This is a genomic window from Aeromonas sp. FDAARGOS 1414 (assembly GCF_019047065.1).
GTDB classification, from domain to species: Bacteria; Pseudomonadota; Gammaproteobacteria; order Enterobacterales; family Aeromonadaceae; genus Aeromonas; species Aeromonas veronii_A.
Window position 1 is genome coordinate 3,560,001 of record NZ_CP077210.1, and the last position, 57,671, is coordinate 3,617,671.

Below are 57,671 nucleotides of genomic sequence, written 5' to 3' on the forward strand. Positions count from 1 at the left end.
ATCAAGACCTTGGCATACTTGCTGAGGTTGCACATCGGCAAGGTATGCAGGTCATGCATCACCACTTCGCATCCCGGCATCTGCTCCAGCATGACATCGACTATTTTGCGGGTTTGGCCATCCCGAGAGGAATAAAGCACCAGAATCTTGTCCATAACAACCTCAACTACGCCAGAATGCAGGAGTAAACAGTACCAGAAGCGTAAAAATTTCCAATCGACCAAACAACATAGCCAACACCAGTACCCACTGGGCCGCCGGCGAGATATTGCCGAAGTTGGCTGATACCTCTCCCAAACCCGGGCCTACGTTGGTGAAAGCCGCAGCCACAGCGGTGAATGCGGTCACTTCGTTCAGTCCCGTCATCAGCAAAAGCAACATGAACATAAAGAAGAGAATAATATAGGTGGCGAAGTAGCCCCACACCGCCTCGACGATGCGCTCGGGCACCGCCCGATTCCCCAGCTTCAAGGTATAGATGGCTCTGGGGTGAACCAGCCGCTTCAACTCGCGCATCCCCTGCATGAACAGGATCATAAAACGCATCACCTTGATGCCTCCGCCCGTACTGCCCGCACAACAGCCGATAAAGGCGGAAAACATCAGCAGCATGGGCAGGAACGAGGGCCAGTCGGCATAGGTAGTGGTGCTGTAGCCGGTGGTGGTACCCAGAGAGACCGCCTGAAACAACCCGTGGTTGAGCGCCTCTTGCCAGGTGGCGTAGTGTCCGTGGGTCAGCAAGGCGACAAAGCAGATCATCACCAAGGTTGCCTGGATAGCCAGGAACACCTTGAGTTCAGAATCGTAAAGGTAGCGACCGAGCCGCACCGGGCGGTGGGAGAAGACGGTAAAGTGGAGCGCAAAGTTCACGCTGGCCAGCAACAGGAACACCACGGTAATCAGGTTGATGACCGGACTGTTGAAGAAACCGATGCTGGCATCGTGGGTGGAGAAGCCACCGACCGACAGCGTCGAGAACGAATGGCAAACCGCATCGAACAACGTCATTCCGGCGAGCCAGTATGCCAAGGCACAGAGCGCGGTCAGCAGCAGATAGATGAACCAGAGCGCCTTGGCCGTTTCGGCGATGCGCGGCGTCACCTTGGTATCCTTCACCGGCCCCGGGATCTCGGCACGATAGAGCTGCATACCCCCGATACCCAGCAGTGGCAGAATGGCCACCGCCAGTACGATGATCCCCATCCCCCCCAGCCACTGCAGCAGCTGGCGATAGAACAGAAACGCCTTGGGCAGATTATCGAGCCCGGTCAGTACCGTTGCGCCAGTGGTGGTCAGGCCGGAGAAAGATTCGAAGAAGGCCTCCGAAACCGACATATCCGGCACGTCGCTCATGATGAAGGGCACTGCCCCCACACTGCCCAGCACGGTCCAGAACAGCACCACAATCAGAAAGCCCTCTTTCGAGCGCATCTCCTTCTTGTGATAGCGATTGGGAAACCAGAGCACCACACCGAGCAGCAGGGCGATCAGAAAAGAGCTGACGAACTCGGCACCACCACCATCCCGATAGCCAAAGGCCACCAGTGCAGGCAACAGCATGGTCGAGCTGAACAGCGCAACCAGCAGGCCAACAATGCGAATAATGCTCAGAATGTGCATTACAGCTCCCTTTCCCCAATTAAAGAGCGATGGATTCTAGCCATCTAAGGGACTGAGGGATACCCGCCCATGAGTCCGGTCGGTCAATTCACGGTCCACCTGAGCCCAAACCGAGGACTCCCACGCCACCTGCAAGGTGACCTGCTGACCGTAATCCGCCGCCAGCAATTCGCCATTATGGCTGCTGATCAGCGACTCGACAGTCCCCATGTCACCGTAATCGCAGTGAATGAGAGAGGGAGTGCGCGGCACCTTGAGCAAAGTTGGCAATTGCTTGAGAGCGGCACCGACACCGCCCCCATAGGCTTTGACCAATCCACCGGTACCAAGCTGGATGCCGCCGTAGTAACGCACCACCACGGCACAGATTTCACCGATCCCCGACCCCATCAGCTGGGCCAGGATCGGCTTGCCCGCGGTACCGGAAGGTTCGCCATCATCGCTGAAGCCGTAAACCTGGCTATCTTGCGGCGCGCCCGCCACAAAGGCCCAGCAGTGGTGGCGAGCGGCCGGATGTTGGCGCTTGATCTCGTTGACCCACCCCTTGGCCGCCTCGACGGTCGGGGTGTGGGCGATCAGGGTAATGAAGCGACTCTTCTTTATCTCTTCGGTCAACTCCAGCGGGGCAGCCGGAATGGAGTACGCTGCCGCCATCAGAGTCCTGCTTGTCTGGTCATGTTCTCCACCCCGTTGGCGTGCAGCACCACGTTGTCTTCGATGCGGATGCCGCCGAACGGACGCAGCGCCTCCACCTTGTTCCAGTTGACCCTCTTGCCCTGTTCGCCCTGACGCAGCGGCTCCAGCAAACTGTCGATGAAGTAGAGACCCGGCTCGATGGTGAACACCTGACCCACCTCCATCACCCGGGTGCAGCGCAGATAGGGGAACAGCTCGGGCGCCGCCAGATGGGTGCCGCGCTCATCCTGCATGAAACCGCCCGCATCGTGCACCTGCAAACCGAGGAAGTGGCCGAGGCCGTGAGGGAAGAAGACGTTGGTCACCCCGGTGTTGATCATCTCGTCTACCGACATGTCCACCAGCTCGGTCGCTTGCAGCAGGCGCGCCAGCTTGTGGTGCATCTGCAGATGCAGCTCGCTGTAGCGGCGACCCGGTTTGATCTCCTTGATGATTTCCTGCTGCTGCTCGTCGAGGGCTGCAATCAGATCAGCAAACTCGCCTCGCCGCCACGCCCAGGTACGGGTGATGTCGGAGGCATAACCGTGAAAATCGACACCGGCATCGATCAGGAAGGAGTGGCGCTCCGCATCCGGCACCCGCAAGGCGGACAAATGGGTGTAGTGAAGGATGGCCGCGTTGCGGTTGATGGCGACGATATTGCCGTAGGGCGCCTCATTGGCCCCCTGCCCGACCGCCTTCATGTAGGCCAGATTAATCTCGAACTCGCTCGCCCCCGCCATAAAGGAGTCCTTGGCGGCAATATGGCCGCGTACCCCGATCCGGTTCGCCTCGCGCAGACACTCCAGCTCATAGTGGGTCTTGTAGGCGCGGTGATAGTGCAGGTAGTTGAGTACCGCCTCCGGATTGGGTTGGGTCAGACCCAGCAGCTCGGCCACTTCCAGATGACCACCAAGATAGGCCCACTCCTGCTTGTTGGCAGGTAGATGGTCGGCCACCTGTTCCGGCCGGGTCAGGAAACGGATATCGAAGAACTCGACCCAGAAGGCATTGGGCAGATCCGCTACTTTGTGCCAGAAATCCACCGGGCGGTAGAACAGCAGGATTGGTTTGTTCACCCCGTCCACCAGCAGCCAGCAGTGGGGATTGTCCAGCACCGGCAACCAGGCCTTGAAGTGGGGGTTTACCTTGAACGGATAATCCTGATCATCGAGGAAGATGCGGTGAGTCTGGCCGGAGTGGATGGCCAGTCCGCTGAGCCCCTGTTGTTGCAGAATGTCGCGGGTGCGCTGCTGCAAGGTATCGAGGTGCTGGGCAAAAAGTTGGCTGTAGCTGCTCATGGCGTCCTGCTCCGAGGTGAATGTGATTGCAGCATAACATCAAGCGCTTGGCGGCTCGACCCGTCAAGCTGCCGCTTCGTGAGGTAACGCATACGTTACAAACGTGTTTGTTATCAACACAAAACCAATCATTAACAAATCAAAAACAATTCAATACACTGCCGGTAGATACATGAAGTCAGGGATTACTCATGGACAACCTCTGCCTGTGGCAACCGGATCCGCTCGGGATGCAGCAATCCAACCTCTACCGTTTTATGGCGGAGGTGAACCGTTTCCACGGCTTGCAGTTGCAGAACTATCCGCAGCTTTACCAATGGTCGGTGGAGAAGACCACCCGTTTCTGGCCGCTGGTATGGCAACACTGCGGCGTCAAGGGCGAGCTCGGCAACATAGTGGCGGAGAACCGTCAGGATATGCAGCGCACTCGCTGGTTCCCCGATAGCTGCCTCAACTTCGCCGAAAACCTGCTGCGCCGTCAAGACGAGAGCCCGGCCATCATATCCCGCATCGAAGGGGGTCCAAGCCGTACTCTGAGCTGGGGTGAACTGAGTGATCAGGTTGCCCGGCTGGCTCAGTGGCTGCGCAATCAGGGGATTGGTCGTGGCGATGTGGTCGCCGCCTACCTGCCCAATATTCCGGAAACCGTGGTTGCCATGCTGGCAACCACCAGCATTGGGGCGATCTGGACCTCCACCAGCCCCGACTTCGGTGAAGCCAGCGTGGTGGAGCGCTTCGGCCAGACCCGACCACGAGTGCTGTTTGCGGTGGATGGCTATCGCTACAACGGCAAAGCTATCGACATTCAACAGAAGGTCGCCAGCGTGGTGAGCCAGATCGGCAGCATAGAGCAAACGGTGATGATCCCCCTGCTCGGCAACCCGCTGCAGCTTGGCCACGACTGGCAGCAACTGCTGGCGAGCCAGCCGGACGCCAGCCTCCAGTTCGAGCCGATGGCTTTCAATGACGCGCTCTACATCCTCTACTCTTCCGGCACCACCGGCAAACCCAAGTGCATCGTGCACGGGATTGGCGGCACCCTGCTGCAACACCTGAAAGAGCACCAGCTGCACTGCGACATCAAACCGGGGGAGCGGATCTTCTACTTCACCACCTGCGGCTGGATGATGTGGAACTGGCTGGTGAGCGCCCTCGCCTCCGGCGCCACCCTGGTGCTCTATGACGGCTCGCCATTTTACCCGGATGGCAACGTGCTGTGGGATCTGGCCCGCGACGAGCAGGTCGCTCTGTTCGGCACCTCGGCCAAGTATCTCGACGCGCTGCACAAACAGGGTTATGCCCCCATCAAGAGCCACGATTTGCCGCACTTGCGGCTGATCTGCAGCACCGGCTCTGTGCTGTCGCCGGAAGGATTCGACTACGTCTATCAGCAGATAAAGCAGAATGTGCAGCTCAGCTCCATCTCAGGCGGCACCGATATCTGCTCCTGCTTCGTCATCGGCAACCCGCTCAGCCCTGTCTATCGCGGCGAGAGTCAGGGGCGCGGCCTCGGTCTCGCAGTGCAGGTATTCAACGAAGCGGGCCAGCCGGTGCAGGGGGAGAAGGGCGAGCTGGTCTGCACCAAGCCGTTCCCGGCCCAGCCCATCTACTTCTGGGGCGACGAGAATGGCGACAAGTACCACGCCGCCTACTTCGAGCGCTTCGACAACATCTGGTGCCACGGCGACTGGATCGAGCTGACCCCGACCGGTGGCATTCTGTTCTACGGCCGCTCCGACGCCACCCTCAACCCGGGCGGCGTGCGCATCGGCACCAGCGAGATCTATCGCTATGTTGAACAACTCGACGAGGTGGAGGAGAGCATCGTCATCGGCCAGCAGTGGCAGCAGGACGAGCGGGTGGTGCTGTTCGTCAAGCTCAAGGCGGGTTGCAAGCTGGATGAGCCGCTGCGCGAGCGGATCCGCCAGCAAATAAAGCAGCACTGCACCGCCCGCCACGTGCCCGCCCGCATCCTGCAGGTGGATGCCATCCCCCGCACCAAGTCCGGCAAGATCGTCGAACTGGCGGTGCGCGAAGTGGTACACAACCGGCCGGTCAACAACACCCATGCCCTCGCCGATCCCGAGGTGCTGAACCAGTATCGCAACCGGCCGGAACTAGCCAGTTGATAACAAACTCATATTCATCCGAGGCGCCGCAAGGCGCCTCTCTTTTGCCCGTTTTGTGATGAAGAGCTTTTACTCGAGATCTGTTAAACAAATGTTTTAAATAGGTGTTGAAAATGTCTCCTTTTGGATCAATAGTGAGCCTCGCCCCCTGCTGGGGATTAAGGAGCACCACTCCCCACTGAGTGGGAACAAGGAGACACTCTCATGATCTACCAAGGCGAAACCCTGTCGGTCAGCTACCTCGAAAACGGCATCGCCGAGCTGAGGTTTGATGCCCCGGGTTCAGTCAACAAGCTGGATCGCGCTACCCTGCTCTCCCTGAGCGAAGCGATCGCCGCATTACAACAAGAACGTGAACTAAAAGGTCTGATCCTCACCTCCGGCAAAGACGCCTTTATCGTCGGTGCCGACATTACCGAATTCCTGGAACTGTTCGATCTGCCGCAAGAAGATCTGCTCGGCTGGCTGAAAAAGGCCAACGACATCTTCAATGCCATCGAAGATCTGCCGGTTCCGACCCTCTCCGCCATCAAGGGCCACGCTCTGGGCGGCGGCTGCGAGACCATCCTCTCCACCGACTTCCGTCTGGCCGACACCAGCGCCAAGATTGGCTTGCCCGAGACCAAACTCGGCATCATGCCGGGCTTTGGCGGCACCGTCCGTCTGCCACGAGTGATCGGTGCCGACAACGCACTGGAGTGGATCACCACCGGCAAGGATTACCGTGCCGATGACGCCCTCAAGGTGGGCGCCATTGACGCCGTGGTCGCCCCGGATGCACTGCAGAGCGCTGCGCTGCAGATGATCAAGGACGCCATCGCGGGCAAGCTGGACTGGCAGAGCCGTCGCGCCGCCAAGAAAGCGCCGCTGCGCCTCTCCAAACTGGAAGCCATGATGAGCTTCACCACCGCCGCCGGCATGGTTGCCGCCGTGGCGGGCAAACACTATCCGGCGCCGATGACTGCGGTGAAAACCGTCGAGGCCGCCGCAGGTATGGGCCGTGACGAAGCTCTGGTGGCCGAGGCACAAGGCTTTATCAAGCTGGCCAAAACCGATGTCGCCAAGGCACTGGTCGGGATCTTCCTCAACGATCAACACATCAAGGCGCTGGCCAAGAAGGCGGCCAAGCAGGCAACCAAGGCCACTGGCCACGCCGCCGTACTGGGTGCCGGCATCATGGGTGGCGGCATCGCCTACCAGTCTGCCAGCAAGGGCATTCCGGCGGTGATGAAGGATATCAACGAGAAGGCGCTGGCACTTGGCATGGGTGAAGCCACCAAGCTGCTCAACGGCCAGCTCGAAAAGGGTCGCATCGACGGCATCAAGATGGGTCAGGTGCTCTCTGCCATCACTCCGACCCTCAGCTATGACAACGTCAAGCATGTGGACGTCGTTGTCGAAGCCGTGGTCGAGAACCCGAAAGTGAAAGCCGCCGTACTGGGCGAAGTGGAAGGGATCATCGGCGAAGACGCCGTGCTCGCCAGCAACACCTCCACCATTCCCATCTCCCTGCTGGCCAAGGGGCTGAAGCGCCCGCAGAACTTCTGCGGTATGCACTTCTTCAACCCGGTGCACCGTATGCCACTGGTGGAGATCATCCGCGGCGAGCAAACCTCCGATGAAACCATCAACCGCGTGGTGGCCTATGCCGCCGCCATGGGCAAGTCCCCTGTGGTGGTCAACGATTGCCCGGGCTTCTTCGTCAACCGGGTGCTGTTCCCCTACTTCTTCGGCTTCAACAAGCTGGTCGCCGATGGTGCTGACTTCGCGGCCGTCGACAAGGTGATGGAGAAGGAGTTTGGCTGGCCCATGGGCCCCGCCTATCTGCTGGACGTGGTCGGCATCGACACCGGTCACCATGCCGGTGATGTGATGGCGCAGGGCTTCCCGGCACGCATGAGCAAGGAAGGTCGCACCGCCATCGACGTGATGTACGAAGTGAATCGCTTCGGTCAGAAGAACGGCAAGGGCTTCTACGCCTACGAGCAGGACAAGAAGGGCAAACCGAAGAAGGTGGCCGACGCCGCTGCTTACGAGCTGCTGGCCCCCATCGCCAAGCCGAAACAGGATTTCGACAAGGAAGCCATCATCGCTCGCATGATGATCCCGATGATCAACGAGGTGGTGCTCTGTCTGGAAGAGGGCATTGTCGCCACGCCAGCCGAAGCCGACATCGCGCTGGTCTACGGTCTGGGCTTCCCTCCCTTCCGCGGCGGCGTGTTCCGCTATCTGGACACTATCGGTCTGGATCGCTACGTGGCCATGGCCGACCAGTATGCCGATTTGGGCCCGCTCTACCGCGTCAGCGACAAGCTGCGCGAGATGGCTGCCCAGGGCAAAACCTTCTACTGATTGCGGAAAGGAGATCCATTCATGAAAGACGTAGTCATTGTCGACTGTATCCGGACCCCGATGGGCCGGTCCAAGGGCGGCGCCTTCCGCAACGTGCGTGCAGAAGATCTGTCCGCGCACCTGATGAAATCCATCCTGCTGCGCAACCCCAACCTCGACCCGAACGAGATCGAGGATATCTACTGGGGCTGCGTGCAGCAGACCCTGGAGCAGGGCTTCAACATCGCCCGCAACGCCGCGCTGCTGGCCGGTATTCCGAAGCAGGTGGGGGCGGTCACCGTCAACCGTCTGTGCGGCTCCAGTATGCAGGCGCTGCACGACGCCTCCCGCGCCATTCAGGTAGGTGATGGGGATATCTTCATCATCGGCGGCGTCGAGCACATGGGTCACGTACCGATGAGCCACGGCGTCGACTTCCACCCCGGCATGGCCAAATCGGTGGCGAAAGCCTCCGGCATGATGGGATTGACTGCCGAGATGCTCGGCAAGCTGCACGGCATCAGCCGTCAGCAGCAGGACGAGTTTGCCGCCCGCTCCCACCGCCGTGCCCACGCGGCAACCGTGGAAGGACGTTTTGCCAAGGAGATCGTCGGGCTGGAAGGCCATGACGCCAGCGGCGCCCGCTTCTTCTACGACTATGACGAGGTGATCCGCCCGGAGACCACGGTCGAAACCCTGAGCCAGCTGCGCCCGGTGTTTGACCCGGTCAACGGCACCGTCACCGCCGGCAGCTCCTCGGCGCTGTCCGATGGCGCCGCCGCCATGCTGGTGATGAGCGCGGATCGCGCCAAGGCCCTCGGCCTCACGCCGCGCGCCAAGGTACGTGCCATGGCTATCGCCGGCTGTGACGCCGCCATCATGGGTTACGGCCCGGTACCGGCGACCCAGAAGGCGCTCAAGCGTGCCGGTCTGACCGTCGGTGATATCGACCTGTTCGAGCTGAACGAGGCGTTTGCCGCCCAGTCCCTGCCCTGCGTGAAGGATCTGGGTCTGCAGGATCTGATGGACGAGAAGGTAAACCTGAACGGTGGCGCCATTGCCCTGGGTCACCCGCTCGGCTGCTCCGGTGCCCGCATCTCCACCACCCTCATCAATCTGATGGAGGAGAAGGATGCTACCCTGGGGGTTGCCACCATGTGTATCGGTCTGGGTCAGGGTATCGCCACCGTGTTTGAACGGGTGTGATAACCAACCGGATCGACGGGATGCACTACTGAGAGTTGTCCCTTTTCGGGGCCAGTCTGACTGGCCCCTTTTCAAGTCTGTGACGAGCGCCACACGGGGTGCTCGTCAGTGGTCAGAAGCTGTCTGTTGGCCGTCCCGTTTGGGTCGGCCTTTTTTCGTTTTAATCTTATCAATAGGCTGTTATTGCCTTAAACCTCACATTAGATAGGGGGCTTGCTTGCTTTTTACTCCCCCGACAGGTTCAATCTGCACAAAAAAATGGGTGGATGCACATACATATGTCAATGAGCAAACAACTGCTGATCGTCGATGACGACCAAGAGATCCGCGAGCTGCTCAATGAGTACCTGACCCGGGCGGGCTTTCAGGTATTGACGGCGGCGGAGGGCAACGAGATGCGCCAGCAACTCGCCCTGCACAGCCCGGACCTGATTATTCTGGACATCATGATGCCCGGCGAGGACGGTTTTACCCTCTGCCAGCAGATCCGTCGTGACTCCCAGGTGCCCATCATCATGCTGACCGCCGCCTCCGACGAAGCGGATCGGGTGATCGGCCTGGAACTCGGTGCCGACGACTATATCGCCAAGCCGTTCAGCCCCCGCGAACTGCAGGCCCGCATCAAGGCGCTGCTGCGCCGCGCCGAATTCCGCCAGCCGGAAAAAGAGAAAGAGCCAAGCCGCCGCCTGCGTTTTGCCGAGTGGACCCTCGACACCCTGAGCCACCAGCTGACCCATGATGATGGCAGCCTGCTGGATCTCTCCGGCAGCGACGCCATGCTGCTCGGCATGTTCCTGCAACAGCCCGGCGTGGTGCTGGATCGGGACACCATCTCGGATGCCACCCGCGGCCGCGAAAGCCTGCCGATGGAGCGCGGTATCGACGTGCAGATCAGCCGTCTGCGCCAGAAGCTGGGCGACAACGGCAAGAGCCCGCGCATCATCAAGACCATCCGCGGTAGCGGCTACATGCTGATTGCCGAGGTGCACGAGCTGCCATGAGCAACAAGTGGTCCTGGGGGGCGCTGGTGCCCCGCTCCCTGTTGTCACGGATGATCCTGCTGTTGTTGCTGGCCATCCTGCTCTCCCAGACCATTCTGACCGGCATCTGGATGCAGCAGATCCAGAAGCGGGAACTGGAGGGGATGCTCAGCACCACCCGCAACCTCGCCATGTCTGCCGCTTCCACCGTCAACTTCTTCAAATCCCTGCCGCTGCAGTATCGCCATATCGCGCTGGACCAGCTGCGCAACATGGGGGGCAGCCGCTTCTTCGTCTCGCTCAACGAGGAAGAGATCCACATCAACGCCATCCCCGACAGCGAACGCAAGACGCAGGTGCTGGAGGAGGTGCAGGGAGTGCTGACCCGCAAGCTCTCCGATGCCATGGCGATCAAGGTGGATTTCTCCCGGCCCGATGACCTCCACGTCTTCAACAACGACACCTTGCTGGCGGATCTCCCCTCCTCCTGGGCCCGCTACACCCTGTCGCTGGAACCGCTCAATCCACCGGTACTGGTGACCCAGATCGAGATTGAAAAGGGGGAGTGGCTCTATCTGGCAGCCCTGCTGCCCGCCCCCTACATGACCCTCGACGATACCGTGATGCCGAGCAACCAGGTGCGTTTCATCGCCCTGATGACGGTGTTCCTCTGCTTCTTCACCTTTATGCTGGTGCGCTGGCAGACCCGGCCGCTGCGCCGTCTCGCCAAGGCGGCGGTGAATCTCGGCAAGGATATCGATCAGCCTTCGCTCAAAGAGGAAGGAGCGTCGGAAATCGTGGCGGCGACCCGCGCCTTCAACATCATGCAGCACCGCATTCGCCGCTATATCGACGATAGAGAGCGGCTGTTCAGCTCCATCTCCCACGACCTCAAGACCCCCATCACCCGACTGCGACTGCGGGTCGAACTGCTCGACGACGAGGTGCAAATCGCCAAGTTCAACAAGGATCTCGACGAGCTGGAGCTGATGGTGAAAGGGGCGCTGCAGACGGTCAAAGAGACCGACATTCACGAGAATATCGAGGAGATCGACATCAACGCCCTGCTTGAACAGATGGCGGAGTCGATGAACCTGCACGACGAGCGGCTGACCATCGAAGGGCACTGCAAGTGGCCCTATCGCGGCAAGCTGCTGGCGCTCAAACGCTGCATCGGCAATCTGGTGGACAACGGCATTAAATATGGCCAGCGGGTGCGCATCATCATCATGGATGACGAGGAGATGCTGATCCTCTTCATCATGGATGAGGGCCCCGGCCTGCCGGACGATCAGTTCGAGCGTATCTTCGAACCCTATTACCGGCTCAGCACGGATCAGGCTGGCACCGGCCTCGGCCTTGGCATCGCCCGCAACATTGCCCACGCCCACGGCGGCGATCTGGTGCTGGAAAATCGTCCGCAAGGTGGCCTGCAGGCCACGCTCTCCCTACCAAGGCAGTAACCTTATGAAGTGGTTGTCTTTTTCTGTCATCGCCCTGCTCTCTGCTCCCGTTGCCGCCTCCCAGGTGGAGGTACTGCACTGGTGGACATCCGGCGGCGAAGCGAAAGCGGTCGAAGTGCTCAAATCCGAGTGGACCAAACAGGGCAACCAGTGGAACGACTTTGCAGTGCAGGGCGGCGGCGGCAAGAGTGCCATGACGGTATTGAAAAGCCGGGCACTGGCCGCCAACCCGCCAGAAGCGGCCCACCTCAAGGGCTATGAGCTCAAGGAGTGGGCCGGGCTCGGCTTCCTGCGCGATCTCACCCCGATGGCCGAACACCTCGGCTGGTACAGTCAGATGCCGCCCATGGTGCGTGCCACCCTCAGCCAGAATGGCGCCCTGATGGCGGTGCCCACCGGCATCCACCGGGTCAACTGGCTGTGGCTCAACCGCAAGATCTTCGAGCGCAACAAGCTGACTCCACCCACCGACTGGGCCCAGTTTGTCACCGTCGCCGACCAGCTTAAAAAACGGGGCATCACCCCGCTCGCCATCGGCAACGAGCCCTGGCAGCTGGCGGTGTTGTTTGAAACGGTGGCGCTCGGTGAGGGCGGTAAAGAATTCTATCGCAAGGCGTTCCTCCTGCAGGACAGCGCCACCCTGACCGGCCCCGACATGGTGCGGGTGCTGACCCGCTTCCAGCAGCTGCGCGCCTATGTGCCGCAAAAATACGCCGGTCTGAAGTGGCATCAGGCCACCAATCTGCTGGAGAGCGGTGGCGCCGCCATGCAGGTGATGGGGGACTGGGTGAAGGGGGAACTGAGCGCCGGTAACTACCGGCCGGGTGAGGATATCGCCTGCCTGCCGAGCCCGGGCAGCGCCGGACTGTTCAGCTACAACCTCGACTCCATCGCCATGTTTAAACAGCGGGATCCGGCCCAACTGCAGGCGCAAGGCGATCTGGCCCAGCTACTGATGACGCCGCAATTTCAGGAGGAGTTCAATCGGGTGAAGGGGTCGATTCCGGCGCTGACCAATCCCGACATGAGCAAGTTCGACCGCTGCGCCGTCCGCTCCTATCAGGACTTCCTGCTGGCGGAAAAGCAGGACAACCTGCTGCCCAGCATGGCAGAAGGGATGGCGACGCCGACCAATATGCGGCAGGCGATCCTCGATGTGCTGAGCAACTTCTTCAACGATCCCAAGGCCAACCCGGAGCAGACGGCACTGCATCTGGAGCGGGCCATGCGCTCGACCCGCTGATCCGGGCACATTGCCAAACGGCAGAAATGACAAAGGCGGAATTGCTCCGCCTTTGTTGTTGAATCGTCATCCGATTCAGGATTGATCGTTCTCGTCCTCATCCTCGTCATAGTAATCGCTGAGCTCGATCCAGAGCCCCAACCCGACCATCACCATGGAGCCGAACCAGGTACCGGTATTCCCGATCGGGCTGCCCATCACTATCATGGCGAAGGACAAGAACCCCATGCCTGCATAGGCTTGTAATCTGCCGTAGGAGACCTGCATATTCACCTCCTTGTTGAATATGGTTCAATTTTTATATTACTCGTCCGGCGCAAGCTGGATAGGGTTGAATAACATTTCGGTTACATATGCTGGTGAATGGGTCGTTTGTTTGATTATTTTTTAGCCCTGAGTATCATTGGCAGCCGAATAGGTTGAAGGTTGATAATAGATGAGTGATTTATTCTGCGATGCGACCCACGAGTTGGACGCAATCGGGCTTCGTTGCCCGGAACCCGTTATGATGGTTCGCAAGAAAGTGAGGCTGATGGCTGATGGCGAGACCCTGCTGGTCAGTGCCGACGATCCTTCAACCACCCGCGACATCCCCAGTTTCTGCCGCTTTATGGATCACACCCTGGTCGCCAGCGAGACAGAGCAGGCCCCCTACCGCTATCTGATCCGCAAGGGTCAATAAGCCCCCGTACCGGAGCACTCCATGACAACCATTACCCGAATCGGCACCACCCAGCGTTGGTCAGACGTGGTCATCCACAATAGCACCCTCTACGTGGTGGAAGTGCCCGTCAGCGAAGAGGCCGACATCCACCAGCAGACCCGCGAAGTGCTGGCAAGCCTGCAACGCCTGCTGGAAGCCAACGGCTCCGGCGTCGACAAGATCCTGATGGCCAACATCTATCTCAAAGACATTCAGGACATCGCCGCCTTCAACGAGCAGTGGGATGCCTGGATCCCGGCTGGCACCGCGCCGGTTCGCGCCTGCGTACAGGCCCGCTTGGCCCACGAAGGTTACAAGGTGGAAGTGCAGCTGACTGCCGCTGTCTAAGTAAAACGGGATGCCTGCCTCCCCTTATGCCGACACCGCGCCGGTTCGCGCCTGCGTACAAGCCCGGCTGGCCCATGAAGGCTACAAGGTCGAAGTGCAGCTGACTGCGGCTGTCTAAACAGTCATACCGACAGCTGGATAGCAAAAGGCCCCGCCATTACTGGCGGGGCCTTTTCGTTACCGAAACCTGAACGACTTAGGCTGTCGGGGTCAGGGTAATGGTCACGCGACGGTTCTGGGCTTTGCCAGCGGCGGTGCTGTTGGTAGCAACCGGCTGATCCGGGCCCACGCCGGTGGTGGAGATGCGGCTACCTGCTACGCCCTGACCAATCAGCTGAGCGGCAACGGCATCGGCACGATCGCGGGAGAGCTTCATGTTCAGATCGCGGGAACCTGTGCTGTCGGTGTGACCAACTACGTTCAGGCGGGTCTTGTCGAACTCGGCAACGACCATGGCCACGCCGGAGAGGGTGTTGGCACCGGCCGCTTTCAGCTGGGAGCTGGAGCTGTCGAAGGTCACGTTGTTCGGCATGTTGAGGATCAGCTCATTGCCATTGCGGGTCACGCTGACGCCGGTGCCCTGCAGTTTCTCGCGCAGCTTGGCTTCCTGCACGTCCATGTAGTAGCCGATACCGCCACCCAGCGCCGCGCCAGCAGCAACGCCGGTCAGGATGCCCTTCTTGCGGTCACCCTTGCTGGAGGAGAGCGCACCTACGGCCGCACCGGCAGCGGCGCCAGCCAGCGCGCCCCAGGCACCTTTGGAGGTCTGGGATTCACCTGTGTAGGGGTTGGTGGTACAGCCGCTCAGGGCAACGGTCAGTGCCAGAGCAGGCACCAGGATCTTGGCTCGCATGAAAAAACCTCTGTGAAAACAATCCGGCACCATGCCGGGGGCCGGATTGTAACGCGCTGGCACGCCATTGTCTGACGCAAGCCTGAACAGATGGCGAGAGTGGTGTTTTTTTGGGCAATCGGCGGGCTGTCAGCGCGGTAACTGACACTCGGCGTGGCAAGGACAGCTGACCAGATGATCGTTCACCATCCCCACCGCCTGCATAAAGGCGTAACAGATGGTGCTGCCGACGAAGTTGAAGCCGAGCTTCTTGAGCGCTTTCGACATGGCATCCGACTCCGGCGAGGTCGCCGGAATATCGCCGTTGCCCTGCCGCTGGTTGACGATGGGGGCGCCGCCAACAAAGCCCCACAGGTAATCTGCGAAGTCGATCCCCTGCTCCTGCAATGCCAGATAAGCGCGGGCATTTCTGATGATCGACTGCACCTTGAGCCGGTTGCGGATAATGCCGGTGTCCTGCATCAGCCGCTCTACATCCTGCTCGTCGAAGCGGGCAATCTGCACCGGATCAAAGTCGGCATAGGCGCGGTAGTAGCTCTCGGTGCGCTTGAGGATGGTGATCCACGACAGCCCCGCCTGCTGGCCGTCGAGACAGAGCTTGGCAAACAGCTCGCGCGAGTCATAGACCGGCCTGCCCCACTGTTTGTCATGGTATTCGATGTATTCCGGGTCCTTGGTCACCCAGGCGCAGCGCAGTTCCATTTCCTCTCCCTCGTTCTTTCAGCGGTTTGCCCGACCCTGCCCACTCTGCAGGCGGCACTGCTCACATCATATACCGGACATCCCGCCCGACCAGCCAGGGCGCAGCACCATCCCGCGAATCCGCTGCAATTTCGCCTATTATCCGACCATGCCAGACGGTATACTCCCTCGGTTCACATTCAGCAAATCTTGCTCTGATTTTCACTTCGCGCGAAAAAAATTATGCAAAAATTCGATGTCAAAACCTTTCAGGGCCTGATCCTGCAGCTGCAGGACTATTGGTCCCGCCAGGGCTGTACCATCATTCAGCCGCTGGATATGGAAGTGGGTGCCGGTACATCCCACCCCATGACCTGTCTGCGTGCCCTGGGCCCGGAGCCCATCGCCTGCGCTTACGTGCAACCGTCCCGCCGTCCGACTGACGGCCGCTACGGTGAAAACCCGAACCGCCTGCAGCACTACTACCAGTTCCAGGTGATCATCAAGCCTTCCCCCGACAACATTCAGGAACTCTATCTGGGCTCCCTGAAAGAGCTGGGCATGGACCCTGAAATCCATGACATCCGCTTCGTGGAAGACAACTGGGAAAACCCGACTCTGGGTGCCTGGGGTCTGGGTTGGGAAGTGTGGCTGAACGGCATGGAAGTGACCCAGTTCACCTACTTCCAGCAGGTTGGCGGCCTCGAGTGCAAGCCGGTCACCGGCGAGATCACCTACGGTCTCGAGCGTCTGGCCATGTACATTCAGGGCGTGGACAGCGTCTACGATCTGGTCTGGTCTGACGGCCCGCTGGGCAAGACCACCTACGGCGACGTGTTCCACCAGAACGAAGTGGAGCAATCCACCTACAACTTCGAACACGCCGATGTGGAGTTCCTGTTCCACTGCTTCGAGCAGTACGAGAAGGAAGCCCAGAATCTGCTGGCACTGGAAAAACCGCTGCCGCTGCCTGCCTACGAGCGCATCCTCAAAGCCGCTCACTCCTTCAACCTGCTGGATGCCCGCAAGGCCATCTCGGTCACCGAGCGTCAGCGCTACATCCTGCGCATTCGCACCCTGACTAAGGCCGTGGCAGAGGCATACTACGCCTCCCGCGAAGCGCTGGGCTTCCCTATGTGTCAGCGCAGTGAGAACAAGCAAGGTTAAGGAACGGACATGGCACAACATACATTTCTGGTAGAGATCGGTACTGCTGAGCTGCCGCCCAAAGCCCTGCGCTCCCTGGCCGAAGCCTTTGCCGACAACTTCAAAGCCGAACTGACCAAGGCCGATCTGGCCTTCGGCGACGTCGAGTGGTTTGCTTCACCGCGCCGTCTGGCGCTGAAGGTAAGCGAGCTGGCTGGCGAACAGCCGAGCAAGAGCGTCGAGAAGCGCGGCCCGGCCGTGGCTCAGGCGTTCGATGCCGAAGGCAAGCCGACCAAGGCTGCCGAAGGCTGGGCCCGTGGCAACGGCATCACCGTTGAGCAGGCCGAGCGTCTGGTCACCGACAAAGGCGAGTGGCTGGTTCACACCGCCAAGGTCGAAGGCCGTCCGGCCGTCGATCTGCTGGGCGAACTGGTCGCCTCCGCACTGGCCAAACTGCCGATCCCGAAAATGATGCGCTGGGGCGACAAGACCATCCAGTTCGTACGTCCGGTCTTCACTGTGACCCTGCTGCTGGATGGCGAGCTGGTTCCCGCCCACATTCTGGGTATCGACTCTGCCCGCACCGTTCGCGGCCACCGCTTTATGGGCGAGAGCGAATTCACCATCGACAACGCCAGCCAGTACCCGCAGATCCTGCAGGAGCGCGGCATGGTGATTGCCGACTTTATGGCGCGCAAGGCCAAGATCAAGGCTGACGTCGAAGCGGCCGCTGCCGCCTTCGGTGGCGTGGCCGATCTGGACGACGCCCTGCTGGAAGAAGTGACCGCACTGGTCGAGTGGCCGGTGGTGCTGACCGCCAACTTCGAAGAGAAGTTCCTGGCCGTGCCGGCTGAAGCGCTGGTGCACACCATGAAGGGTGACCAGAAGTACTTCCCGGTCTACGACAAGAGCGGCAAGCTGCTGCCGAAGTTCATCTTCGTCACCAACATTGAGTCCAAAGACCCGAGCCAGATCATCAGCGGCAACGAGAAGGTGGTTCGCCCCCGTCTCTCTGACGCCGAGTTCTTCTTCAAGACCGACCTCAAGCAGACCCTGGCCTCCCGCCTGCCGCGCCTTGAAACCGTGCTGTTCCAGCAACAGCTGGGCACCGTCAAGGCCAAGGTCGAGCGTATCGAGACCGTCGCCGGCTTTATCGCCGAGCGCATCGGTGCTGACGTGGCTCAGGCCAAGCGTGCCGGTCTGCTCTCCAAGTGTGACCTGATGACCAACATGGTCGGCGAGTTCACCGACACCCAGGGTGTCATGGGGATGCACTACGCCCGTCACGATGGCGAAGACGAAGCGGTGGCCGTGGCCCTCAACGAGCAGTACATGCCGCGCTTTGCCGGTGATGCCCTGCCGTCCGGTCTGGTTGCCTGCGCTGTCGCGCTGGCCGACAAGTTCGACACCCTGGCCGGTATCTTCGGCATCGGCATGCTGCCGAAGGGTGACAAGGACCCGTTCGCCCTGCGCCGCGCCGCTATCGGTGCCCTGCGCATCATGACCGAGAAGCAGCTGGATCTGGATCTGGTTGAACTGGTTGAAGAAGCGGTACGCGTCTACGGTGACAAGCTGACCAACAAAACCGTCGTTACCGACGTGGTCGACTTTATGCTGGGCCGCTTCCGCGCCGCCTATCAGGACGAAGGCATCGGTGCCGACGTGGTGCTGGCCGTACTGGCCCGCCGCCCGACCCGTCCGCTCGACTTCGATCGTCGCGTCAAGGCCGTCAGTCACTTCCGCACGCTGGATGCCGCACTGGCACTGGCTGCCGCCAACAAGCGCGTGAGCAACATTCTGGCCAAGGTCGAAGGCGAATTGCCGACTGCCGTCAAACCGGAACTGCTGGTCGATGCCGCCGAGAAGGCACTGGCCACCCAGGTTGCCGAACTGCAAGCCGAACTGGCCCCGCTGTTCGCTGCCGGTGACTATCAGGCTGCCCTCACCCGTCTGGCCGCCCTGCGCGAACCGGTCGACACCTTCTTCAACGAAGTCATGGTGATGGCCGACGACGAAGCCCTCAAGGCCAACCGTCTGGCTCTGCTGAACAACCTGCGCAACCTGTTCCTGCAAGTCGCGGATATCTCCCTGCTGCAGTGATCTTGGTTGAGTAAGTGATAAAAAACGGCGCCGTTAAGGCGCCGTTTTTATTAAAAATAGATTAATCTATCACCTTCGTTTGCACACGATAGGTAACACTAATATGTTCTTTCATGTGGATGAATCAGGTAATACAGGCAATCAACTTTTTGATAAAAATCAACCTATATTAACTTATGGCGTTCTATCCAGCACATTGAACGTAGATGCATTAGGAAAACAGTGGTTCAAAGATATAACAAAGAAGCTCGACATTGATTGCCTTCACGCAAATCATCTCGGAGTCAATAAACTAACTGAGATATCACGAGAGCTTTATCTATTACAGGATAAGTTCAAATTTTCATTTGATTATTATTTCATTGAAAAAAGAGCCCTAGCTGTTGTTTGTCTTTTTGACGCTATATTTGATGCTGGTATCAACCCTGCTGTTAGATGGGATACATATTGGACCCCTATGCGCTATCTTATAATACTTAAGTTAGCCGCTATTTTAGATGATGACATTTTAAAGAAAACATGGGCACTATGCACATGTAAATACATAGAAAATAAAGAATCAGACATCATTCAGACCTTAGAAGAAATAAGGTCTGTTACAAACACATCATGCTTGGATGCTCGTTCAAAAGAAATAATAATTAATGCACTTGGGTTCGCAATAAAAAACCCTCTAGCAATGGACTTTGGTCAACCTGATGAAAAAGCAATATCACCAAATGCAGTTGGATTTCAATTCGTTGCTTCAAGTATTTCTAGACGACTAAAATTAAAAAACAGAAAAAAAGCTCTATCAATAACAGTTGATATGCAAACACAGTTTAATAAAGCACAAATTGAGACATATCGAAATGCCAGTTTGATTTCTGATGGAATGAAAAGAGCAACACAGGAAGACAGAAATAAATATCTTAACCATCCATTGTTTTCATCAATAGAAAAATCAGACCTGATAAATAAAAACTTAATCAACAGTAACCTTGAAATATCAAAAAGCCAAGAATCTATTGGTTTACAGATTGTAGATATATACCTTTGGATAACAAACAGGATCATATTAAAGAAAGAATTGTCAACCGAGTTACGTGTTATAGGGTCACTATTTTTAAAACAATCTTATGTAGATGGAATTTCCTTTTCTGGCATGGAAGAAAGATTTACACGATTTGAATCAATACTTCCAGACTTGGAGGAAATAACAAAAGAACAGGCAGATATGGCCAATAAATTTATGGCTGCACATCGTTCCACACTAAACGATTTGGGGTTGTAACTCGTAGGTTCGATTAGCCGTCAGGCGTAATCGGACATTCGCGTAAATCAACTCTCCCACCATAACGGCCAGCCGCACTTCCCCCTCCAGCTGGCCGATCCTGTTTCACGGCAACAGCCGTAATCAAAGCCTCTCGATCGTTCGATTACGCTTCGCTAATCGAACCTACAGGGGGGTAATGAGCTGTTATCATTTGAGACAGTGCCCAGCGCCGCTACGCCCCGAGAGGAGAGTCATGGATATACCTGCCGCCCCGTCCCCCGCCATCTGCCAGCTGTGTCAGGAGAAAGCAGATCTCGACTTCGACTTCACCATGGCCTTCCAGCCCATCGTCGATTGCAGCCAGCACACCATCTTCGGCTACGAGGCGCTGGTGCGGGGGCTCAACAACGAACCGGCGCAGAGCGTGATTGCCCGGGTCAATGACGACAACCGCTACCGCTTCGATCAGCTGTGCCGCATCAAGGCCATCGCGCTGGCCGCCCGCCTCGATATGCGGGGGATGCTGAGCATCAACTTTCTGCCCAATGCGGTCTACCGCCCGGAGCGCTGCATCCGCACCACCCTGCAGGCGGCCCGCGAGCACCACTTCCCCATCGCGCAGATCATGTTCGAGCTGACCGAGGTGGAGCAGGTGCAGGATAGCCAGCATCTTCGCGGCATCGTCGATCACTATCAGGCCCTCGGCTTCAAGACGGCAATCGATGACTTTGGCGCCGGTTACTCGGGTCTCAACCTGCTGGCCGATTTTCATCCCAACATCGTCAAACTCGATATGCACCTGCTGCGCGGCATCGACCAGGACCCGACCCGACAAGCCATAGTGCGCCACTGTCTGGCGCTGTTTGCCGAGTTGCAGATCACCCCGCTGGCGGAGGGGATCGAGACCCGCGAAGAGATGGCCTGCCTGCGGGAGATGGGCGTCAGCCTGATGCAGGGCTATCTGTTTGCCCGCCCCGGCTTTGAAACCCTGCCCGAGGTGGATTTCGCCAACTGGTAAGCCATATCGGCCTTGCCCCCTCAACCCACCCCCGCCTGAATAAGAAAACGGACACCCGAGGGTGTCCGTGTGCGTACCCTGTGATCTTGCACCATGGTCACACTGTCACCTTCCCCAGTTAATGGGTCAGCTGTGGCAACAGTTGCAACAGGTGAGCCCGTATCGCCAGCGGCGTCTGGCTGGCCCAGATATCCAACAGGCCATGCGTAAGCAACGGCAGCACCAGCAGCAACAAGCAGAGCAGCCCCAGCAAACGGCTCGGTGCGAGCCGGAGCACCTTGCTGCCAAGGTGCAGGGCCTCGACCCGCTTGGGGCAGGCTGCCACGCAGCTCAGGCAGCCGGTGCACTCCAGGCTGCGAACTGCGATAAGCTGGTGCACCGCAATGCGCGATGGACAAGCCCGGCTGCACTTGTCGCAGTCATGACCCTGGCTTCGCAGGCAGCGGGCCGGGTCACGGCGAATGCGCAGCGGCGTCAGTAGCCCCAGTAGGGCGAGCCAGGCGCCATAAGGGCAGAGGTAGCGGCAGAATCCCTGACGAAAGGTCGCGGTAAGCAGCAACACCCAGCCGAGGCACAGACCCGAGATCAGGGTCATGTTGAAGAAGAAGGCTCCCATCTTCATATCCGCCGCCTGATGGTAGGGGCTGGTGAAGTAGCCGGGCAGAGCAGCAGCCGGCACCGCCAGCAGGATGATGAAGAGCAGAAAGCCGAGCACCAGAAATTTCTGGGTGCGCAGGGCAAGATCCAGCCAGCGCGGCGGGCTCCACTCCCCCGGCAGCAACCGGTGGCGCAGGCCATACAGCCATTCCCCCACCAGCCCGAGCGGACAGAACCAGGCACAGAACGCCCGCCCCAGCAGCAGGGCCAACAGGGAGAGTACCAGTACGGTGACGGTGGCCGCCGGATGGTGGGGATCCACCAACCCCTGCGCGAACCAGGCCCGCAGCCCGAGGCCACCGGCGATGGGCAGGAAGGCATCCACCACGTCCGGGCGCACCAGCCAGGGGCTCATCCCCTGTCCCAACTGCCAGATATGCAGGCTGTATTGCACTGTGACCAGCCCCCAGCAGAGCAGCAGCAGATGGCGAGTGCCTGCCCGCAACTGCTGACTGTCGATCGCCCCGAACACGGGCAGCGGCCGCCTCTGATGCCGGAGGGCAAGCACGGCGGTGACCGTCCCCAGTGCGAGCCAGAGCAGGCTGTCGGCCGCCAGCAACCAGACCAGCCCCAGCAGGCCGAGCGCAAGACGCCCCGGCCAGCCGGTGCGCACCTGCCACGCCAACAACACCAGATAAACCATACCGGCCACCATGGTTATCGCTTCAATCACGCTCATGCATCCCCCACTGCCTACATCCGGATCCGGCAGCAAGGATAACTAACATTTGAGTTGATTATTTTGATCTGCATGGGCCGAGGGAGGAGTTATGGCCAATGCCTCCCTCGCAGGCTCTCCCCTCTTTCAACGACACGCTGCCTCATCAGCCAGGCACTAGCCGCGGGCACGGTGGAGGTGGTAGTCAACGTGATAGTCGTTGGCATTACGGAACATGATGGAGTAGTTGAGGAACTCTCCGCTCTCGCTGTATGAGAGTGAGGTGAGCCGCAGGATAGGGGCCCCCTGCTCGATATGGAGCAGCTCGGCAGTAACCCGATCCGCCAGCACGGCACTGAAGCACTCATAGTTACCCGCAATCGCGATGCCGCACTCCCGTTCGATGTAGTCGAATTTGGACCCTTCCAGATGGGCGACCGACAGATTGCGAAACAGTCTGACCGGCATATAGCTCTCTTCCAGCAGCAGAGCCCGACCATCCACCGAGCGGATCCGGCTGGAGTAATAGACGGGTTCATTCACCTTCACCCTCAGCTGACTGGCGATGGCCGGTGGCGCAGGCATGGTGCGAAATTCCAACACCTGGCTGGTCAACGTGCGCCCCTGCTCGCGCATCAGTTCGGTAAACCCGCTCAGACCTTTGGTCTCATGCTGAACATCCTTTTTCGTCACATAGGTGCCGCTGCCGTGGCGCCGCTCGACCAATCCCCACTCGATCAACATATCTACCGCTCTGCGGATGGTCATGCGGGAGACGCCATACTGTTCTGCCAGCGCTTTTTCGCCCGGCAACACATCTCCCACCCGACACTCGGCACCGTTTACCCTGATCCTGAGTCGATCAGCCACCGATTTATAGATCACTGCTAGACATCTCCTGTGGTCACAACGCCAACCATCTTATTCTTAAGCAAGTGGATAAATTGCATAAAAACAATAACTTAAATTTAAACTAAAGCTGCAAGAACATCACAAAACCAAGAGGTACAACAATATCGCAAAAGTTAGACATCTTTGTCTAAATAACTGCATGCGTCAGATCACATTATTCCAAGATATTTCATGAGGTCTCTTTTTATCGTTGCTAATTTGCATCAGGCAACACCGGCAAGGATTCGATTAGCTATTTCAACCAAGGGACAATATATGCTCAGTCAAATTCAACGTTTTGGCGGAGCAATGTTCACTCCTGTACTGCTTTTTCCTTTTGCAGGTATGGTAGTAGGCATTGCAATTATGCTGAAAAACCCGATGTTTGTCGGTGAATCACTGGCAAACCCACAAGGATTATTCTTCCAGATCATCCATATTATTGAAGAGGGTGGCTGGACAGTATTCAGGAATATGCCGCTTATATTTGCGATTGGCCTGCCAATCGGTCTGGCAAATAAGGCACAAGCCAGAGCCTGTCTGGCTGTATTGGTCAGTTTCATGACCTGGAACTATTTTATCAACGCCATGGGCATGACCTGGGGCAGTTATTTCGGGGTCGACTTCAGTCAGGATGTAGGGGGTGAAAGTGGCCTCGCCATGGTAGCGGGGATCAAGACCCTAGATACCAGCATCATAGGAGCCATCGTCATCTCCGGCATCGTGACGGCACTGCACAACCGCCTGTTTGATCGCCAACTGCCGGTCTTTCTCGGCATCTTTCAGGGCAGCTCCTTTGTCACCATTGTCGCCTTCTTCGTGATGATCCCCTGTGCCTGGCTGACACTGCTCGGCTGGCCAAAAGTACAGATGGGCATCGCCTCCCTGCAGAATTTCATGCTGGTCTCGGGTCCGGTCGGGGTGTGGGTATACACCTTCCTCGAGCGGATTTTGATCCCGACCGGCCTGCATCACTTTATCTACGGCCCCTTCATCTTCGGCCCAGCGGCAGTAGAGGGAGGCATTCAGCTCTACTGGGCGCAGCACATGCTGGAGTTCAGCCAGAGCACTCGCCCGCTGATTGAACAGTTCCCTCAGGGTGGCTTCGCCCTGCACGGCAACTCGAAGATTTTCGGTGCCATGGGGATTGCTCTGGCCATCTATGCCACGGCAGCCAAAGAGAACAAGGCCAAGGTGGCAGGCCTGCTGATCCCGGCCACCCTGACCGCCATTCTGGTCGGTATCACCGAGCCGCTGGAGTTCACCTTCCTCTTCATCTCGCCTCTGCTGTTTGCCATCCACGCCCTGCTGGCAGCCACCATGTCGACTGTGATGTACCTGTTTGGTGTGGTCGGCAACATGGGTGGAGGTCTGCTCGACCAGTTCCTGCCGCAGAACTGGATACCCATGTTCCACAACCATGCGGGAATGATGTTCACCCAGATCGCTATCGGATTGGTCTTTACCGGCATCTGGTTCCTGATATTCCGCGCACTGATTATCCGGCTCAATCTTAAAACACCGGGCCGGGAAGACAGTGAAATAAAGCTTTATTCCAAGTCAGATTATCAGGCAGCCAAAAAACAGCGTGGCAGTGATAGTGCAGCACAAATTATCGAAGCGCTTGGCGGAGTCAATAATATACGCAGCCTGAATAATTGTGCCACCCGCTTAAGAATATCGTTGGCTAACAGCAAACTGGCAGCAGCAGATGAGGAGTTTATTAAATTGGGTGCCCATGGGGTCGTCCGCCATGGCGATAGTATCCAGGTAATTATCGGTCTGCATGTACCTCAGGTACGTGAAAATATGGAATCGATTATGAACAACAGTCATCAACAATCGTCTTTAGTAATGGAGTCATGATCATGAAAAAATTCTCTGTAGTCATTGCCGGTGGTGGTAGCACTTTTACTCCAGGTATCGTTCTGATGTTGCTGGAAAATCAGCATCGCTTCCCGCTCAAGGAGATCAAATTCTACGACAACGATGGTGCCCGTCAGGAGATCATTGCCGAAGCCTGCAAAATCTTGCTGAAAGAGAAGGCTCCCGAGATCGCCTTCAGCTATGGCACCGACCCCAAAGCAGCGTTTAGCGATGTAGATTTCGTCATGGCCCATATCCGGGTTGGCAAATATCCGATGCGCGAGCTGGACGAGAAGATCCCGCTGCGTCATGGGGTGGTCGGTCAGGAGACCTGCGGCCCGGGCGGTATCGCCTACGGCATGCGCTCCATCGGCGGGGTGCTGGAGCTGGTCGACTATATGGAGCAGTACTCACCCAATGCCTGGATGCTCAACTACTCCAACCCGGCCGCCATCGTCGCCGAAGCGACCCGTCGCCTGCGTCCCAACGCCAAAATTCTCAACATCTGCGACATGCCGATCGGGATCGAGGGGCGCATGGCCCAGATTGCCGGTCTCAAATCCCGCAAAGAGATGCGGGTACGCTACTACGGCCTTAACCACTTTGGCTGGTGGACCCGCATCGAGGATCTGGAAGGCAACGACCTGATGCCGAAGATCAAGGAGCACGTCGCCCGCCACGGCTATGTGCCCAATAGCGCCAGCCATGCCGAAGCAAGCTGGAACGATACCTTCGCCAAGGCAAAGGATGTATGGGCGCTCGACCCGGATACCCTGCCCAACACCTATCTGAAGTACTACCTCTACCCGGACTATGTGGTGGCCCACTCCAACCCGGAACACACACGCGCCAACGAGGTGATGGAGCACCGCGAGAAGCAGGTCTTCACCGCCTGTACCGACATCGTCAAGGCAGGTAATTCAGCAGCGGGCGAGCTGGAGATCGATGAGCACGCCTCCTATATCGTTGACCTGGCAACCGCCATCGCCTTCAATACCCAGGAGCGGATGCTGCTGATCGTTCCCAATCGCGGCGCCATCCCCAACTTTGACCCGGAAGCCATGGTCGAGATCCCCTGCCTGGTCGGCAGTAGCGGGCCAGAGCCGTTGCAGGTGGGCAGCATCCCGCTGTTCCAGCAGGGCATGATGGGCCAGCAGGTCGCGGTCGAGAAACTGGTGGTCGAAGCCTGGGTCGAGCACTCTTACCAGAAGCTGTGGCAAGCGATCACCCTATCCAAGACAGTGCCCAGTGCATCGGTGGCCAAGTCCATTCTCGATGACTTGATAGAGGCCAACAAAGCCTACTGGCCGGAACTGAAATAAACCGCCCATAAACAAAAACCCCCTCGTGACAGAGGGGGTTTTTCGTGTTGGCAACGGGTGCGGATTAACGCAGCGGTTTGACCGAGCGACGGACAATCAGCTCGGGCTGTACCGTCATCGACTCCACTTCCAGCTCCTTGTTGCGGATCCGGCTGACCAGATGCTTCACCGCCAGCTGGCCCAGTTCGGCCTTCGGGTGACGGATGGTGGTCAGCGGCGGGCTGGAGAAGCGCGCCATCTCTACATCGTCGTAACCGATGATGGAGATATCGTCCGGCACCTTGACTCCGGCTTCCCAGGCTGCGCAAATCGCGCCGATCGCCATGGGATCGTCGAAGGCAAAGACCGCGGTCGGGCGAGGCTGCAGGGCCAGGATGCGCTGCATGGCATCGAAGCCGCTCTGGCTCTCGTAATCCCCTTCAAAGACCTGTTCATCTTTGAGGGTCAGACCGTGCTCGCCCAGCGCATCACGTACCCCGTCCAGCCGCTGCTGGGTGGTCGGCTTGGAGAGCTGGCCAGTGATGCAGACGATGTCGCGGTGCCCCAGCTCCAGCAGATGGCGTACGGCCATGCGGGCGCCGATGCGGGCGTTGTCGTTGATGACGTTGGCGAAATCGCACTCCGTCCCCCAATCCAGTACCACCTGCGGCACGTTCTTGTGGATGCGCAGCATGTCGCGCAACGGAGTGTCGATATCGGTCCCCAATACCAGCAGACCATCCACCCGTTTTTCCATCAGCATTCTCAGGTAATGCTGTTGGCGAGGCGGCTGGTTTTCGGTGTTGCAGAGGATCAGGCTGTAGCCCTGTTCGAAGCAGTACGCTTCAACCCCTTGCACCACTTCCGCGAAGAAGGGGTTTACGCTGGTGGTCACCAGCATGCCAATGGTCTTGGTCGAATTTATCTTAAGACTGCGCGCTACCGAGTTGGGCGCGTAGTTGAGTTCTGCCACCGCCTCAATCACTTTCTGGGTCGCGTCTTCGCTGACCCGCCGAGTGTGGTTGAGCACATGTGAGACGGTGGAGATGGATACGCCTGCGCGCGAGGCGACATCCTTGATAGTGGCCATCTCTGTCTCCTGACTGTCAAAGGCGGAACATTAGCAGATTTCCCGAATAAAGGCTTGGTTTTAACGGGCTCTGCCACGGAATTGTCAATGCCGGCTAATTTAGGCGCTCATTTCTGTTTGCGCAAACGATTAATGGTCAAAATGGGAGCACCATCAGAGTAAAATATCACCAGACTAATCCTCTGTGCTTCATCATAATCACCTCTGGTTACCAAGATGTTAAGGCGAAGAATCGATACTAAATTCCAATTAAACACAAATGACAGGTCATTTATTTCAAAATAAGCCCACCCCACCCCCTCTGGTTAGTATCTTTAACAGCTTGTTATTGCCCCGTGAGGAATGATAGAACCATACCTATAGCCGGATGCACGGGATGTCGATCCGGAATGGCACTCGTAAATGAAACAATCCACTGATTAAGGGACGAATCAATGCATAAGTTGAGCAAAATTACAGTAAGCGCAGCGGTTTCTTTGGCTCTGTTTGGATCGATCTCCATCGCACACGCGGCAGACACCATCAAGATAGGTATCGCAGGCCCGCTCACCGGCCCGGTTGCCCAGTACGGGGACATGCAGTTCACCGGCGGCAAGATGGCGGTCGAGCAGATCAACAAGGCTGGCGGCATCAATGGCAAGCAGATCGAAGCCGTCATCTATGACGATGCCTGTGATCCCAAGCAGGCGGTAGCCATCGCCAACAAGGTGGTAAATGATGGCGTCAAGTTCGTGGTCGGTCACCTCTGCTCCGACAACACCCTGCCCGCCTCCGACATCTATGAAGACGAGGGGATCCTGATGGTTACCCCCGCCTCCACCAACCCCAAGATCACCGAACGCGGTTACCAGCTGACCCTGCGCACCATCGGTCTGGATAGCGATCAGGGCCCGACTGCCGCCAAGTACATCATCGAGCAGGTCAAACCCCAGCGCGTGGCCGTTATCCACGACAAGAAGCAGTACGGTGAAGGTATCGCCTCCAGCGTCAAAGCCGCACTCGACAAGGCTGGCGTGAAGGTGGTGGCCTATGAAGGGATCACCGCCGGTGACAAGGACTTCTCCGCCCTGATCGCCAAGCTGCAGAAAGAGAACGTCGATTTCGTCTACTACGGCGGCTATCACCCTGAGCTGGGCCTGATCCTGCGTCAGGCTGGCGAGAAGGGGCTGAAAGCCAAGTTCATGGGCCCGGAAGGGGTGGGTAACAAGGATATCTCCGCCATCGGCGGCCCGGCTTCCGAAGGCCTGCTGGTGACCCTGCCGAACAAATACGATCTGGTACCTGCCAACGCCCCGCTGGTCGCAGCGTTCAAGGCCAAGGGTCAGGACTCCTCCGGCCCGTTCGTCTGGACCACCTATGCCGCGGTGCAGAGCCTGGCTGCCGGTATCGCCAAGGCGGGTGAAGATGACCCGGCCGCCGTTGCCGCCGCCATCAAGGCCGCACCGATCGATACCGTGATGGGCCCCCTGACCTGGGCACCTAACGGTGACCTGAAAGGCTTCGAATTTGGTGTGTTCCAGTGGCACGCTGACGGTACTTCCAGCCAAGTCAAATAATCTGCCGATCGGGGGTGAGTACGCTCACCCCCTCCTCTCTTTGCGGGCAAGTACAGGGAATGCAGTATGTCCGAACACCTCCTTTATCTCGTTCAGCAACTGCTGAACGGATTAACCATAGGCAGCACCTATGCGTTGATCGCCATTGGCTACACCATGGTCTATGGCATCATCGGCATGATCAACTTCGCCCACGGCGAGGTTTACATGATCGGCTCCTATGTCGCTTTCATGGTGATGGCGGGGCTCATGATGATGGGCATCGACAGCACCTTTCTACTGCTGGGGGGCGCCTTCCTGGTCAGTATCATCATCACCGGCACCTATGGCTGGAGCATCGAGCGAGTCGCCTACCGGCCACTGCGCGGTGGCAACCGGCTGATCCCCCTCATCTCCGCCATCGGCATGTCGATCTTCTTGCAGAACATGATGCGCATGGCTCAGGGCTCGCGGGATATCGCCATGCCCAGCCTGATCTCAGGTGGCTGGACCCTGGGGGGTGAGGATAGTTTTCAGGCCAGCCTCTCCTATATGCAGCTGATCATTTTCGTGGTGACTTTCATCACCATGCTGGCGCTGACCCAGTTCATCAGCCGCTCCCGCATGGGCCGCGCCTGCCGCGCCTGTTCGGAAGATATCAAGATGGCCAACCTGCTGGGCATCGACACCCACGTGGTCATCTCCATCACCTTCGTGCTGGGGGCTGCACTGGCCGCCGTGGCCGGGGTGCTGCTCGGCATGTATTACGGCGTCATCAACCCCTACCTCGGCTTTATGGCCGGTCTGAAGGCCTTCACTGCCGCAGTATTGGGCGGTATCGGCAGCATTCCGGGCGCCGTACTGGGCGGCCTGCTGCTGGGGGTGGTTGAAGCGCTCACCGCCGGTTATCTCAGCACCGAGTACAAAGATGTGATGGCGTTTGCCCTGCTCATCTTTGTGCTGCTCTTTATGCCTACTGGCATCTTGGGTCGTCCGGAAGTGGAGAAAGTGTGATGAAACATCAATTGATCCACGCCTGTATCGCCAGCCTGGTGCTGCTGGTGCTCTCCTTCTGGCTGCTCGGCTTCAAGCTGGAGACCGATGGCTCCAGCCTGCAGGTAGTGAGCCGCCTCGATGTGTCGCTGGCCTGGCTACTGGGGGGCGCCACCATTGTTTTCTGGTTCCAGATGCTGCGCGGCCAGATCGCCAAGCTGTTTCAGGCCTCCATCAGCGGCTTCTCGGTCGGCTTCACCAAGCTGGTGCTGCCGAGCCCGGAAGAGGCGCCCAAGCTCTATAACCTCACCGCCGTGCTGGTGCTGCTGTTTGCGGTGAGCTGGCCCTTTATGGCTTCTCGCGGCGCCATCGATCTCGCCACCCTCACCCTGATTTACATCATGCTGGGGCTGGGGCTGAACGTGGTGGTCGGCCTCGCCGGTCTGCTCGATCTCGGCTATGTCGGCTTCTACGCGGTCGGTGCCTACAGCTATGCCCTGCTCAACACCTACTTCGGACTGAGCTTCTGGGAGTGCCTGCCCATCGCCGGGCTGATGGCCGCTACCTTCGGCTTCCTGCTCGGTTTCCCGGTGCTGCGGCTGCGGGGGGACTATCTGGCCATCGTCACCCTGGGTTTTGGCGAGATCATCCGCATCCTGCTCAACAACATGACCACCCTGACCGGCGGCCCGAACGGGATCTCCGGTATTCCCAAACCGACCCTGGGGGGGCTGGAGTTCAACCGCACCGTCAAGGATGGCGGCTTTGATACCTTCCACAACTTCTTCGGCATTACCTACAACGCCAACCACAAGGTGATCTTCCTCTACCTGATGGCGCTGGTGCTGGTGGTGGTGACCCTGTTCGTCATCAACCGCCTGCTGCGCATGCCGCTGGGCCGCGCCTGGGAAGCGCTGCGGGAAGACGAGATCGCCTGCAAATCGCTGGGGCTCAACCCCACCATCATCAAGCTGACCGCCTTCACCATAGGCGCCACCTTCGCGGGCTTTGCCGGCAGCTTCTTTGCCTCGCGGCAGGGCTTTATCAGCCCGGAATCCTTCGTCTTTATCGAGTCGGCCATAGTGCTGGCGATTGTAGTGCTGGGCGGCATGGGCTCGCAGATCGGGGTGGTGCTGGCCGCCATCGTGATGACGGTGCTGCCGGAGCTGGCCCGCGAATTCAACGAGTACCGCATGCTGATGTTCGGCCTCTTGATGGTGTTCATGATGATCTGGCGGCCACAGGGATTGCTGCCGATGACCCGTCCGCATCTGGAGTTGAAGAAATGAGTACTCATCAGAAGTTAATGGAAGTCTCTGATCTGTCGATGCGCTATGTGGCTGAACAGCTGGTAGTGACTCACTCCACCTTGAAACGGGAGCTGAGAAAATGAGTACTAATCAAAAGTTATTGGAAGTCTCTGATCTGTCGATGCGCTTTGGCGGCCTGCTGGCCGTCAACGGGGTAAAACTGGATATCGACAAGGGCGAGGTGATCTCCATCATCGGCCCCAACGGTGCGGGCAAGACCACCATCTTCAACTGCCTGACCGGCTTCTACTGTCCGAGCGGCGGCACCATCCGCTACAAGGGTGAGGAGATCCAGGGGTTGCCCGGCCACCTCATCGCCCGCAAGGGGATTGTGCGTACCTTCCAGCACGTGCGGCTGTTCAAGGAGATGACGGCGGTGGAGAACCTGCTGGTTGCCCAGCACCAGCACCTCAACACCAGTTTTATCGCCGGTCTGTTCAAGACCCCGGCCTTCCGCCGGGCGGAGCAGGAGGGGCTGGAGCGGGCCGCCTTCTGGCTGGATAAAGTGGGCCTCAAGGATCTTGCCAACCGCGCCGCCGGTAATCTGGCCTACGGTCAGCAGCGCCGACTCGAGATCGCCCGCTGCATGGCGACCCGTCCCGAGCTGCTGATGCTGGACGAACCGGCCGCCGGCCTCAACCCGAAGGAGACCGACGAGCTGGATGAGCTCATCATGAGCCTGCGGGACGAGTTCGGGGTCTCGGTGCTGCTGATCGAACACGATATGAAGCTGGTGATGGGCATCTCCAACCGCATCTTCGTGGTCAGCCAGGGCACCCCGCTGGCCCACGGCAAGCCGGATGAGATCCGCAACAACCCGGCAGTGATCAAGGCCTATCTGGGCGAGTCGTAAGGACAAAAAGATGTTAGAACTTCGCAACGTATCGACCCACTACGGCAAAATTCAGGCACTGCACGATGTCAGCGTCGAGGTGAAAGAGGGGGAAATCGTCACCCTGATCGGTGCCAACGGCGCAGGCAAGACCACCCTGCTGATGACCCTCTGCGGTGAACCCAAGCCCAGCAGCGGCTCCATCTGGTTTGAGGGGGAACAGATCAGCTCCCTCACCACCGCCCGCATCATGCGCAAGGATATCGCCGTGGTGCCGGAGGGGCGTCGCATCTTCGCCCGCCTGACGGTGGAGGAGAACCTGCTGATGGGCGCCTTCTTCGTCGACAAGGCCGAGCAGCATGGCCTGCTGGATCAGGTGTTTACCCTGTTCCCGCGCCTGCACGAGCGACTGGAACAGCGGGCGGGCACCATGTCCGGCGGCGAGCAGCAGATGCTGGCCATCGGCCGCGCCCTGATGAGCAAACCGCGCCTGCTGCTGCTGGATGAACCCTCGCTGGGGCTGGCCCCCATCGTCATCCAGCAGATCTTCGACACCATCGAACAGTTGCGGCAGAAGGGGATGACCATCTTTCTGGTGGAGCAAAACGCCAACCAGGCGCTCAAGCTGGCCGACCGCGGCTATGTGCTGGAGAACGGCCACGTGGTGCTGCAAGACACAGGAGCCGCCCTGCTGGCCAACCCGGCGGTGCGGCAGGCCTATCTGGGCGGTTAACCCACTGACCCGCATGCCATATCCACAAGGGAGCCGCTGGCTCCCTTATCTTTTGTGGGGTTAGTTTGCGCCCAAGCTTGCGGTACACTGGCCCGTAATCAACCTATTCGCAGGACATCCCGATGGACCAGTTTGCCCATATCAATGCCCATGATGCCTACCAGAAACTGAGCTCGGGTGAAGCCCGTCTGGTGGATATTCGCGACCCGCAATCCTTTGAAGCGGCCCACGCGGTCGGCGCCTTCCACCTTACCAACGGCACCCTGGTGCGCTTTATGAATGAAGTGGATTTCGATACCCCGGTCATCGTGATGTGCTATCACGGCAACAGCAGTCAGGGGGCGGCCCAATACCTGCTGCAACAGGGTTATGACGAGGTCTACAGTCTGGATGGCGGCTTCGAGGCGTGGCGCCGGGAGTTTCCCATCGAGGCAGGCGAGGCATGATCCAGCTGCTGGTGCTCGACAACGCCCGCATGGCGCAGGCGCTGGTGGACTATCTGGCGACCCTGGGCATCTCCTGCGAGCTGACCCAGTCCGAGCTGGGGGTCACCATCTGGCTGGCGGACGAGCTACGCCTTGCCCAGGCCCAGCTGGAGGTGAAGCGCTTTCTGGCCGAGCCGGGCCACCCGCGCTACATGGAGGCCTCCTGGCAATCCGGCCGCGCCGATGCCCGCATCGACTACAGCAAGGGGATGACGGATCCCATCACCGACTTCCTCCATCAGGCAGGGCCACTGACGCTGGTGGTCATCATCGCCTGTCTCGCCATCTACGGGATCGAGGCCATCGGCCTGCCCATTTTTGATCAACTGGCATTCCACCCGACGCTGGCCCAGTTCACCGACTGGCAGGCATGGCGCTATTTCACCCCCGCCCTGATCCACTTCTCGGTGCTCCATCTGGTGTTCAACTTGCTGTGGTGGTGGTATCTCGGCGGCCAGATCGAGCAGCGCCTCGGCAGCGGCAAGCTGCTGATCCTGCTGCTGGTAGGCGCCGCCCTGCCCAATATCGCCGAGTTCTTTGCCAGCGGCCCGCTGTTTGGCGGCCTCTCCGGCGTGGTCTATGCCCTGCTCGGCTACTGCTGGCTGCGCAGCAAGCTGCAACCGGCCTGTGGCCTGACTCTGCCACCGGCACTGATGGGCTTTATGCTGTTCTGGATGGTGCTCGGCTTCTTCGACATGCTCGGAACCAGCACCGCCAACATCGCCCACCTGACCGGTCTGCTGGTCGGCCTGCTGCAAGGCTGGCTGGATCGCAACCACCAGCCGACCTGATTTTTCAGCAGTTGCAGAAACGAGAACGCCGCCCCGAAGGGCGGCGTTTTTTTACGCGATGGGCAGTTACTGCTTGATCAGGGTGTCATCGGTTACCTTGACCGCCGCACCGCCACTCATAAAGAAGCTGGCGAACTGGGTCTGGATCTCGGTGGTGACCGCGCCAGCCTGATCGAAGTTCTCGTCAGGAGCCAGCAGCGAGCTATGACCCCCTTTCAGGAAGCGCGCAGCATGGTGACCCGCCGGGAGCACGCCGGAACCCTTCAGCTCTTGCAAACCCAGCACCCGGAACAGCGGCTCGGTGCCACCCAGCGGCGCAGAGGCGATGCTGTTGGGGATCACCTGATCTGGCAAGCTGAGCGCACCATCGCCAACAATTTCGGTGGCGAACAGCGGGAAGCTCTTGGCGATGCCACTGCCCAGATTGATCGGGTCCGCAGAGTCCAGCACTGACTGGGCGGCAAAGGTATAGCTCTGCAAGGTGCTCGCCGCACCCGCCTGCGTGGCCGCATCCAGACTGGGCAGGAACTCGTTGACGAAGCAAGTGGCGGCAGCCGTTTTGCAATTCGGTGCATAGGCGGTAAAGCCCGCTTTCAGCGCCGGACTACCCGAGGTAAGCACGCTCATCTTGATGGTCGGCCCGAAGCTCGGCGAGTTGAGCAACAGCGGCGCGATGCCGCCACCCGGCATCGCCAGACCACCGGTATCGAACTTGAACAGGGCATCAGCCTGAGCACTGCCGGTGGTCTGGTTGGCGACAGCCAGCAGATTGGCCCCGGTAATGGCACCGAGTGAGTGACCGAGGAAATGCACCTTCAGACCGGCACCACCCAATTGGCCACCCAATCCCTGGGTGTTAGCCAGACCGACAGCCAGTCGCAGCCCCAGCAGATCGGCCACGCTCTGTTTCAGGTTGTCCCGCGCCACCGTCAGATAGCCCAGATTCAGATAGGGAGTCGGATTCTCGGAGGTGGTGACGGTATCCATGCTGCCGCTCAAGGCATAGCCACGTTCGCCGTGCAGCGGATGATCGATCACCACCACAGCAACTACCTTGTTCACTGATGGGTCTAACCCGGCACCTATCTGGCCCAGCGCCAGCGCATAGGCGTTCTCCTTGATGGAGGTGACTCCGTGCTGATAGATGATCACATCAGTGACAGTGCTCAAGTTGATCGTCGGTGCAAAGATCCGCAGCGGTACCGATTGTACTTCGGTCAGAGTCGGCAACGGGTTGAAACGACCGATATTGCGCTCGGCATCCAGCGGCTTGCCACCGGAGGTGAGGGTCACCCCGATCAGCTTGCTCGCCTCGGTCAGCAGTTCACTCTGACGGCTCGGGTCGGCGATCAGCTCACCCAGCAATGCGGGGTCCACGCCCGCCCCGACCAGTCCACCGATCACCTCGGTATCGCCCGCTTTCAGCGCGTTGGCGATGGCATAGAGGCTGGGAATGGCGCCGTGCCAGGATTGGGTCTTGGCCTTGTCCCAGGAGCCGGCTATCGCCGGGGTTGAGAGGAAGTAAGGGAGTTTGACGGTACCGGTATACACCTTGGTTAGCTGGGCAACCCCGTTAAGCGGCGTACCAACCCCAAAGGCGGCTGTCAGTGCATCTTTCTGATCCTGCGGCAAGAATGGCTCATTCGCCAGCTGGGTCAGAAAATCCACCCCGCCATTAAGACCATTGATGGTATAGGTTGCCGGCAGGCTGGTGTTGCCTCTGGCATCCTGTTTCCACAGCGCCGCGGCGTCCAGGCTCGGGCTCTTCAGCACCGAAGCGGCGGCACTTTTCACTGCCAGCAGCACATCGGCACCAGATTGGGTGGCAAACCAGTCGGAGAAGATCACCCGATCGCTGGTGATCCCGGTGGCCGCCTTGAACAGACCTTCCTGCAGCGAGATCAGGCCGTTGATGGTCTGCTCCTGAGTAGTTGCGCCAGCTGTCGATTTGAAGCTGCTGTAATCGCCTCCCGCCTTGAGCGGTGTGCCGCGACTGTCCTTGAGGGCATCGGTCGCCACGATCATGTAGTAAGAAGAGGGATTGAGCGGCTTGAGCGGAACCAGATTAAGCTTGCCGTCCCCACCGGTGACCACAAAGTCGGTCCCATAAACCAGTGGCTTGCCGCCCTTGACTCCGTTGGGTTGCAGAGTGACCGGATCCAGCGTGAGCTCGAGCAGGTAGAGGGGCGCAACGGCAGAAGCATACTCGCTGGCCGCCGGTGCCGGCACAGAGACACCGGTCACGGTCGCCGGTACCAGCTGGATGGGTTGGGTGGTTGACCAACCATCCAGAGTGGAGAGGGCAGATACCGGGTTCGACAGATCAGCCGTTTCTGTCGAAAACTTCAGGGTACCATCGCTGGCACGGGGGGCCAGCACGCTCGGGCGCACCCCGTTGGCGCCACTCAGGACGTAGTCGAGGGAGCTGGTGGTGTCTCCCTTGTTGTCATCTCCACCACATCCGGCCAGAAGGGCGCTGACAACAGCTGCATAAATTAGCTTCTTCTTCATTTTTTATTCTCTTTTTATAAGGTTGTTATCCATCACAAGCCAACGGGGTCATCACGACCTCGACTGCAAAACGTTAACATAAAACCAACACCAAATAAGACTCATGCCGGACAGTTCTGGCTCAGCTTTGTGGTGCATGTCATGGTTTCAGGTTAACAAAGGGGCGCAAGGGTAGCAGTTGTAGCCCCATCACCAGACCCGACCAGCCAGCGGGCACCATCACGACTAAAAAGCCGCCGCGATCTCGGCAAAGTGAGGGAATTGTCGGTAGAATGTCCGCCAACGCTTAAGGAGGACATCATGATCGACCCGAAGAAACTGGAAGAGATCGCCAAGCAGGTGCACAACTCCCTGCCGCCCGGCATTCGCAGCATGGGTGAAGAGGCCGAGAAGAAGATGCGTCAGGTACTGCAAGCCCAGCTGGGCAAGCTGGATCTGGTCAGCCGCGAAGAGTTCGACGTACAGACCAAGGTGCTGCTGCGTACCCGTGAAAAACTGGCCGCCCTCGAAAGCAAGCTGGCTCAGCTCGAGCAGCAGCTCGGCGCCAAAGGCGAATAACGAAAACCCCAGCTCGGCTGGGGTTTTTGCTTTGAATTGAACCTGTAAAAAGCATCACACCTGAAGCAGATACCAGGCCCGCTTGCCGCGGGCCTTGGCCTCATACATGGCCCTGTCGGCAACCTCCAATGCCTGTCGGAAGCTCAATGGCTCCTCCTCCCACAGGGCGATGCCGATACTCAGCCCCACCCGTTGCGGGCAACCGGGTTTGGGCACATAGCCGTGCATCCGGCTGATCAGGGCGTCAGCCAGCTGCGCCAGGCCATGGCTCGACACATCCCGGTGCAGATGCACCACAAACTCGTCGCCGCCGTAACGGCCGCATAGAGCCGAGCCAGGCATAATAAGGCGCAGCCAGTCCGCCATCTGCTGCAACACCAGATCGCCGCAGGCATGGCCCAGCTGGTCATTGATCCCCTTGAAATCATCCAGATCGATAAAGAGCAGCGCCCCCGCCCCTTGCGGCTGCAGTTGGGCAAACGCCTTGCCAAACCCCTGCCGGTTGAGCAAGCCGGTCAGCGCGTCGCTGTTGGCGCGCTCCGCCAGTCGCTGCTCATAAGCCTTGCGCTGGGTGATATCGATATGGGAGCCCATGATCCGCAGCGGCTTGCCATCGCCATCCCGATCGACGACCCGACCCCTATCCCACAGCCAGGTGACCTCGCCTTGCGGATTGATGGTGCGGTATTCGGCTTCATAGAAGGGGGTTTTGCCCTCAAGGTGGGCAAAGTAGCTGCCCATGGCATGGGCGCGATCGTCGGGATGGAGCTTGGCGCTCCACTGATCGAAATGAGGGGCCATATCGCCAGCCTGAAAGTTCTGCAGATTGAAGACCCGCAGTTCGCCGGTGGGAATGGTGCCCTGCCAGAGACAGATGCCGGTGCCATCGAGGGCGGCATTGAGCTTCTCCTGCAACAGGCCGTTTTCATGCTGCAAAGCGGCGATCTCTGCCTGCAAACGGGCAAACGCATCACCACCGGAGGAGGGTTCCGGCATGGCGGCCAGCTCAGTCGCGCAGGGTGCCTCCCGATCATACCCGGGTTGCCCCCTTGCCTCTTTGCTTAACACTGCGCCTCCTTGTGCTTGCTCTATGGATACTCTTGTCAATCCAAACAAAGATGCCACCAGCCAAGCCAGATTAGTAGCCATTCATAGCCAATATATTGAAAAATAATGGGATAACGCCGCGATAATCCAACCATTCGGTACGATCAGGTACTGCGGCAGCCACAAAAACAAAAGCCCCCGGCAAAACCGGGGGCTGCGTCATCCAAGCGGGGATCCCGTCAGATAAATTCGTAGGCGTCACCGAAGATGCGCTCCGGCTCGGCGCCGAGGATCTTGAACTCCTCACGCGCGGCCCCCGCCATCTCGAAGCGACCGGCGACATAGATGTCGTAGTCGTGGAGGCTGACGAAGTCATCCATGATCGCCTTGTGCACCAGTCCGCTCTTGCCGGTCCAGTCAGCATCCGGCTCCTGCACCACCGGGATAAAGGTGAGCGGCGCATAGTCACGCTCCCACTGCTGCATCTGCTCCAGTTCGTAGAGCCAGTGAGCCTGACGCACCCCCCAGTAGAAGAACACCGGGCGCTTGCTGCCTGTGTCGATCAGATATTCCAGAATGGAGCGGGCGTAAGAGAAGCCGGTGCCGCCCGCCATCAGGATCAGCGGACGGGGAGACTCATCGCGCAGGAACGCCTTGCCAGCCGGCAATTCGACCTCGATCTCCCCCTGCTCGCGCATGCGGGCCAGCACCTGACCGGCATAGGCGTTCTCGGGAGTGGCACCAATTTGCAGCTCCAGCACGCCCGGGCGGGTCGGCGAGTTGGCGATGGAGAAGGGGCGCTTGTCCGAATCGCTCATCACCACCAGCAGATACTGGCCCGGCTTGAAGCTGATCGCTTGCTGCGGCGTCAGAGCCACATGCCAGATGGTGTCGACATATTCGCGCAGTTCCTCTACGCGGCATTTGATACGTTGCATTCTTGTCCTTGTGGCGGGCTCGCTCGGCCCGCTTCGCTCATTGTTTCACTATGGAGTGACGACCAGCAGCCCTGGCCCCGTCAGTCGAGAATACTCAAATCAATGCGGATCGCATCACTTTTTGCAGCAAAGCTGTCATGTTTGCCTCATCCGAGGATATTGAGCTCATCCCAGATGGCATCGACCTTCTGCTTCACCGCCTCATCCTGAACTATGGGCTGACCCCACTCCCGATTGGTCTCGCCCGGCCACTTGTTGGTGGCATCCAGCCCCATTTTGGAGCCGAGGCCGGAGACCGGCGAGGCGAAGTCCAGATAGTCGATCGGCGTATGCTCGATCAAGGTGGTGTCCCGTGCCGGGTCCATCCGGGTGGTGATGGCCCAGATCACATCCTTCCAGTCGCGGGCGTTGACGTCATCGTCACACACCACCACGAACTTGGTGTACATAAACTGGCGCAGGAAGGACCAGACTCCCAGCATCACCCTCTTGGCGTGGCCCGGGTAACGCTTCTTGATGGTCACCACCGCCATCCGGTAGGAGCACCCCTCCGGCGGCAGATAGAAGTCCACAATCTCGGGGAACTGCTTCTGCAGCAGCGGCACGAACACCTCGTTCAGCGCCAGACCCAGCACCGCCGGTTCATCGGGCGGACGGCCAGTGTAGGTGCTGTGATAGATGGCATCGCGCCGCTTGGTGATGTGGGTGATGGTGAAGACCGGGAACTCGTCCACCTCGTTGTAGTAACCGGTGTGGTCGCCATAAGGGCCTTCTGGCGCCATCTCACCCGGCTCAAGATAGCCTTCCAGCACGATCTCGGCGCTGGCGGGCACCTCCAAATCGCAGCTGATGGCCTTGATCACCTCGGTACGGCTACCGCGCAGCAGACCGGCAAAGGCATATTCGGAGAGAGTATCCGGCACCGGCGTCACCGCGCCGAGAATGGTCGCGGGATCGGCGCCGAGCGCCACCACCACCGGGAATCGCTCACCGGGATGGGCCTCCTGCCACTCGCGAAAATCGATGGCACCGCCACGATGATCCAGCCAGCGCATGATCAGCTTGTTTTTGGCGATCTTCTGCTGGCGATAGATGCCGAGGTTCTGGCGCTTCTTGTAGGGGCCGCGGGTGATGGTGAGGCCCCAGGTGACCAGCGGCGCCACATCGCCGGGCCAGCAGTGCTGGATCGGGATCTGGTCGAGATCGACCGCATCACCCTCCTGCACCACCTGCTGGCAGGGGGCGGAAGAGAGTCGCTTGGTCGGCATGTTGAGCACCTGCTTGAAGATCGGCAGCTTCTCCATCAGCTCCTTGAATCCCTTGGGCGGCTCGGGCTCCTTGAGATAGGAGAGCCAGACCCCGACCTGACGCAGGGCGCCCACATCGGGCTGGCCCATGCCCATGGCAACCCGATCCGGGGTACCGAACAGGTTGGTCAGCACCGGCATGGTGTAGCCTTTGGGATTTTCGAACAGCAGAGCCGGGCCACCCGCACGCAGGGTGCGATCGCTGATCTCGGTCATCTCCAGATAGGGATCTATCTCGCGGGTGATGCGCTTGAGTTGTCCGTTTTGTTCCAGCTGCGCGATGAAATCACGCAAATCCTTGTATTTCATGCAAGTTCCCAACCGGGTTCAGGAGGTCACGCATTATAACCCTGGCTGCCCATCGGGTGTACCCGAATCGGGTAGCAGACTCGGTGCAATGGGTGGCACGTCACGCTGGCCGAGGCGTCTGGCCAGCGCAGAGAGCAGCTGGGGCTCGTCCACCTCCATCAACAGACCGGCCACCAGCGCCCCGTATTGACGGTTGGAGAGTTCCGCCAGCAGGTATTTCTGGGCCTGCGGCGGCAAGGGGGAGAGCGCGCTCAGTTGGCGCAGGGCCGGCTCTCTCAAACCGGGATTGCCGCTGGCGGCAATCAGCAGGGAGCTGGCCGTATTGCCATGATGGAAGCGGTTGATGGTGGCGAGTGCGCGCAGCGCATCCTGATCTGCCGGCCGCCGCCACAACATGCCATAGAGCGCCGGTTCACCTGTGCGCAGCAGCAGATGGAGCAACAGCTGATTGTCGGGCAGATAGATATTCCGGCTGGCCAGCGCTTGCGCCTCCCGCATCCAGATCGATTGCGGCAAGGCGTCGAGGGCCAGCAACAGGGCTTGCTGCTGCATGGCAATATCGGGGTTACTGCTGTAATAGAGGGACTTTAGCTGGAAGCTACCTTGGGCAAGCTGCTGCTGATAGCGCTGCACCAATGAGTGCAGTTGCCACTCCCCCAGCAACTGACGGGCCTGCGCGGCAAAATCGTAGACAGGTTGCTGCACCAGAAAACCGTCTACCTGCTGCTCCAGCAGCCACTCGGGAGCCTTGTCGGCCTGTGCCTCGACCCAGCGTTGCAACGCGGGGGACGCAGGAGCGGTAACCGGAATATCCCGCAGCAGCTGCAACAGCAGGAACTCCCGCTGCTCGCGGCTCAGGGTCGCCAGCAGAGAGTCGATGGCGGCAAATTGTCCTTGCTGCAGACGGCTCGCCAGATAGCGCTGGTGCGTTTGCAACGTCTCGGCTGTCACCGTAGCCGGAGCACTCTGCGCACAGACTGGCATTGCACTCAGCAATCCCAGCAATAACCAGACAACAGGCTTCATGACGTCTCCATCCATGCGACATCGGGATCTCATACTACTAGGGCAACCGGAAAACAGATAAACAAAAACCGCGACCAGGGCCGCGGTTTCGTCATTTTCTGACCGGACTTACTTCTGCTGGCGCCGCATGGCGTCGAAGAACTCGTCGTTGGTCTTGGTCATCGCCAGCTTGTCGATGAGGAACTCGATACCGTCGATCTCGCCCATCGGGTGGACAATCTTGCGCAGGATCCACATCTTCTGCAGCTCGTCACCAGTGGTCAGCAGCTCTTCCTTGCGGGTGCCGGAGCGGGTGATGTCGATGGCCGGGTAGACACGCTTCTCGGCAATCTTGCGCGAGAGGTGCAGTTCCATGTTGCCGGTACCCTTGAACTCTTCGTAGATGACTTCATCCATCTTGGAGCCGGTATCGATCAGCGCGGTGGCGATGATGGTCAGGCTGCCGCCCTCTTCAACATTACGCGCGGCGCCGAAGAAGCGCTTGGGACGGTGCAGGGCGTTGGCGTCCACACCACCGGTCAGTACCTTGCCGGATGACGGGATAACGGTGTTGTAGGCGCGAGCCAGACGGGTGATGGAGTCCAGCAGGATCACCACATCTTTCTTGTGCTCGACCAGACGCTTGGCCTTCTCGATCACCATTTCGGCAACCTGAACGTGACGGGAAGCAGGCTCGTCAAAGGTGGAAGCGATCACTTCACCTTTCACCATCCGCTGCATCTCGGTCACCTCTTCCGGACGCTCGTCGATCAGCAGAACGATCAGTTCACAGTCCGGGTGGTTGTAGGCGATGCTCTGGGCGATGTTCTGCAGCAGCATGGTCTTACCGGCCTTGGGCGGCGCCACGATCAGGCCACGCTGGCCTTTACCGATGGGGGAAGCCAGGTCCAGTACACGGGCGGTGATATCTTCGGTAGAGCCATTACCCCGTTCCATGCGCAGACGTTCGTTGGCATGCAGGGGGGTAAGGTTTTCAAACAGGATCTTGTTGCGGGAGTTTTCCGGACGGTCGTAGTTGACCTCATTGACCTTGAGCAGTGCGAAGTAGCGTTCGCCCTCTTTCGGTGGCCGGATCTTGCCGGAGATGGTATCGCCGGTACGCAGGTTGAAGCGGCGGATCTGGCTCGGGGAGACGTAGATATCGTCAGGGCCTGCCAGATAGGAGCCGTCTGCACTGCGCAGGAAGCCGAAACCATCGGTCAGGATTTCCAGCACACCGTCGCCAAAGATATCTTCACCACCCTTGGCGTGCGCCTTGAGGATTGCAAAAATAATATCTTTCTTGTGCGCCCGAGCCAGATTTTCCAACCCCATGGATTCGCCAAGCTTGACCAGCTCGGACACAGGAGTGTTCTTTAATTCAGTCAGATTCATAGTGGTGAAAGTCTGTAAGCAAGGATTGAAATGAGGAGACAGTCTGCTGGATTGATGCTGATCGGATTTGATTGCCAGGCTGTGGTTAGCAAAGAGTCAGGCAAAAAGGTTAGCAAACGAGCGATAAACTAGCACCAATCGGGATGAGCGTCTAGGTGATAAAACACAAGGAGCGCATTATTGCAATGCGCTCCTCTTTAATTATTACAGGTTGCCGTCCAGGAACTCTTTCAGCTGAGTCTTGGACAGTGCACCGACCTTGGTCGCTGCCACTTCGCCATTCTTGAACAGCAAGAGGGTCGGGATACCACGAATGCCGTACTTGGGCGGAGTATCAGAGTTATGGTCGATGTTCAGTTTGGCTACGGTCACGCGACCTTCGTACTCTTGGGCAACTTCTTCCAGGATCGGGGCAATCATCTTGCACGGACCACACCACTCGGCCCAGAAGTCGACCAGAACGGCGCCATCGGCTTTGATTACATCTGCCTCGAAGCTGGCATCGCTCAGCTGAACAATCTTGTCACTCATCTCCAACTCCAGTCAGTAATTAAGGCTTTATTGACATATCAACAAAGGCAATAGTTGCCCTATTTGAAATGATCCTGTTTATTATTGCAAGCCTAACCTGATAACCTACCGCCATGAGCAAAACACACTTAACGACCGACAAATTCGCCCAAATGGGCCTCGAACCCGAAGTTCTGGCTGGTCTGGAATCAAAGGGATTTCACTATTGCACGCCCATCCAGGCACTGTCTCTGCCACTGCTGGTAGAAGGTCATGACCTCGCCGGTCAGGCTCAGACAGGCACCGGCAAAACCATCGCCTTTCTGGCCGCCACCTTCAACTATCTTCTTACCCACCCGCTGACCAAACCCCGTCTGGTAAATCAACCCAGAGCCATCATCATGGCACCCACCCGGGAGCTGGCAGTACAGATCTATAACGATGCCGACAGCATCGCCGCTTCTACCGGCCTGAAACTCGGCCTCGCCTACGGTGGCGAAGGTTACGACAAGCAGCTGGCCGTGCTGGAGCAGGGCGTCGACATCCTGATCGGCACCACCGGCCGCATCATCGACTACTTCAAGTCCAAGGTGATCGATCTGAGCAACATTCAGGTCGTGGTACTGGACGAAGCGGATCGCATGTTCGATCTGGGCTTCATCAAGGACATCCGCTTCCTGTTCCGCCGCATGCCGCCCGCGACCGAGCGTCTGAGCATGCTGTTTTCCGCAACCCTCTCCCTGCGCGTGCAGGAGCTTGCCTACGAACACATGAACCATCCGGAACATGTGCAGGTAGAGCCTGAGCAGATGACCGGCGTGCGGATCAAGGAGGAGCTGTTCTACCCCTCCAATGAAGACAAGATGTTGCTGCTGCTCTCCCTGATGGAAGAGGAGTGGCCGGAAAAAGCGATCGTCTTCGCCAACACCAAGCATGTCTGTGAAGACGTTCACGCCTGGCTGGAAAACGACGGCCACCGCGTCGGTCTGCTGACCGGTGACGTGCCGCAGAAGAAGCGGATGAAGATCCTCGAGGATTTCACCAAGGGTGCGCTCGATATTCTGGTCGCCACCGACGTGGCCGCCCGTGGTCTGCACATCCCTGACGTGACCCACGTCTTCAACTATGACCTGCCCGACGACGCAGAGGACTATGTACACCGTATCGGTCGTACCGGTCGTGCCGGCAAGAGCGGTCACTCCATCAGCCTGGCCTGTGAAGACTATGCCTTCAACCTGCCGGCCATCGAGGAGTACATCCACCACGCCATTCCAGTCAGCAAATATGATCGCGAAGCGCTGCTGGATGACGTTACCCCGCCGAAACGGGTGTTCCGCAACCGTCAGCCGGTGAACCGCAACATGCGGGATCGCCAGGGCGGTGGCAACAGCAACAACCGTCGTCGTCCGCCGCGCAAAAGCTAAAGGATAGGCCCGTTGCACAACTCGCCTCTCTATGCCGCTATCGACCTCGGCTCCAATAGCTTTCATATGCTGGTGGTGCGCGAGGTCGCCGGTGCCTTGCGCACCGTCGCCAAGGTCAAGCGCAAGGTTCGCCTCGCAGCCGGGCTCGATCCGGAATTTCGTCTCAGCCGTGCCGCCATGGAGCGGGGCTGGGACTGCCTGCGTCTCTTCTCCGAGCAGTTGCAGGACATTCCGGCCGACAACATCCGGGTGGTGGGCACCGCAACCTTGCGGCTTGCCACCAACGTCGACGAGTTCCTCAGCGAAGCGGAACGGGTGCTCAACCACAGCATCGAGATCATCTCGGGCGAGGAAGAGGCCAAGACCATCTATGAAGGGGTCTCCTGGACCTCTGCCGGGGAAGGCAACCGACTGGTGATCGACATCGGCGGTGCCAGTACCGAACTGGTGATCGGCGAACATAGCGAAGCAAAACTGCTCAACAGCCTGCACATGGGCTGCGTCACCTGGCTCAACAATCACTTCGGTGATGGCGAGCTCTCTGAAGCCCGTTTCGAGCAGGCGATTGCTGCCGCCAAGGCGGTGCTGGAGAAGGTGGCAGAAGATTACCGCGCCCTCGGCTGGCGCACATGTGTCGGCGCCTCCGGCACGGTACAGGCGCTGCAAGAGATCATGCTGGCGCAAGGGAAGAGCGAACGGGTCACCCTGCCGAAACTGCAGGAGCTGATGGGTCAGGCCATCGCCTGCGGCAAGCTCGACCGGCTGCAACTGGAAGGGCTGGCGGCCGAGCGGCTGACCGTGTTCCCCTCCGGCCTCGCCATCCTGATCGCCATCTTCGAAACACTCGATATCGAGAGCATGACCCTCGCGGGGGGCGCCCTGCGTGAAGGACTGATCTACGGTCTGCTCGGCAACAATCACGACTGTGATGCCCGGGATCGCACCGCCGACAGCCTGATCAGCCGCTATCAGCTGGATAAAGAGCACGCCGAACGGGTGCGCGATACCGCCGTCGAGGCGTTCAACCAGCTGCAACCGGCCTGGCGACTCTCCAAACGCTACGGTCGCCCGATTTTGCGTTATGCCGCCCTGCTGCATGAGATCGGCCTCTGTATCGAATACAAGAAGGCGCCGCAACACGCCGCCTACATCATCGACAACATCGACATGCCGGGCTTTACTCCCGCGCAAAAGAAGCTGTTGTCGGCCCTGCTGTTCAACCAGCGGGACGAATTCAAGCTGGAACCACTGGAGAAACAGGGTGCCGTCACCGGTCGTCAGGCGATCCGGCTGGCCCGTATCCTGCGCATCGCGCTGATCCTCTGCATGCGCCGTACCCAGGGCACAGTGCCCAGCTTCACCCTGCAGGCAGAAGAGGAGTCACTGACCCTGACCCTGCCCAAGGGGTGGCTGGACGAGCACTACCTGCGCGCCAGCGAGCTGCGCCTCGAGGTAGAGCGCCAGCAGAAGATGGGCTGGCCCACCCGCCTGCTGGAAGCCTGATTGGGCCACGCCCAATCAGTGCCCCGGCGTTCCGAAAATCTCTTTCGCTGCCAACACTGGTGCTACTCAGGCCTGCACCTTGATGTTATTGGGCTGACGGGCAGATCCCGCCCTTGCGTCTGGGCCCAGCCTCCCCTTCATGACCAACGTTCGACTAGAGTTGGGGTGTCTTCATAACCAACCGGAATGGACGCCATGAAATCCTTGACTCTGATCGGACTGACCACCCTGCTCACCGCCTGCGGCGGTGGTGGCGACAGCAATAGCCAACCACAACCAGCCCAGCTCTCGCTGGCCTTCTCCGACGCCCCGGTGGATGCGGTCAGCAAGGTCTGCATCGCCGTCGCCAACATCAGCATCCACCCCGTCGCCGGCAACGAACAGATCTGGACCACCGCCAGTTTTCTCACCTCGGCCCAGGACGATGGCTGCACCCCGAGCGGCGAGACGATACCGCTCGACAGTGCAGACCGGCCGCAGTTCACCTACATCGACCTGCTGAGTTATCAAGGATCCGCCAGTCGCCTCCTGCTGTCCGGTCAGAGCGTGATGCCCGGTGACTACAGCCAGATGAGGTTGCGGATACTGGATGGACGGGAGGTCAGCAACCAATTTCTGAATGGCACCCCCTACTCCTACGTCAAACGGGATGATGGGGGGATCAAGCCGCTGGAAGTGCCAAGCAGCGAGCTCAAGCTGGATGCCTTCACCATCGCAGCAAACGGCCTCAGCGCCTTCACCACCGAGTTCGACCTGCGCCAGGCCATGGTGCTGCCCGGCCACGAGCAGTACTACAAGCTCAAGCCCAGAGGGGTGCGGCTGGTGAATAACACCCAGGTCACCATCGTCAGGGGCACGGTAGCAGCTGGCTTGTGTGGCGGCCTGCTGACCGACAAGGCTTTCGTCTACTTCTACCAACCCAGAAGTGACGACAACTACCCCGACATGGCGGACAGCGACAACGGCTTCTATGCCAGCGCGCCCGTGTTGCCGCAAAGCGGTGGCGGCTTTGGTTACGAGTTGGGATTTGTTAATCTCGGTAGCTACGATCTGGCGCTGGTCTGCAATGGCCACGAGGACGATCCGGCACTGGCTGGCGACCCGCTGCAACTGGAACAGGTGCAGAAAGCCCAGGCGGTGGTGGCGCCCGCCACCATCATCAATTTCCAGTAACCGGCGACAAGAGGGCAACCCGCACATGAACACCTACCAACCCATCAGTTGCGATCTCTACGACTGGCTGGAGATCGCCGCCAGCTGGCAGTTGCCGGTCGCGCTGACCAGTCGGGACGGACGTCAGTGGGCGGACAAGATCCGCACCATCGAGGCCAGAGAAGGGATCGAGTACCTGCTGCTGCACAGTGGCGAACGGCTCAGTCTGGCGGAGCTGGTCACCATGGTGCTCAGCTGGCAGGGGGAGGAAAAACTGATCCGCTTTACCCCGCCGGCCCCAGCCGACGGCCAATAGATGGCAAGAGGGCCAACCCCATCGGGTTGGCCCTCTTCTTTTACCCCTCGCGTGCGGCGTTATCCCGCCAGCGCCGCCATCACATAGACGTCAAAGCGGTTGCTCTTGGTCTCGATAGCCATGCTGGGTTTGTGCTCATTGAGCCAGCCAGCATAGTCCGGTCGCTTCACCACTACCCGCTTTTGTGCCATCTTCAGCGCCGCCGGCAGCAGGGCATCGGCGTCAAGATCCGGCCCCACCAGCGACTGAAACACCCGCATCTCTTTTTTCACCAGCGCCGACTTCTGTTTGTGGGGGAACATGGGGTCGAGGTAGATGACGTCAGGCCGCTCGGTTAGCCCTAGCAAGGTCTCCACCGCCGGGCCGTGCAGCAACTGCATCCGCTCGCGCACCCAGGGGCCAATCTCCGGGTCTTCGGCGGCTCGAGCCAGACCATCCTGCAGCAGGGCGGCTACCACAGGGCTGCGTTCGATCAGGGTCACCTTGCAACCAAGAGAAGCCAGAACGAAGGCATCACGCCCCAGTCCGGCAGTGGCATCCACTACGGTCGGTGTGGCGCCGGCCTTGAGCCCCACTGCCTTGGCGATGGACTGGCCACGACCGCCGCCAAATTTGCGGCGATGGGCGACGGCCCCTTCGACGAAATCCACATAGACGGCCCCCAGCTTGGGCTCATCCAGCTTGCGCAACTCCAGCCGCTCCGGGGTAAACACCAGAGCAAACAGGGGAAGGTCGATTTGGCCAAGCTGGCTGGCCAGCGCGTCTGCCTGCGCGGCCTTGGCGGGGTCTTCGAGGAGGATTTGCATGGTCTCTGGATGCGTTCTAAGTTCAGTGAAGCGAGTGTACCACAACCCCCCTCATATCCCGGAGAATCCCATGCAGCTGCTGATAGCCCTGTTGCTTGCCGCCCAGAGCAGCACCAGTCTCAAGGTATGCGGTGTAGACTGGCCCCCCTTCTCCTACGCCGAACAGGGCAAACTGATGGAAGGGATATCGGTGGAGATCCATCAGGAAGCAACCAGACGCCTCGGAATGACCCTAACCCTGCTCGAACTGCCGTGGGGGCGCTGCGAACAGTATGTGAGTACCCAACTGGCTGATGGCATCCTCGACAATGCCCCCCTCCCCGGCTGCTACCACTCTGATCTTGCTACCGCCTTCTATCCGCTGGCCGCCTATGTGCGCAGTGACAGTCCGCTACAGAACTTCTCGTGGGAGATGGCCAAGGGGCTGAAAGTAGGAATGGTCAGGGGGTATGACTACACGGCCAAGATCAGGAACTTCACTGGCTGGGAGCCCATCAAGGTTCACTCCGACAAACAGCTGCTACTGATGCTGGAAAAGAGCCGGGTTGACCTCATCATCCTCGACTACTTCTCGGCCCCCATCCTCTCCAGGGAGCAGGACGTCAAGATCCGCCCCCTCACCCCCTTTATCGACTCGACACCGCTCTACCTCTGTTTTGGCAAGCAGAAAGCAGACCTGTTGCCTGCCTACAACAAGGCGCTGCAACAGATGCTGGATGAAGGGGTACTGGATCGCATCTATCTGCGCTATCTCGGCGAGAATTACCGGACACTGCAAACGAAGCAGGCAGAGATGACATCGAAGGAGTAAACCCCCTAACTGATCTGCAGAAACATCCCCTTGTCATTGAGCTGCAGATATTCGGTGAGATCGTCATAGGCCAGCGGGCGGCTGAGCAGATAACCCTGGGTGAAGGCACATCCCTTCTGACAGAGGAAGTTGAGTTGCTCGCGGGTTTCTACCCCCTCAATCACCACCTGCATACCGAGGTTGTGCACTATGTTGATGATGCCGTCCAGCAGCATCCGATCCTGCTCGTTGAAGGGGATATGGCGCACAAAAGAGCGGTCGATCTTGACCAGATCCACCGGGAAAGAGCGCAGATAGTTGAGGGCCGAGTAGCCGGTACCGAAATCATCGATAGCCAGCTTGCAACCCGCCTCGCGCAGGGCATCGATCCGCACCCTGTGCTGATCACTGCTCTCCATCAGCAGAGATTCGGTGATTTCGATGACGATGTCGGCAGGATCGAGCCCGAAGTGCTGGATCACCTTGAGCCACTCGCTCGCCTCAGGGTCGATAGTCTGGAACTCCATGGTGGAGCGGTTAATCGACATCTGCAGATCAGGGAAGCCGGACTGCTGCAACCGAGCCAGATCCCGGCATGATTGCCACAACACCAGCGCACCCAGCCCCTGAATCAACCCCGCCTCTTCCGCCAGCGGGATAAACTCGGCTGGCGACACCTGTCCCCACTGGGGGTGATACCAGCGCACCAGCGCCTCAAGCTTGGCGACCCGACCGCTGCGGTTGTCCCAGATCGGCTGGTAGGCCATGGTTAACTGCTCCAGCTTGATCGCCTCCGCCAGATCCTGTTGCATCTGGTGGCGCTGACGCACCTCTTCCCGCATTGAGGAGCAGTAGGTACCGATCAACCGCCCCTGCCGCTTGGCGGCAAACAACGCTTGTTCGGCGTTTCGCAGCAGCTCGTCACTCTCGCTACCATCGACGGGGCAGAGGGTCATCCCCACGGTTGCCGTAACATAGAGATGCTGGTTGGCCAGCATAAAGGGACGGGTAAAGCTACCGATAACCTGCTTGGCAAACACCTCGGCCTGACGACGGGTGACGATGCCTGGCACCAGAAAGGCGAACTCGTCACCACCGATGCGGGCCACCAGGTCCTCGGTGCGCACCCGGCTCACCAGCCGGTCCGACACCTCCCGCAACAGGGCGTCACCGGCATGGTGATCCATGCTGTTGTTGACCGCCTTGAAGTTGTTGAGGTCGAGCACCATGAGCGCAAAGCGCTCGCCCCGCTCGCAGAAGCGGCTGAGACAGCGACTGAACAGCCAGCGGTTGGGCAGGCTGGTGAGGTTGTCATAGTTGGCCTGTGCAGCGATCTTCTGCTCGGCCAGTTTGGTTTGGGAGAGGTCGCTGAAGATGGCGATGTACTGGCTGATCCTGCCCCCTTCCCGCAGGGTGCTAATCATCAACTGCTGTGGATAGAGCTTGCCATTCTTGCGCTTGTTCCACACCTCACCACGCCATACCCCCACCCGCTCCAGCGCGTGGTACATGTCGGCATAGAAGGTCTGATCGTGCAGCCCCGACTTGAGCAGGCTGGGGCGCTGGCCTCGCACCTCGTCACTGCTGTAGCCGGTGATCTGCTCGAAGGCCGGATTGACCGAGATGATGCGGCTATCGGCATCACAGACCAGGATCGCCTCGGAGAGATTGTCATAGACCCGGTGGGAGAGCTTGAGCTGCTCCGCATGGCGCTTGAGAGGATCGATATTCTCCAGCAGCACCATCAGGTAGTCCGGCTGCTGCTGCTTGTCACGGATCAGGGTGACGGTTACCCGCCCCCACAGGATCTGCCCCCCCTTGCAGAAGTAGCGCTTCTCCCGGGTGAAACTGCTGCGCTCGCCACGGCGGATCTCTTCGTAGCAAACGAGGCTGCCCTGCCAATCCTCGGGATGGTTGATGTCGGAGATGGATCGCTGCAGCAACTCGTCGAGGGGATAGCCAAGCATCTGCTCGATGGCCGGGTTGGCCCAGAGGATACGGCCAGCCAGATCCAGCTTACCGATCCCCACCGGAGCCTGGAACAGCATGCTCTGCAATGCATGGGACGGTTCAGGCAGAGGGGGGGGCAGCTGTCGTTGCAGCATCAGCGCCAGCTCACGACCCGCCAACGGAGCCAGCAACCGGAGTAACCCAATCACCTTGCTCATATTGGCCTGCGGCTGACGATAAAGCAGGGCGCAGATACCTATGGTCTCGCCATCTGCATTCCTGAGGACAATCCCGGCATAGGCCTGAGGTTGCCACTCCTGTGCAAGGGGAACGTTGGCAAAGAGCTGAAGCAGACGATCGCTGAACCAGGCTTCCCCCTCCTGCCAGGTAATGGCATCGGGAGAGTCAGTCAGTGGCAGCGTCAGGGCATCGGTGTCAAGGGAGGAGGGATAGGCGGTCTGAACCGTCAGGTGGGTAGCATTTGATTCCCTGCTGGCGATCAGGACGACATCAGCCATCACAGCAGCGGCGATTTCACTCACAAAGGTATCGAAATATCCCTGGCCGCTCGAATGAGCCAGACTGGAGATGATTTGATAGACGGAATCGAGTGCTCGCCTCATGGCAAGTGGCTTTCTCTCCTTGAAGGTTAGAACACGACTCTACTGAAGAGCCGTGGGCAGTGCAAATATGCAATCAGCAAGATATTAAAAAGCCTTGAAAAAAGGGACCAAAAGGTCCCTTTTTGTCGCAGAAATCACGACTCGATCCCACTATGCCGCAAAACAGTGTACCTGCTTGAAGCTCACACAGGCGGCGGGTCAGGAATCTCAGGCAGCGATCCCGCTGTGTCGCAGCAGTGCATCCACCTTGGGCTCACGGCCACGGAAGGCTCGGAACAGCTCCATCGGCTCCTTCGAGCCCCCCTTCTCCAGAATATTCTTCAGGAAAGATTGTCCGGTGGCCGGGTTGAAGATGCCCTCCTCCTCGAAGCGGGAAAAGGCATCGGCAGAGAGCACCTCGGCCCACTTGTAGCTGTAGTAGCCCGCCGCATAGCCGCCCGCGAAGATGTGGGAGAAGCTGTGCTGGAAGCGGTTGAACGCCGGTGGCGTCATCACTGCTACCTGACTGCGCACCTCATCCAGCAGCGCCGGAAGCTGCGCCGGATTGGCCGGATCAAACTCCTGGTGCAGACGGAAGTCAAACAGGGCGAACTCCAGCTGGCGCAACATCTGCATCGCAGCCTGGAAGTTGCGGGCGGTCAGCATCTTCTCCAGCAGATCGGCTGGCAGCGGTTCGCCGGTCTCGTAGTGGCCGGAGATAAAGGCCAGTGCTTCGGACTCCCAGCACCAGTTCTCGAGGAACTGGCTCGGCAGCTCTACCGCATCCCAGGCCACGCCGTTGATGCCGGCCACGCCGGCCACATCGACCCGGGTCAGCATGTGGTGAATGCCGTGGCCGAACTCGTGGAACAGGGTAACTACTTCGTTGTGGGTGAACAGCGCAGGTTTGCCATCCACCGGACCGTTGAAGTTGCAGGTCAGGTAGGCCACCGGCTTTTGCAGCGAGCCATCCTGACGGTAGCGACGACCCAAACAAACATCCATCCAGGCCCCGCCCTGCTTGTGCTCGCGGGCATAGAGGTCGAGATAGAAGCTACCGCGCAGCTCGTCGTCGGCATCGAAGATGTCGTAGAAGCGCACGTCAGGGTGCCAGGTGTCGATGCCGAGGCGCTCGCGAACCTTCATGCCGAACACCCGCTTGACCACTTCGAACAACCCTTTCACCACCTTGTTGGCAGGGAAATAGGGGCGCAGCTGCTCATCGGAGATGGAGAACTTGTGCTGTTTGAGCTTCTCGGCGTAGTAGGCGAGATCCCAGGCGGCCAGCTCGCTCTGACCATGCTGCTCGGCGGCGAAGGCGCGGATCTCCTCCAGCTCGGCCTTGCCTTGCGGCAGGGATTTGGCCGCCAGATCGGTGAGGAAGCTCACCACCTGTTCGGTCTTGTCCGCCATCTTGGTGGCCAGGGAGAGCTCGGCATAGTTGGCAAAGCCCAGCAGTTGGGCCAGTTCGCGGCGCAGGGTGAGCAGCTCGCTCATGATGGCGGAGTTGTCCCACTTGCCCGCATTGGGGCCCTGATCGGAGGCGCGGGTGGTGAAGGCCTCATACATCTCGGCGCGCAGTTCGCGGTTGTCCGCGTACATCATCACCGGCAGGTAGGAAGGGATATCCAGCGTGAACAGCCACCCCTCTTTGCCTTTAAGTTCAGCCATCTGACGGGCAGCGGCACGCACGCTCTCGGGCAGACCAGCCAGTTCGGCTTCATCAACCACCAGCTTGTGCCAGCCCTGGGTCGCATCCAGCACGTTGTTGCTGAAACGGGAGGCCAGCTCGGAGAGGCGGGCCTGAATTTCGCCGTAGCGCTGCTGCGCCTCGGCAGGCAGACCGATGCCGGAGAGGCGGAAGTCACGCAGGGTATTCTGGATCTCCTTGCGCTGGGCGCCGCTGAGCAGCGGGAAATCATCGCTCTGGGAGAGGGCCAGATAGGCCTGATAGAGCCCTTCATGTTGACCGACATAGGTCTGGAATTCGGAGAGCAGCGGCAGGCAGGCGTCATGGGCCTCGCGCAGCGCTTCGCTGTTGAGTACGGAGTTGAGGTGGCTGACCGGTGACCAGATCCGTGACAGGCGGTCATTTACCTCTTCCAGCGGGGCAATCAGGCTATCCCAGGTATGGGGATCACGCTGGGCCAGCACATCGCTGATCTTCTGCTTGCAGTCAGCAATCGCCTGAATCACGGCAGGCTGAACCTGCTCCGGCTTGATCTGGCTGAAAGGGGGCAGTGAATCCATTGTCAGCAAAGGGTTATTCATCCCGGTTACCTCTTGTTTGGTCTTGAACAGACCGCTTTAGCAGCTCTGTATGGCTTTCTAACATGTGGCCAAGCCACGCAATAATCAAGCGGGAATCCGCCGCAACCCTGTACTTTTCCAGCCATTGCGACCCGGATCTCTGCCGTTGCTGCAGTTTTGCCATCAACAGCCAGTAACAGGATGAATCTGTGGGCCTTTTTTGGCTCTTATCGCTACTTTCAAGGGGCAAAAAGCCGCCATTTACCGGCGCCACAGCTGCCAGCCAAGTGCCGTCATGCTCAATCATGGAAACGGACAAGATGTGGTAACTGTAACAAATTATCAATATTTTTCAGTCAATTAGAATCAAAACCAACTATTGATTAATTTATTTTCAAGCATCTATCATAGGTAACCTGCCATGCAGGTCACTTGATTCTCTGTGCTGCACAGAAATCGGGTGAAAAAGGCAAAGTGACCCGAAAGGGCGCGACGCAAAGCCACCGGTCTAAGGGAAAACACCTATGACAGCGGGGCTGCCCCCGGGGACGTCCGGTCACAACCGACGCCCCATTTGCACCGTACGGAGAGACGATGAACAAACTCAAATTATCCCTGCTTGGCTGCCTGCTCGGCATGGGCACCCCCATGGCATATGCCGCCAGTGCCGGTCAGGCGATGGTTAACCCCCAGTCCGGCGTAGTGGTCGGCTACTGGCACAACTGGTGTGACGGCTCGGGCTACAAGGGCGGTATCGCCCCCTGCGTCAAGCTCGATCAGGTCAACCCGCAATACAACGTGGTCGATGTCTCCTTCATGAAGGTCTATGGCAGCGATCCCATCCCCACCTTCAAACTCGACCCGGCCATCGGCATGAGCGAAAGCCAGTTTATCGAGCAGATCGCCGAGCTGAACCGTCAGGGCCGAGCCGTGCTGCTGGCGCTGGGCGGTGCCGATGCACACATCGAGCTGCGCAAGGGTCAGGAGCAGGCCTTTGCCGACGAGATCATCCGTCTGGTGGAGACCTACGGCTTCGACGGGCTGGATATCGATCTGGAACAGGCCGCCATCACCGCCGCCGACAACCAGACCGTGATCCCGGCAGCCCTGCGTCTGGTCAAGGATCACTACCGCGCCCAGGGGAAAAACTTCCTCATCACCATGGCGCCGGAGTTCCCCTATCTGACCCAGACTGGCGCCTACATCCCCTATATCCGCAATCTGGAAGGGTACTACGACTGGATCAACCCCCAGTTCTACAACCAGGGTGGCGACGGTATCTACATCGATGGCATCGGCTGGATTGCCCAGAACAACGATGCCCTGAAAGAAGAGTTCATCTACTACATGGCGGATTCGCTGAGCAACGGTACCCGCGGCTTCTACAAGATCCCCCATGACAAGCTGGTGTTCGGTATTCCGACCAACATTGACGCCGCAGCCACTGGCTATGTGCAGGATCCGCAGAAGCTCTACAACGCCTTCAACCGCCTGAAGAGCGAGGGGCAACCGCTGCGTGGCGTGATGACCTGGTCCATCAACTGGGACATGGGCCGCAACGCCGCCGGTCAGTCCTACAACGAATCCTTCATAAAGAGCTACGGCCCCTTCATCCACGATCAGGAGATCACGCCCCCGGTCGACAACGGCAAGCCGGTGTTCAGCGGCCTGAGCGATACCCGCATCAAGCAGGGTACTGCCTTTGATCCGCTGGCCGGGGTCAGCGCCAACGACAAGGAAGATGGCGACCTGACTGGCCAGATCCAGGTGGAAGGATCGGTAGACAGCCAGCGCATCGGCCTCTACCCCCTCACCTACAAGGTGAGCGATCGCGACAACAACGTCACCGAGCAGGTACGCACCATCGAGGTCTACAGCATGAAGCCGGTGTTCAGCGGTGTCACCGACACCACGCTGGAACTGGGTACCGCTTTCGATCCGATGACCGGCGTCAGCGCCCATGATGAAGAAGATGGCGACCTGACCGCCCAAATCAAGGTCAGCGGCAACGTCGACAGCAGCAAGGTCGGCCGCTACACCCTCACCTATCAGGTGAGCGACAGCGCCGGTCAGCAGGTAACCCAGCAGCGCAACGTGACCGTCAGGGAGCAGGGCGCCGTCTGTGAAAACAGTTGGGATGCCAAGAAGGTCTACGTGGGCGGCGACATCGTCAGCCACAACGGCAAGAACTGGCTGGCTGGCTGGTGGACCCAGAACGAAGAGCCGGGCACCACGGGTGACTGGGGCGTCTGGCGCGTACAGGGCGACAGCGACTGCGGCGGCACAACGCCACCCGCCGAAGGCAGCAGCGACTTCACCGTCAGCGCCATGGCGAGCGAGTACACCATAGTCAACGGTCAGGTCAGCATCCGTTTCAACGTGACCACCGCCAACCCGGTACAGATCACCGCAACTCTGGAGCAGAGCGGACTCAGCCACGGTACCACCAGCAGCCAGGTGAACGGCACCAGCACCCTGGTGCTGCAGGGCAGCAATGTCACCGATGGCAGCTACGAAGTGGTGATCACCGGTCTGGCTGACGGCCAGCAGCCGGTGGTGCAGCGCTTCCCGGTTGCGCTGACCGAAGAAAGCAGCAGCGGTGGCGAAGGTGACTACCCGGCCTACGCCCCCAACACCGGCTATCAGGCCGGTGATCGGGTCAGCAATGCCGGTGGCAACTACGAGTGCAAACCCTGGCCCTACAGCGGCTGGTGTGGCGGCTCGACCAGCCACTATGCGCCGGGTACCGGCTCTGCCTGGAGCGATGCCTGGATCAAGCTCTGACCTTGCCCCAACCACTAACGGGGGCCGACAGGCCCCCGCCCATATCCTGCCCGTCGGCCACGCTGCCGATGGGCAGGATGCACTGACCCGGACGGGTTAGCCCCTCTCTTTTACATGCTTGCCAACCACCCAAAAACATCCAACAACAACCAAGATAAGGAAATCACCATGCCAAGAACCACCAAGCTTGCCACCCTGCTCGGTTTGCTGCTGTCGGCCCATGTCGTGGCCGATGAGCGCGAACAAGCCTATTTCAAACAAACCTATCAGGAGCACTACGAACAGATGACGGCACGCCTCGCCGCGCTGCATCAGAGTGC

The 57,671-nt window shown here is 59.2% G+C and carries 49 protein-coding genes, 1 pseudogene and 1 riboswitch (2 of these 51 cut by a window edge); of the genes and pseudogenes, 30 read left to right on the plus strand and 20 right to left on the minus strand.

The features are described from left to right. The 4 genes in view from hemG to pepQ are tightly spaced (at most 36 nt apart) and all read right to left on the minus strand, a layout consistent with a single transcriptional unit that may run on beyond the window. On the minus strand, nt 1-155 hold the 5' end (the start) of the coding sequence (gene hemG / locus I6L44_RS16120; RefSeq protein ID WP_005339483.1) for a menaquinone-dependent protoporphyrinogen IX dehydrogenase. It extends 370 nt beyond the left edge of the window; only the first 155 of its 525 coding nucleotides appear in the window; the start codon lies at nt 153-155; its stop codon lies off the left edge, out of view. Between the two features lie 7 nt (nt 156-162). Then, on the minus strand, nt 163-1,620 hold the full coding sequence (locus tag I6L44_RS16125; RefSeq protein WP_005339482.1) for a TrkH family potassium uptake protein: 1,458 nt from the start codon (nt 1,618-1,620) through the stop codon (nt 163-165). 36 nt (nt 1,621-1,656) lie between these two features. Next, complete coding sequence (locus I6L44_RS16130) at nt 1,657-2,274, minus strand: YigZ family protein (protein WP_043825947.1); 618 nt, start codon at nt 2,272-2,274, stop codon at nt 1,657-1,659. Further along, nucleotides 2,274-3,596, minus strand: coding sequence for a Xaa-Pro dipeptidase (gene pepQ, locus I6L44_RS16135; protein WP_216952401.1), 1,323 nt, complete (start codon nt 3,594-3,596; stop codon nt 2,274-2,276). The genes I6L44_RS16130 and pepQ overlap by 1 nt, the downstream gene beginning before the upstream one ends. A 191-nt stretch (nt 3,597-3,787) precedes the next feature. Here pepQ and I6L44_RS16140 point away from each other — a divergent pair, with 191 nt between their 5' ends. From I6L44_RS16140 to I6L44_RS16165, 6 genes are all read left to right on the plus strand, one after another. After that, entirely contained in the window at nt 3,788-5,725 is a 1,938-nt protein-coding gene (locus tag I6L44_RS16140) for an acetoacetate--CoA ligase (protein WP_144716145.1), read from the plus strand. Nucleotides 5,726-5,929: 204 nt separating this feature from the next. Further along, entirely contained in the window at nt 5,930-8,077 is a 2,148-nt protein-coding gene (fadB, locus tag I6L44_RS16145) for a fatty acid oxidation complex subunit alpha FadB (RefSeq protein ID WP_216952404.1), read from the plus strand. Beyond that, nucleotides 8,078-9,262 (plus strand): acetyl-CoA C-acyltransferase FadA, encoded by a 1,185-nt coding sequence (fadA, locus tag I6L44_RS16150; protein ID WP_216952405.1) that lies wholly within the window; start codon nt 8,078-8,080, stop codon nt 9,260-9,262. 278 nt (nt 9,263-9,540) lie between these two features. Then, nucleotides 9,541-10,263 (plus strand): response regulator, encoded by a 723-nt coding sequence (locus I6L44_RS16155; RefSeq protein ID WP_216952406.1) that lies wholly within the window; start codon nt 9,541-9,543, stop codon nt 10,261-10,263. Next, complete coding sequence (locus I6L44_RS16160; RefSeq protein ID WP_005339474.1) at nt 10,260-11,705, plus strand: ATP-binding protein; 1,446 nt, start codon at nt 10,260-10,262, stop codon at nt 11,703-11,705. Before I6L44_RS16155 ends, I6L44_RS16160 begins: the two co-directional genes overlap by 4 nt. Nucleotides 11,706-11,709: 4 nt before the next feature. After that, entirely contained in the window at nt 11,710-12,948 is a 1,239-nt protein-coding gene (locus I6L44_RS16165; RefSeq protein WP_216952408.1) for an ABC transporter substrate-binding protein, read from the plus strand. Nucleotides 12,949-13,023: 75 nt separating this feature from the next. On the opposite strand, the gene I6L44_RS16170 is transcribed toward I6L44_RS16165, so the two are convergent. Next, nucleotides 13,024-13,215 (minus strand): hypothetical protein, encoded by a 192-nt coding sequence (locus I6L44_RS16170; protein ID WP_005339471.1) that lies wholly within the window; start codon nt 13,213-13,215, stop codon nt 13,024-13,026. A 169-nt stretch (nt 13,216-13,384) separates the two neighbouring features. Between I6L44_RS16170 and tusA the strand changes: the two genes are divergently transcribed. The 3 genes and pseudogenes from tusA to I6L44_RS16185 all read left to right on the plus strand — a co-directional run. Next, the gene (gene tusA, locus I6L44_RS16175) at nt 13,385-13,630 is read left to right on the plus strand and encodes a sulfurtransferase TusA (RefSeq protein WP_005342448.1); all 246 of its coding nucleotides are present in this window, start codon (nt 13,385-13,387) and stop codon (nt 13,628-13,630) included. Nucleotides 13,631-13,651: 21 nt separating this feature from the next. Next, complete coding sequence (locus tag I6L44_RS16180; RefSeq protein WP_216952410.1) at nt 13,652-13,999, plus strand: RidA family protein; 348 nt, start codon at nt 13,652-13,654, stop codon at nt 13,997-13,999. A 28-nt stretch (nt 14,000-14,027) separates the two neighbouring features. Further along, nucleotides 14,028-14,117 (plus strand): annotated as a pseudogene (locus I6L44_RS16185) (endoribonuclease L-PSP); the annotation flags it as partial. A 78-nt stretch (nt 14,118-14,195) separates the two neighbouring features. Here I6L44_RS16185 and I6L44_RS16190 read toward each other — a convergent pair. Together I6L44_RS16190 and I6L44_RS16195 are read right to left on the minus strand one after the other, a co-directional pair. Then, entirely contained in the window at nt 14,196-14,852 is a 657-nt protein-coding gene (locus I6L44_RS16190) for an OmpA family lipoprotein (RefSeq protein WP_005339468.1), read from the minus strand. A gap of 129 nt (nt 14,853-14,981) precedes the next feature. Next, nucleotides 14,982-15,554 (minus strand): DNA-3-methyladenine glycosylase I, encoded by a 573-nt coding sequence (locus I6L44_RS16195; protein ID WP_058059621.1) that lies wholly within the window; start codon nt 15,552-15,554, stop codon nt 14,982-14,984. A 222-nt stretch (nt 15,555-15,776) separates the two neighbouring features. Here I6L44_RS16195 and glyQ point away from each other — a divergent pair, with 222 nt between their 5' ends. From glyQ to I6L44_RS16215, 4 genes are all read left to right on the plus strand, one after another. Continuing rightward, complete coding sequence (glyQ, locus tag I6L44_RS16200) at nt 15,777-16,700, plus strand: glycine--tRNA ligase subunit alpha (protein WP_005339464.1); 924 nt, start codon at nt 15,777-15,779, stop codon at nt 16,698-16,700. 9 nt (nt 16,701-16,709) lie between these two features. After that, a complete protein-coding gene (gene glyS, locus I6L44_RS16205) occupies nt 16,710-18,779 on the plus strand; it encodes a glycine--tRNA ligase subunit beta (protein WP_216952414.1) in 2,070 nt (689 codons plus the stop codon). Nucleotides 18,780-18,882: 103 nt separating this feature from the next. After that, nucleotides 18,883-20,052 (plus strand): DUF3800 domain-containing protein, encoded by a 1,170-nt coding sequence (locus I6L44_RS16210; RefSeq protein WP_216952416.1) that lies wholly within the window; start codon nt 18,883-18,885, stop codon nt 20,050-20,052. Between the two features lie 235 nt (nt 20,053-20,287). Then, nucleotides 20,288-21,052, plus strand: a complete 765-nt coding sequence (locus I6L44_RS16215) for an EAL domain-containing protein (RefSeq protein WP_216952418.1) — start codon at nt 20,288-20,290, stop codon at nt 21,050-21,052. A gap of 118 nt (nt 21,053-21,170) precedes the next feature. Here I6L44_RS16215 and I6L44_RS16220 read toward each other — a convergent pair whose 3' ends face one another. Both I6L44_RS16220 and I6L44_RS16225 read right to left on the minus strand, forming a co-directional pair. Continuing rightward, nucleotides 21,171-22,388 (minus strand): 4Fe-4S binding protein, encoded by a 1,218-nt coding sequence (locus tag I6L44_RS16220; RefSeq protein WP_216952420.1) that lies wholly within the window; start codon nt 22,386-22,388, stop codon nt 21,171-21,173. Between the two features lie 156 nt (nt 22,389-22,544). Next, nucleotides 22,545-23,252 carry a GntR family transcriptional regulator gene (locus tag I6L44_RS16225; protein ID WP_216952422.1) on the minus strand — a complete coding sequence of 236 codons (708 nt, stop codon included), beginning with the start codon at nt 23,250-23,252 and terminating at the stop codon, nt 22,545-22,547. A 282-nt stretch (nt 23,253-23,534) separates the two neighbouring features. Between I6L44_RS16225 and I6L44_RS16230 the strand changes: the two genes are divergently transcribed. Together I6L44_RS16230 and I6L44_RS16235 are read left to right on the plus strand one after the other, a co-directional pair. Next, nucleotides 23,535-25,124, plus strand: coding sequence for an alpha-glucoside-specific PTS transporter subunit IIBC (locus I6L44_RS16230; protein WP_216954471.1), 1,590 nt, complete (start codon nt 23,535-23,537; stop codon nt 25,122-25,124). Beyond that, entirely contained in the window at nt 25,121-26,446 is a 1,326-nt protein-coding gene (locus tag I6L44_RS16235) for a 6-phospho-alpha-glucosidase (RefSeq protein WP_206692012.1), read from the plus strand. Before I6L44_RS16230 ends, I6L44_RS16235 begins: the two co-directional genes overlap by 4 nt. Before the next feature lie 64 nt (nt 26,447-26,510). Here the strand turns inward: I6L44_RS16235 and I6L44_RS16240 are convergent, their stop codons facing one another. After that, nucleotides 26,511-27,515, minus strand: a complete 1,005-nt coding sequence (locus I6L44_RS16240) for a substrate-binding domain-containing protein (protein ID WP_005355925.1) — start codon at nt 27,513-27,515, stop codon at nt 26,511-26,513. A gap of 434 nt (nt 27,516-27,949) precedes the next feature. Between I6L44_RS16240 and I6L44_RS16245 the strand changes: the two genes are divergently transcribed. The 7 genes from I6L44_RS16245 to glpG all read left to right on the plus strand — a co-directional run bounded on the left by I6L44_RS16245 (nt 27,950) and on the right by glpG (nt 34,194). Continuing rightward, the gene (locus I6L44_RS16245) at nt 27,950-29,071 is read left to right on the plus strand and encodes a branched-chain amino acid ABC transporter substrate-binding protein (protein WP_005342436.1); all 1,122 of its coding nucleotides are present in this window, start codon (nt 27,950-27,952) and stop codon (nt 29,069-29,071) included. A gap of 66 nt (nt 29,072-29,137) precedes the next feature. Continuing rightward, nucleotides 29,138-30,064, plus strand: coding sequence for a high-affinity branched-chain amino acid ABC transporter permease LivH (gene livH / locus I6L44_RS16250; RefSeq protein WP_216952424.1), 927 nt, complete (start codon nt 29,138-29,140; stop codon nt 30,062-30,064). Next, nucleotides 30,064-31,332: a high-affinity branched-chain amino acid ABC transporter permease LivM gene (locus I6L44_RS16255; RefSeq protein ID WP_216952426.1), complete on the plus strand. Its 1,269-nt coding sequence runs from the start codon at nt 30,064-30,066 to the stop codon at nt 31,330-31,332. Before livH ends, I6L44_RS16255 begins: the two co-directional genes overlap by 1 nt. A gap of 100 nt (nt 31,333-31,432) precedes the next feature. Then, the gene (gene livG / locus I6L44_RS16260) at nt 31,433-32,206 is read left to right on the plus strand and encodes a high-affinity branched-chain amino acid ABC transporter ATP-binding protein LivG (RefSeq protein ID WP_216952428.1); all 774 of its coding nucleotides are present in this window, start codon (nt 31,433-31,435) and stop codon (nt 32,204-32,206) included. 10 nt (nt 32,207-32,216) lie between these two features. Further along, a complete protein-coding gene (locus I6L44_RS16265) occupies nt 32,217-32,918 on the plus strand; it encodes an ABC transporter ATP-binding protein (RefSeq protein ID WP_005339433.1) in 702 nt (233 codons plus the stop codon). Nucleotides 32,919-33,040: 122 nt separating this feature from the next. Continuing rightward, a complete protein-coding gene (gene glpE / locus I6L44_RS16270; RefSeq protein ID WP_201948262.1) occupies nt 33,041-33,364 on the plus strand; it encodes a thiosulfate sulfurtransferase GlpE in 324 nt (107 codons plus the stop codon). Beyond that, complete coding sequence (gene glpG, locus I6L44_RS16275; protein WP_021229252.1) at nt 33,361-34,194, plus strand: rhomboid family intramembrane serine protease GlpG; 834 nt, start codon at nt 33,361-33,363, stop codon at nt 34,192-34,194. The genes glpE and glpG overlap by 4 nt, the downstream gene beginning before the upstream one ends. Before the next feature lie 66 nt (nt 34,195-34,260). On the opposite strand, the gene I6L44_RS16280 is transcribed toward glpG, so the two are convergent. Continuing rightward, nucleotides 34,261-36,705, minus strand: a complete 2,445-nt coding sequence (locus I6L44_RS16280; protein ID WP_216952430.1) for a VolA/Pla-1 family phospholipase — start codon at nt 36,703-36,705, stop codon at nt 34,261-34,263. A 300-nt stretch (nt 36,706-37,005) separates the two neighbouring features. Here I6L44_RS16280 and I6L44_RS16285 point away from each other — a divergent pair, with 300 nt between their 5' ends. Further along, the gene (locus tag I6L44_RS16285; protein ID WP_005339429.1) at nt 37,006-37,263 is read left to right on the plus strand and encodes an accessory factor UbiK family protein; all 258 of its coding nucleotides are present in this window, start codon (nt 37,006-37,008) and stop codon (nt 37,261-37,263) included. A 54-nt stretch (nt 37,264-37,317) separates the two neighbouring features. Here the strand turns inward: I6L44_RS16285 and I6L44_RS16290 are convergent, their stop codons facing one another. The 6 genes from I6L44_RS16290 to trxA form a co-directional block, all read right to left on the minus strand. Next, nucleotides 37,318-38,331, minus strand: a complete 1,014-nt coding sequence (locus tag I6L44_RS16290; protein ID WP_254204230.1) for a diguanylate cyclase — start codon at nt 38,329-38,331, stop codon at nt 37,318-37,320. 218 nt (nt 38,332-38,549) lie between these two features. Further along, nucleotides 38,550-39,248: an NAD(P)H-flavin reductase gene (gene fre / locus I6L44_RS16295; RefSeq protein WP_042054686.1), complete on the minus strand. Its 699-nt coding sequence runs from the start codon at nt 39,246-39,248 to the stop codon at nt 38,550-38,552. A 146-nt stretch (nt 39,249-39,394) separates the two neighbouring features. After that, nucleotides 39,395-40,864 (minus strand): 4-hydroxy-3-polyprenylbenzoate decarboxylase, encoded by a 1,470-nt coding sequence (gene ubiD, locus I6L44_RS16300; protein WP_005339421.1) that lies wholly within the window; start codon nt 40,862-40,864, stop codon nt 39,395-39,397. Nucleotides 40,865-40,897: 33 nt separating this feature from the next. Then, nucleotides 40,898-41,890, minus strand: a complete 993-nt coding sequence (locus tag I6L44_RS16305; protein WP_216952432.1) for a hypothetical protein — start codon at nt 41,888-41,890, stop codon at nt 40,898-40,900. A 108-nt stretch (nt 41,891-41,998) separates the two neighbouring features. After that, entirely contained in the window at nt 41,999-43,264 is a 1,266-nt protein-coding gene (rho, locus tag I6L44_RS16310) for a transcription termination factor Rho (RefSeq protein ID WP_005342418.1), read from the minus strand. A gap of 204 nt (nt 43,265-43,468) precedes the next feature. Continuing rightward, nucleotides 43,469-43,795 carry a thioredoxin TrxA gene (gene trxA, locus I6L44_RS16315; protein ID WP_005339416.1) on the minus strand — a complete coding sequence of 109 codons (327 nt, stop codon included), beginning with the start codon at nt 43,793-43,795 and terminating at the stop codon, nt 43,469-43,471. A 113-nt stretch (nt 43,796-43,908) separates the two neighbouring features. On the opposite strand from trxA, the gene rhlB reads away from it, so the two are divergent. The 4 genes from rhlB to I6L44_RS16335 all read left to right on the plus strand — a co-directional run bounded on the left by rhlB (nt 43,909) and on the right by I6L44_RS16335 (nt 48,169). Beyond that, nucleotides 43,909-45,198, plus strand: a complete 1,290-nt coding sequence (rhlB, locus tag I6L44_RS16320; protein ID WP_005339414.1) for an ATP-dependent RNA helicase RhlB — start codon at nt 43,909-43,911, stop codon at nt 45,196-45,198. A gap of 12 nt (nt 45,199-45,210) precedes the next feature. After that, nucleotides 45,211-46,701, plus strand: coding sequence for a guanosine-5'-triphosphate,3'-diphosphate diphosphatase (gene gppA, locus I6L44_RS16325; RefSeq protein ID WP_064339043.1), 1,491 nt, complete (start codon nt 45,211-45,213; stop codon nt 46,699-46,701). Nucleotides 46,702-46,896: 195 nt separating this feature from the next. Further along, nucleotides 46,897-47,874, plus strand: coding sequence for a DUF4382 domain-containing protein (locus tag I6L44_RS16330; protein ID WP_216952434.1), 978 nt, complete (start codon nt 46,897-46,899; stop codon nt 47,872-47,874). 25 nt (nt 47,875-47,899) lie between these two features. Beyond that, the gene (locus tag I6L44_RS16335; RefSeq protein WP_216952436.1) at nt 47,900-48,169 is read left to right on the plus strand and encodes a Rho-binding antiterminator; all 270 of its coding nucleotides are present in this window, start codon (nt 47,900-47,902) and stop codon (nt 48,167-48,169) included. Between the two features lie 59 nt (nt 48,170-48,228). On the opposite strand, the gene I6L44_RS16340 is transcribed toward I6L44_RS16335, so the two are convergent. Then, a complete protein-coding gene (locus I6L44_RS16340) occupies nt 48,229-48,975 on the minus strand; it encodes a class I SAM-dependent methyltransferase (protein ID WP_216952437.1) in 747 nt (248 codons plus the stop codon). Nucleotides 48,976-49,045: 70 nt separating this feature from the next. Here I6L44_RS16340 and I6L44_RS16345 point away from each other — a divergent pair, with 70 nt between their 5' ends. Continuing rightward, nucleotides 49,046-49,786, plus strand: coding sequence for an ABC transporter substrate-binding protein (locus tag I6L44_RS16345; protein ID WP_216952438.1), 741 nt, complete (start codon nt 49,046-49,048; stop codon nt 49,784-49,786). A 5-nt stretch (nt 49,787-49,791) separates the two neighbouring features. Here I6L44_RS16345 and I6L44_RS16350 read toward each other — a convergent pair whose 3' ends face one another. Beyond that, nucleotides 49,792-52,338 carry a bifunctional diguanylate cyclase/phosphodiesterase gene (locus I6L44_RS16350; RefSeq protein ID WP_216952439.1) on the minus strand — a complete coding sequence of 849 codons (2,547 nt, stop codon included), beginning with the start codon at nt 52,336-52,338 and terminating at the stop codon, nt 49,792-49,794. A 207-nt stretch (nt 52,339-52,545) separates the two neighbouring features. Continuing rightward, entirely contained in the window at nt 52,546-54,588 is a 2,043-nt protein-coding gene (gene prlC / locus I6L44_RS16355) for an oligopeptidase A (RefSeq protein WP_216952442.1), read from the minus strand. A 437-nt stretch (nt 54,589-55,025) separates the two neighbouring features. Continuing rightward, nucleotides 55,026-55,111: riboswitch (cyclic di-GMP riboswitch) on the plus strand. Nucleotides 55,112-55,161: 50 nt separating this feature from the next. Here prlC and I6L44_RS20590 point away from each other — a divergent pair. Both I6L44_RS20590 and I6L44_RS16365 read left to right on the plus strand, forming a co-directional pair. After that, nucleotides 55,162-57,351, plus strand: coding sequence for an immunoglobulin-like domain-containing protein (locus tag I6L44_RS20590; protein WP_216952443.1), 2,190 nt, complete (start codon nt 55,162-55,164; stop codon nt 57,349-57,351). Between the two features lie 168 nt (nt 57,352-57,519). Next, nucleotides 57,520-57,671 carry the beginning of a hypothetical protein gene (locus tag I6L44_RS16365; RefSeq protein ID WP_216952444.1) on the plus strand. Its footprint extends 3,355 nt past the window's final position, so the window shows 152 of its 3,507 coding nt (coding positions 1-152); it begins with the start codon at nt 57,520-57,522; its stop codon lies beyond the right edge, outside the window.

Coding starts and splice junctions, on each gene's coding strand:
- I6L44_RS16220 (WP_216952420.1), bottom strand. CDS start 22,388: ATGAGCGTGATTGAAGCGATAACCATGGTGGCCGGTATGGTTTATCTG.
- glyQ (WP_005339464.1), top strand. CDS start 15,777: ATGCAAAAATTCGATGTCAAAACCTTTCAGGGCCTGATCCTGCAGCTG.
- livG (WP_216952428.1), top strand. CDS start 31,433: ATGAGTACTAATCAAAAGTTATTGGAAGTCTCTGATCTGTCGATGCGC.
- I6L44_RS16280 (WP_216952430.1), bottom strand. CDS start 36,705: ATGAAGAAGAAGCTAATTTATGCAGCTGTTGTCAGCGCCCTTCTGGCC.
- tusA (WP_005342448.1), top strand. CDS start 13,385: ATGAGTGATTTATTCTGCGATGCGACCCACGAGTTGGACGCAATCGGG.
- I6L44_RS16235 (WP_206692012.1), top strand. CDS start 25,121: ATGATCATGAAAAAATTCTCTGTAGTCATTGCCGGTGGTGGTAGCACT.
- I6L44_RS16345 (WP_216952438.1), top strand. CDS start 49,046: ATGCAGCTGCTGATAGCCCTGTTGCTTGCCGCCCAGAGCAGCACCAGT.
- I6L44_RS16165 (WP_216952408.1), top strand. CDS start 11,710: ATGAAGTGGTTGTCTTTTTCTGTCATCGCCCTGCTCTCTGCTCCCGTT.
- I6L44_RS16125 (WP_005339482.1), bottom strand. CDS start 1,620: ATGCACATTCTGAGCATTATTCGCATTGTTGGCCTGCTGGTTGCGCTG.
- I6L44_RS16340 (WP_216952437.1), bottom strand. CDS start 48,975: ATGCAAATCCTCCTCGAAGACCCCGCCAAGGCCGCGCAGGCAGACGCG.
- rhlB (WP_005339414.1), top strand. CDS start 43,909: ATGAGCAAAACACACTTAACGACCGACAAATTCGCCCAAATGGGCCTC.
- I6L44_RS16180 (WP_216952410.1), top strand. CDS start 13,652: ATGACAACCATTACCCGAATCGGCACCACCCAGCGTTGGTCAGACGTG.
- fadB (WP_216952404.1), top strand. CDS start 5,930: ATGATCTACCAAGGCGAAACCCTGTCGGTCAGCTACCTCGAAAACGGC.
- I6L44_RS16265 (WP_005339433.1), top strand. CDS start 32,217: ATGTTAGAACTTCGCAACGTATCGACCCACTACGGCAAAATTCAGGCA.
- ubiD (WP_005339421.1), bottom strand. CDS start 40,864: ATGAAATACAAGGATTTGCGTGATTTCATCGCGCAGCTGGAACAAAAC.
- rho (WP_005342418.1), bottom strand. CDS start 43,264: ATGAATCTGACTGAATTAAAGAACACTCCTGTGTCCGAGCTGGTCAAG.
- I6L44_RS16255 (WP_216952426.1), top strand. CDS start 30,064: ATGAAACATCAATTGATCCACGCCTGTATCGCCAGCCTGGTGCTGCTG.
- I6L44_RS16230 (WP_216954471.1), top strand. CDS start 23,535: ATGCTCAGTCAAATTCAACGTTTTGGCGGAGCAATGTTCACTCCTGTA.
- I6L44_RS16285 (WP_005339429.1), top strand. CDS start 37,006: ATGATCGACCCGAAGAAACTGGAAGAGATCGCCAAGCAGGTGCACAAC.
- pepQ (WP_216952401.1), bottom strand. CDS start 3,596: ATGAGCAGCTACAGCCAACTTTTTGCCCAGCACCTCGATACCTTGCAG.
- livH (WP_216952424.1), top strand. CDS start 29,138: ATGTCCGAACACCTCCTTTATCTCGTTCAGCAACTGCTGAACGGATTA.
- I6L44_RS16170 (WP_005339471.1), bottom strand. CDS start 13,215: ATGCAGGTCTCCTACGGCAGATTACAAGCCTATGCAGGCATGGGGTTC.
- I6L44_RS16140 (WP_144716145.1), top strand. CDS start 3,788: ATGGACAACCTCTGCCTGTGGCAACCGGATCCGCTCGGGATGCAGCAA.
- I6L44_RS16155 (WP_216952406.1), top strand. CDS start 9,541: ATGTCAATGAGCAAACAACTGCTGATCGTCGATGACGACCAAGAGATC.
- prlC (WP_216952442.1), bottom strand. CDS start 54,588: ATGAATAACCCTTTGCTGACAATGGATTCACTGCCCCCTTTCAGCCAG.
- I6L44_RS16190 (WP_005339468.1), bottom strand. CDS start 14,852: ATGCGAGCCAAGATCCTGGTGCCTGCTCTGGCACTGACCGTTGCCCTG.
- I6L44_RS16130 (WP_043825947.1), bottom strand. CDS start 2,274: ATGGCGGCAGCGTACTCCATTCCGGCTGCCCCGCTGGAGTTGACCGAA.
- I6L44_RS20590 (WP_216952443.1), top strand. CDS start 55,162: ATGAACAAACTCAAATTATCCCTGCTTGGCTGCCTGCTCGGCATGGGC.
- I6L44_RS16240 (WP_005355925.1), bottom strand. CDS start 27,515: ATGGCCACTATCAAGGATGTCGCCTCGCGCGCAGGCGTATCCATCTCC.
- fre (WP_042054686.1), bottom strand. CDS start 39,248: ATGCAACGTATCAAATGCCGCGTAGAGGAACTGCGCGAATATGTCGAC.
- I6L44_RS16245 (WP_005342436.1), top strand. CDS start 27,950: ATGCATAAGTTGAGCAAAATTACAGTAAGCGCAGCGGTTTCTTTGGCT.
- I6L44_RS16210 (WP_216952416.1), top strand. CDS start 18,883: ATGTTCTTTCATGTGGATGAATCAGGTAATACAGGCAATCAACTTTTT.
- I6L44_RS16195 (WP_058059621.1), bottom strand. CDS start 15,554: ATGGAACTGCGCTGCGCCTGGGTGACCAAGGACCCGGAATACATCGAA.
- glpE (WP_201948262.1), top strand. CDS start 33,041: ATGGACCAGTTTGCCCATATCAATGCCCATGATGCCTACCAGAAACTG.
- I6L44_RS16305 (WP_216952432.1), bottom strand. CDS start 41,890: ATGAAGCCTGTTGTCTGGTTATTGCTGGGATTGCTGAGTGCAATGCCA.
- I6L44_RS16215 (WP_216952418.1), top strand. CDS start 20,288: ATGGATATACCTGCCGCCCCGTCCCCCGCCATCTGCCAGCTGTGTCAG.
- I6L44_RS16335 (WP_216952436.1), top strand. CDS start 47,900: ATGAACACCTACCAACCCATCAGTTGCGATCTCTACGACTGGCTGGAG.
- I6L44_RS16330 (WP_216952434.1), top strand. CDS start 46,897: ATGAAATCCTTGACTCTGATCGGACTGACCACCCTGCTCACCGCCTGC.
- trxA (WP_005339416.1), bottom strand. CDS start 43,795: ATGAGTGACAAGATTGTTCAGCTGAGCGATGCCAGCTTCGAGGCAGAT.
- I6L44_RS16160 (WP_005339474.1), top strand. CDS start 10,260: ATGAGCAACAAGTGGTCCTGGGGGGCGCTGGTGCCCCGCTCCCTGTTG.
- I6L44_RS16350 (WP_216952439.1), bottom strand. CDS start 52,338: ATGAGGCGAGCACTCGATTCCGTCTATCAAATCATCTCCAGTCTGGCT.
- glpG (WP_021229252.1), top strand. CDS start 33,361: ATGATCCAGCTGCTGGTGCTCGACAACGCCCGCATGGCGCAGGCGCTG.
- glyS (WP_216952414.1), top strand. CDS start 16,710: ATGGCACAACATACATTTCTGGTAGAGATCGGTACTGCTGAGCTGCCG.